Origin of the sequence: Paraburkholderia sp. Cy-641 (assembly GCF_011752945.1) — a bacterium.
Lineage (GTDB): Bacteria > Pseudomonadota > Gammaproteobacteria > Burkholderiales > Burkholderiaceae > Paraburkholderia.
The window spans coordinates 115,344-170,184 of record NZ_VWWM01000008.1; the positions used below are offsets into that span (position 1 = coordinate 115,344).

Below are 54,841 nucleotides of genomic sequence, written 5' to 3' on the forward strand. Positions count from 1 at the left end.
GCAGATTTATGCCTACGCGAATTTGCTCGGCGAGAAAGTCGAGAATCCGGCAGACGAGGTTGGCGTCGCGTCTATCGCCGCATTTGTGCCGAAGGATCGTCCTGGCGCCCGTGCCGTCGCGCTGGTTGGTGACGGCGGCCGGCTTGACGGCGCCAGGCGGGTAGCCGAGATGATGGCTCATCTCGCCACCCAGCGCCCGCTCGATCAGAGCCTTCTTCAGGGCCAGCATCGCGGCATTGATCGCTTCGGCCGTCATCGGGCCGTTGCCGAACTGTTCAAGCAACTCAGGGGGAATCGCCGGCAGTTCCGCCGGCTTGGCTTCCGGTTTGCGAGGCATATTTTCTCCTGGGGAGCAGGATATGCCTTGAACACGAAATTACTGACAGGCCCGTTTGCCGGCGGCAAGCCAGTAAGCCGGCTTGCCGCGCCCCACATCACGCCCGCTCGGAGTCGAGTTCTTCGTTGTTCTTCACGACATTCTGTGCCTTGATGTAGCTTTCGATAAGGAGTCGGTACGGAGGGAAGATCAGTCCATAAACGTCGGCCCACTCCTGGGCATCGGGCCGGTGCCAGGTCTGCTGCAACTCCGAGGCAACTGCTGCCGTGTCCATCGGGACAACGCCAGCCTGGACCACGCGTGCAAGGGTGATTTCTTGGGCCATCTTCGAGTAGGTTCCGGATGCATCGATCACGGCGAAGACCTTGTAGCCTTCCTGAACGGCTGAGATCGCCGGAAACGCCATGCACACGCTGGTGATGGTGCCCGCGATGATCAGCGTCTTGCGGCCCGTAGCCCTGACTGCGTCGACGAAATCCGGATTGTCCCAGGCATTGATTTGCCCTTTGCGAGCCACGTATTTTGCATGTGGGGCACTCTCGTGGATTTCGGGAATCAACGGCCCGTTCGGCCCCTGCGGTACCGACGCAGTAGTGATCACCGGCATCTTGCAGAGCGTTGCGATCTTCGCCAGCGCAATCGCGTGATTGCGCAGGACGGTCATCTCCATATCCTTGACGGTCTGGAACAGGCCGCTCTGGTGGTCGATCAGCAGCATGGCTGCGTCGTTGGGATCGATGACGGGACGTTGGCCGTTGAAGTTGGCGGGTGCGCTCATGGGACTACTCCTGTGCAGTGGGGATACGTGATCGCGCTTGCGCGCGGGGGAAGCGAGGGCGGCTCGCCGGACCGCTTCCGCGGATGCCGCCCCATGATCTGTGCGGTATGGCTTCAGGCGACTCGCGATTGCCTGGGCCGCTATCGAGGCCTGCTATCGGGACCTGCCGTTAGCGTGCCGTGCGAGGCTCGCTGACCGCTTCCATCTGTCCGAAGCGTCCGCTATTGAAGTCACTGACCGCCTGATGGATTTCCTCGGCCGTATTCATGACGAACGGCCCATACGCGACAACCGGCTCATCGATGGGCTCGCCACTCAGCAGAAGGACGATTGCCTCGCTGAGACCTTCGAACTCCACGTCGGTGCCTTCGCGCCCCAGCATGACCAGTTGCGCCTCGCCTATCGAGGTCTCGCCATTGACCCGTACCTGCCCGCGAAGGACGGCGAGAGCCAGAGATCTGCCAGCGGGGAGCGTCAATCGGGTCGTGTGTCCTTTGTTCAGCCGCACGTCCCACACGTCCATCGGCGTGAAAGTCAATGCCGGGCCATTTTGTCCTTCGTAGTTGCCCGCGATCACCCTGACGCTGCCGGCGCCGTTCGGCAGCGCGACGGTAGGGATGTCTGTCGAAAGCACGGTTTGATAGCGTGGCGGCGTCATCTTGTCCTTGGCTGGCAGGTTGACCCAAAGCTGCACCATTTCCAGCGTGCCGCCACTTTTCGCGAACGCGCGGGAATGAAACTCCTCATGCATGATGCCCGCGCCCGCTGTCATCCACTGCACGTCGCCTGGACCGATGCTACCGCCGCCACCGGACGAATCACGATGCTCGAGTTCACCTTCGTACACGATCGTCACCGTCTCGAAGCCGCGGTGCGGATGTTGCCCGACGCCGCGTTGGCTCGAGGTCGGTGCGAATTGCGCGGGACCCGCATAGTCCAGCATCAGGAATGGGCTCAGGTGGCTGCCTACCGTATGGTCCGAGAACAGCGTGCGCACCGGAAAGCCGTCTCCCACCCAATGCGAGCGGGTGTTGCCGTATGTGCCGAGAATCTTCTTCATGGTGTTCATTCCTGGTTCGGGTCGCATCGATCTCGTTTGCATGCCGGTAGGATAGGTGCGCGGCGTCAGGTCCGGTAGACGCCGTGGGTTATCCTCTGTGTCTCACGAATGGAACGATGGGTGCATCGATGCGGGACCTCAACGATCTCTATTTCTTTGCGCAGGTCGTCGACTATCAGGGATTCGCGCCAGCCGGGCGAGCACTCGGCATGCCGAAGTCCACCCTCAGCAGACGGATTGCCGCGCTTGAAGCGCACCTCGGCGTGCGGCTCATTCAGCGCTCGACGCGGCGCTTCACGGTGACGGACATTGGCCAGAGCTACTACAGTCATTGCAAGGCCATGCTGATCGAGGCGGACGCGGCGCAACAGGCGATCGAACTGAACCGTTCGGAACCGCAGGGCGTGGTTCGCCTGACCTGTCCGGTGGCGCTGTTGCATGCGCGCATCGGGGATATGCTGGCGGCCTTCATGGCCGAGACGCCGCGCGTCACGCTGCATCTCGAGGCGACCAACCGCATCGTCGATGTCATTGGCGAGGGCATCGACGTCGCCATACGGGTACGGCCACCGCCTTTGAAGGACAGCGATCTGGTCATGAAGGTGCTGGGAGAGCGCGACTGGTGTCTGGTGGCGCGTCCATCGCTGTTGCGGCAGCATGGCGTGCCGGTTGCGCCTGCCGATCTGGCCGTGCTGCCCAGTCTCGATTTCGGGCCGCCGCACGGCGAGCACGTATGGCACCTCGAAGGACCGGAAGGCTCAGCGGTGGTTCGTCATACGCCTCGCTTCGTCACCGACGACATGATCGCCTTGCGGCAGGCCGCCGTGGCGGGCGCGGGCATTGTCCAGTTGCCGGTGATGATGGTGCGCGACGAGCTGGCGAGCGGAGCGCTCGTCAAGCTCATCCCGGCGTGGCTGCCGAAAAGCGGCATCATTCACGCGGTGTTTCCGTCGCGGCGTGGCCTGCTGCCTTCCGTCCGAAAGCTGATCGATTTTCTCGCGGTGCAATTCAGCCAGATCGAGGAGGCGTAGCGCCGCGCCTCGCATGCCTCGAGTCTCTGCTTCCGCATCTAGCCGGCTGTCTGGGTCAACTGGAATGTCATCGAATAGCTGAAGCGGCTGGCCGGATGAATACCGGTCGTGACGACGATGGCCTTGTCGCGCACGAAGTAAGTACGGATGATGCGCAATCCCGCCGACCCGGACTTCACCTGCAGCGCGCGCGCCTGTTCGCCGTCAACCAATACTCCCTGAACTTCCTGTTCGACCCGCGTCATCCGGACGCCGTACTGTTCCTCGACCATCGTATAGACCGGCGTATCCAGCGTCCTGGCCAGTCCCGGCAACTGGCTAAAAGCCTTGTCGACGTAAATATCGACCAGCGCGATGGGCTCCGTTGCCGAGTCGCCCCCGTGCCGCACGCCGGCGATATGCAGCCACTTCGCGCCAGGCGCACAGCGCAGCAACGCCGCATGCGCGTCGTCGGTCTGGATCGTCCTGCGCGCGGACACCTGGAGTGTCGTGCCCTGCGCATAGCGGACGAGGTCACTCAGCGTATCCATCGATTGCACATAGCGCGTCTGCGGACGATCGGCGATAACCCGCGTGCCGACGCCGGCTTGACGGCTAATCATCCCGAGATTGCACAGCTTCAGCACCGCCTGACGGACCGCGTACCGGCTCAGGCTCCATGTCTCGCATAGCTCGGCTTCGGTCGGCAGCAGATCGCCGACGCGCAGCTTGCCCTCTCGAATGTCCTGCATCAGCGTGCGCGCAAGGTCGATATGGCGCGGCTGGGTGGTCGCCAATGCGGCCTCGACGGCGTCGTCCTGGATAGCGGTCATGGCGGCAGTCATCAGTAAGGGTTCGTAGGAAAGAGGCGCAAGGGGAAATATCGCCTTGCCCATCCTAGCATAGTCCGCGGGTTTCCACGAATGTTCGAACATTTGAATGAATTCTAAAGTTCGGTCCAAGCGTTCCGGTGAGGTGCGATCGGCGTGCCGGCAGCTAGAACCAGGTTCATGTCAGATGAAAAAATATGGGAGATCTAAGTGATGTTGTCGAAGAGGATGGGGATGGCGGCGGTCATGGGGCTCTCGATCGGCGTCGCGCACGCGCAGTCGGTCACGCTATACGGGCGGGTCGCCGCCGGTGTGGACTACGTCGATCACGTGGCAACGGCGAACGGGCAGTCGAACGATCTGCTGCGCTTCGGCAGCAATCAGTGGGGTATCAGCATGTGGGGCCTGAAGGGCGACGAGGATCTCGGCGCGGGCCTGCACGCGGTCTTTAATCTCGAGAACATGTTCACCTCGGGTACCGGGGTATCGGATGGCTTGTTCAATCGCTACGCCGTGGTCGGTTTGTCGGGCAGCAGCTGGGGCACGATTCTGTTTGGCCGCGCGATGAGTCTCACCGACGGCGAAGGCTGGGCGATCGATCCCACGGGGATGCAGGCGATGGGTCTCGAGACGCTCGTCTATGGCCGCAATTGGGGACCACGCTCGAACGCCATCACTTTCAATTCCGCGAACTTCGGCGGATTCGCTTTCCGTTTGCAGACGGGGCTGGGCAACGAGGCGGGAAACTTCCGTGCGAATCACCAGATGAGCGGCAGCGTGAGCTATACGAACGGCACGCTGGACGTGCGCGCGCTGTACGAAGAGTTGCGAGACTCGAATGGAAAGCTGTCGAACCTCTATAGCGCATCGCGCGAATACATGATTGGCGGCAGCTACAAGATGGGTAGTGCAAAACTCTATGCGGGATACAGCCTGATCACTTCGTCGGGAGCGGACACGCTCGCTGATGCTGCCAATCCAACCGCGGCGACGCGCAATCAGATGGAGTGGCTCGGCATCAATTATCAAGTGAGCGTACCGCTGCAACTGATCGCCGCCGTCTATCACGCCAACGTGAATCACGGCGGCGGCAGCGGTACGTTGGGGGTGATTGGCGCCGACTACTTCCTGTCGAAACGCACCACGCTTTACGCGACGTTCGGCAGCATGTTCAACGGCGGCAGCGCGGCGTTTCCAGTCGAGGTGAGCGATGCGCCGCCTCAATCCGGTCATAGCCAGCAAGGGGCGTACTTCGGCGTCGTTCACTATTTCTGAATTTTTCATGCGTGGCATTGCACGCGCCGCACGAACAGGGGAGAACCAGATGAGCTTTCGCGGATATCTGATGCTGTTGGCAATTGTCTTTGCGCAGGTGTCACTGGCGACCGTGCATGCGCAGCCGGCTTCCGAGCCGGCCGCGTCGGTGGCGTCGGGCGATGCGCGCGGGCTCAAGCGTGCGGATCATGCGCTGGCGAAGAGCGTGCAGCGCGCGCTCGGAAAGACACGCGGTATCGATGCGAGCCGTGTATTCGTGCGCGCCAGGAGCGGTGTGGTCACGCTCACGGGTACGGTGCCGTCCGCGGAACAGATTCCTCGTGTCGTGCAGGTTGTCGAGGGCGTGGCAGGCGTCCATGCGGTGGTGAACCGGCTCGTGATGCAGTCGGGAGGACAGTGAGGCGCTGCGCGGCGCACCGGTTTCAAAAATATGTCGTTCTATTTATCGTTGGAGGAAGTGATGGCAAAGCGCACCTTGATTCGCAATGCGAGCGTCATTAGCGTGGACCCGGCAATCGGCAACGTCGACCACTGCGACGTGCTGATCGAAGGCTCGAAAATTCGCGCGGTCGGGCCGGGGCTCGACGCGGACGATGCCGACATCGTCGACGGCACGGGCACGATCGTGATGCCGGGCATGGTCGACACGCACCGGCATATATGGCAGACCACGCTGCGCAACATCGCGGCGGATTGGACGCTGGACCAGTATTTCGCGGGTGTGCGCGGCCAGCTTGGCGATCATTTCCGTGCGGAAGATATCTACATCGCGAATCTCGCGGGAGCATACGAGGCACTGAACGGCGGCGTGACCACCGTGCTCGACTGGTCGCACAACATGAATACGCCCGAGCACACGGACGCAGCGGTCGAAGCGCTGAAGGCGTCACATGGCCGCTTCGTGATGTGCTACGGCAACTCGAACGAAGAGTGGCTGCCGGTCAGCAACCTGCCGACATCACAGGACGTGCGCCGCGTGAAGTTGCAGCATTTCTCTTCGTCGGACGATCTGGTGCAGCTCGGCATGGCGCTGCGCGGTCCGCAGTACGCAACCGAGTCGGTCACGCGGGACGACTGGGCGCTCGCCCGCGATCTCGGCGCGCTGATTTCGGTGCATGTCGGTGATGGCGCGTGGGGCAAGGGGCGTCCGGTCGCCTGGCTAGCCGACAACGGACTGCTCGGCGAAGACGTGATCTGCTCGCACTGCAATTCGCTCGCCGACGACGAATTCCAGTTGATGGCCGACTCGGGCTGCTCGGCGTCGATGACTCCCGAAATCGAATTACAGATGGGCCACGGCTGGCCGGTCACCGGCCGCTTGCTCAAGGCGGGCATGCGGCCGACGCTCGGTATCGACATCGCGACCTGCAATAGCGGCCACCTGTTTCAGGTCATGCGCACCGTGCTGCTGGTCGAGCGCGCATGGGCGCACGATCGCGCCGACCGTGGCGGGTATGCGGTGGAGCGCTTGCCGATCGACACCCAGGATGCGATCGAGTTCGCGACGATCAACGGCGCGAAGGCGTTGCGCCTCGACAGCCGGATCGGTTCGCTGACGCCGGGCAAGGACGCCGACATCGTGATGATCCGCGCGGATAACCTCGAAATGGCGCCGCTGAACAATCCGGTGGGCGCGGTGGTGCTCGCCGGGCATCCAGGACTCGTCGATACGGTGTGGGTGGCCGGACGAGCGGTCAAGCGCGGCGGCAATCTGGTCGGCGTCGACGAGCGCCAGGTGCTCGGCGAGCTGACGCGCTCGCGCGACTACGTGCTGTCGAAGGCGGGCGTGAAGCCGGGCGAGCGCTTCATTCCCGCTCCGTATCAGCCACGCTGACGGCACTGCGTTGCTCGAGCAGTCAGCCAGGGAGTCAGCGCGGCAGCAAAGGAAACGGATTTTCTCGCGGTGGGCTGCGGCCGCGCGACTTTCCGCGCATCGCCGGCGTACTCGCAAGCGCACTCGCCGAATCGGCGTGAGCGTCTTCGCGAAAGGCGAGAACCCGGTCTCCACTGGCTCAGGGTATCTACGAATGTTCGAACATTTGAATAAAGTTGCATACTCGTTTCACAGACTGGAAGACCGCCCATAGCCGCGGTGCGATCGGTCCACTTCATTTCCGGAGAAAGCACGCATGTACCCTGTTGATTTCCTTTGGCGCGCGGCGCATCGGCATCCGAACCGGATTGCAGTGGTGAGTCCCGCCGGCAACCTGACTTTCAGCGAGCTCGCCGCGAAGGTGCTGGAGCGTGCGGCGGCGCTCACGCGCCTCGACCCGATGCCGCGCAGCCGTGTCTGTGTGGGCGCGGCGAACAGCGTCGAGCATCTGGTGGCGCTGCTTGCGATCCTTGCGGCGGGCAAGGTCTGGGTGCCGCTCAATCCGCGCAACGGCGATCCGGAACTGCGGCGTATCGTCGAGTTTGTCGAGCCTTCGCTCGTGCTCGCGGATGCGGCCATGCTCGAACGGCTCGCGGGCGTACCCGCGCCGTTGCGGCCGCTGGACGACCTCGCGCGCACCGCCGGCGACGCCGGCACGGTTGCGTTCGGCCCGTATGCGCGCGGCGGTGCGAGCCTCGAAGAGGCGCAGGCGATCAAGTTCACCGGCGGCACGACGGGTTTCCCGAAGGGCGTGATCCAGCCGCTGCGCGCATGGAACGCGAACATCGCGACGCAGATCCACGAACTGGGGCTGACGCCGGACGACCGTTATCTTGTCGCCGCGCCGATCACGCACGGCACGTCCACGTACATGCTGCCGCTGCTGGGCGCGGGCGGCGCGCTGATTTTTCCCGAACACACGAAACCCGCGGGTCTGCTCGATGCCGCCGCCGCACATGGCGCGACGGTCTGCTTCGCGCCGCCCACCCTGATTCTCGCGCTGGTGGAAGAGCAGCGCCGCGAGCCGCGGCGTCTCGCCGCGCTGCGCTATCTCGTCTACGGCGGCGCGCCGATGCGGCCGGAGCAGATTCGCGCGGCGCAGTCGGTGTTCGGGCCGGTGCTGTGCACCTCGTTTGGCCAGACCGAGGCGCCGCAGATCATCACGTTCCTGCCGCCGGCCGCGATGACCGGGGAGCATCTCGCGTCGGTGGGGCGGCCGTCCCTGATGACTCGCGTGGCAATCGTCGGCAAGGACGGCATGCCGCTGCCGGTCGGCGAGGAAGGCGAGATCGCCGTGCGCGGCGACCTCGTGATGAGCGGCTATCTGCGTGCCGAAGAGGAAACGCGCAAGACGCTGGTGGACGGCTGGCTGCGGACCGGCGACGCAGGGGTTTTCGACGAGCGCGGCTATCTGTTTCTGCGTGACCGGATCCGCGACGTCATCATCACCGGCGGCTTCAACGTCTATCCGGGCGATGTGGAGGTGGTGCTGTGCGCGCATCCGGCGATCGCCGACTGCTCGGTGGTCGGCGTGCCCGACGAGAAGTGGGGCGAGGCTGTGCACGCGGCGGTGCAACTGCGCCCCGGCATGAGCGTGGAGGTGGACGAACTGATCGGTCTCGTCAAGCGGGAACTGGGCTCGGTCAAGGCGCCCAAGCACGTTCATCTGTTCGACTCGCTGCCGCGCAGCGCGGTAGGCAAGGTGCTCAAGCCCGCCATCCGCGAGTCGATCATCAACGAGCGGAGCCGCTGATGAACGCACCATGCGATAAGCCCACGCCGCGCACCGCGCTGTGCCGCTACACCACGCACGCCGTGTATTACGGCAACGACGATCTGGTGGGCGATCTGCTGGGCAACGCGAGCTTTGTCGACGTGTTCATGAAGCAGACCTTCGGCAAGATGCCGACGGACGCGCAGCGTCGCATCGTCGATGCGGTTCTGGTGGTGCTGATGGAGCACGGCATGACGCCCAGCGCCATCGCCACGCGGATGATCTATGCCAGCTCGCCGGAGAGTCTGCAAGCCGGTGTCGCGGCCGGGTTGCTGGCGGTGGCGAGCCGTTTTGTCGGAACGATGGAGCTCGCGGCGGCGCTGCTCGACCGGATCGTGGCGGCGGGTGAGAACGGGCCCGCCGAGGCGCAGCAGATTGCCGCGGATTACCGCGCAAGGCGGGAGGCGGTGCCTGGGTTCGGCCATCATCTGCACAAGCCGGATGATCCACGCGCTGGCGCGTTGCTGCAAATCGCGCGCGAGACCGGCACGTTCGGCGCGCGCTGCGCGGCGCTCGAACGGCTTGCCGCCGAGGTGGACGCGGCAACGGGGCGTCACATCACGATCAATGCGACCGGCGCGGTCGCGGCGGTGCTCGGCGATATCGGCATTCCCGCGCGGCTGATGCGCGGCTTCGCGGTGTTGAGCCGCGCGGCGGGCCTGATTGCGCATATCGCCGAGGAGCAGCGTGACCCATCGGGCCGGTTTATCTGGGACCTGGTCGACCGCGTAATGACATTCGAGCCACGGGCGGACTGATCCCGCCAGCCGCGCCGCGGGCCAGGGCAACCGGACCTGCGAGCGGCGCCACCGCCATCCATTCGGAGGAGACGAACATGACCGAAGCAAGCCAGGCGATCCAGCGCCATCATCACATCACGCTGTGCGTCGGCACGGCGCAGCAAGACTACGATTTCCACACGAAGGTGCTGTCGCTCAAAAGTGTGAAGAAGACGCTCATTTACGACGGCGTCGCTCCGTTTTATCACCTGTACTACGGCAACGACATCGGCGAGGAAAGCACGCTGATCACCTGTTTTCCGGTTGCGCATTTCGGCCGCAAGGGACATCGCGGCACCGGGCAGATCGACGCGCTCGCGCTGTCGGTGCCGGTATCGGCCATTCCGTTCTGGGCCAAGCGCCTCGCCGATCACGGTTTCGACGTGAAGCGCTCGGAACGCTTCGGCGAGCAGGTGCTGAGTTTTGCGCATCCGTGCGGCATCGGCTACGAGCTGGTCGGCATCGCCGACGACGCGCGCAAGCCGTATTCGAACGGTGAGGTGCCGGCGGAACTGGCGATTCGCGGACTGCATACGATCGGCGTCAACGTACGTGAGACGGAAACGTCGCAGGAATTCATGGAAAGCGGCTGGTCGGCGCGTGAGGTGGCGCGCGACGGCAAGTACTCGCGCTATGCGTTCGGCGAGGGCGGCTCGGGCAAGTTCGTCGACTACGTCGTCGAGCCGGATCTGCCGCAGGCCAGCTGGACTTATGGAGCGAGCATCGTGCATCACTGCGCGTTTCAGGTGGCGGACCGCACGGTGCAGGACAAGGTCAAGGCGAACCTGGAAGGCATGGGTTTTACCGACACCTCCGAGCGCAAGGACCGTGGGTACTTCGAATCGATCTATGTGCGCACGCCGAGCGGCGCGATGTTCGAGGCCACGGTGTCGAAACCCGAGGGCTTCATGATCGACGAGCCTTACGAGGAACTCGGCACGAAAGTGCAGATTGCGCCACAGTTCGAAAGCCAGCGCGCGACGATCATGGAGTCGCTGGAAACACTGAAGTATTGAACGCATCCATGTCAAATCCTCATTCGCACCTTCACATGCCGTTGAGGGTGTTTGGCGCGCCGGCGCCCGATGCGGCGCTGGCCGTCATTCTCGTGCATGGGCGCGGGCAGTCGCCCGAGTGGATGCACGAGCAGGTAGTACGCCGTTTCGCACGCTTCGACATGGCGTGGCACGCGCCGGCCGCGACTGACGGGTCGTGGTATCCGGGGCGCTTCATCGAACCGCTCGAAGTGAACGAGCCGCACTTGTCGCAGGCGCTGGCGCGGCTCGAGTCGATATCCGGCGCGCTGCTCGAACAGGGCATCCCCTATGAGGCGCAGGTGCTCATGGGTTTCTCGCAGGGCGCGTGCCTGTGCAGCGAATTCGTCTGGCGCGCGCGGCGGCGCTATGGTGCGCTGGTCGCGTTCACCGGCGGCCTGATCGGGCCGCCGGGCATGCATCGCGACGTCGCGCATGGCGCGTTCCAGCACATGCCGGTGCTGTTCTCGACATGGGGTGACGATCCCTATGTGCCGGCCGGCAGCGTGCGCGAAAGCGCGGCGCTTTTTGAAAAGGCCGGCGCGGCCGTGACATTGAAGATCGAGGAAGCGATGGAGCACGGCATCCGCGACGCCGAGCTCGGCTACGCACGCGAGATGCTTGCCCGCGCCGCATCCGCCCATCGGAACAAGAGGTGAGCCATGCAGACCATACAGTCATTCGTGCACGAGACCCATGCGACGCGGGTCGTGTTCGGCCCTGGCAGCCGCCGGTTTGTGCCGCGTGAGCTCGACGCGCTCGGCGTGCGGCGCGCGCTCGTGCTGACCACGCCGGAGCAGACCGGGCTTGGCCAGGAGATCGCCGGGATTCTCGGCGACCGATGCGCCGGCGTGCTGGGCAGCGCAGTCATGCATGTGCCGATCGATGTCGCGCGCAGCGCGATAGAGGCTGCCCGTCGACTGGGGGCGGACGCCTGCGTCGCGGCCGGCGGCGGTTCGACGATCGGTCTTGCCAAGGCGATCGCGCTCGAATCCGATCTGCCGATCGTCGCGTTGCCCACGACCTACGCGGGCTCGGAAATGACGCCGCTCTACGGCATCACCGACGGCGGGATCAAGAAGACCGGGCGCGACTGGCGCGTGCTGCCCCGCAACGTCATCTACGACCCGGAGCTGACGCTGACGCTGCCCCCAGCCCTGAGCATGACGAGCGGCATGAATGCGATTGCGCATGCGGCCGAAGCGCTATACGGGCAGGATGGCAGTCCGGTCTACAGTTTGATGGCCGAAGAGGGCATTCGCGCGCTCGCGCATGCGCTGCCCCGGCTGCGCGAGGCCCCGGCCGATCTCGATGCGCGCGGCGACGCGCAATATGGCACCTGGCTGTGCGGCACGGTGCTCGGCAACGTGCAGATGGGGTTGCACCACAAGCTGTGCCATACGCTCGGGGGCAGCTTCAATCTGCCTCACGCAGAGGTGCACACGGTGATCCTGCCGCATGCGCTCGCGTACAACGCGGACGCGGCGCCGCGTGCGATGGCCCGCATCGCGCGTGCGCTCGAAGCGCCGCAGGCCGTCGGCGGGCTCTACGCGCTCGGCCAGTCGCTCGGCGTGCCGCGGTCGCTGCGGGAACTCGGCATGCCGGCGGACGCACTCGATCGCGCCGCCGACCTGGTGGTGCAAACGCCGTATCCGAATCCGCGGCCGCTCGAACGCGGCGCAATCCGCGCGTTGCTGCAGCGCGCGTATGAAGGCGTTGAACCAGCCTGATATCGCCCGCTCCGCGCAATCCCGTCACGAGGCATGCCAGCAATGCTGATCGAACACCGTTCCTACACCTTGCGAGCGGGTGCCGCCGACCTGTTCTGGGCGGCGCAGCGCAAGCGCGGCGACCACGGTCTGCAGCCGATACTCGAGCGTCTGATCGGTTCGTTTGCGGCCTGCACGGGCTCGCTGGATCAGATCGTCAGCCTGTATCGCTACGACAGTTTCGATGATTGGCAAACGCGTCTGCTGGGCCTTTACGGGGAAGCCGGGCTGCGGGCGTACTTCGATTGCGTTCGCCCGCTGATCGTGCATCAGGAAAGCCGATTTCTCGTGCCGGCCCCGCTGACCGAATTGACGCCTCACTGGGGCAACGGTCGTGACTGGCTCGCTTCGCAGGGAGCGCTGTTCGACGTATCGCGAGGCGCGGGCGTTGTCGAGGAAACGACGCTGAGCTTTTCCGCCGGCGGGGTGCCGGCCTGCTGGAATGTCTTCCGGCAGCATGCGCTTGCCGAGGATCCCGCTGCGATGGCGGGGCTCTTTGCCGGCTTCGCCAGCATCGTCGGTTCACTCAATCAGGTTCTGCTATATCGGTGTTTTCCGGACGTTCAGGCTTGGTCAGCGCATCGCGCGGCATTACAGCGGTCCGCGCGCTGGAACGACTTCATGCATGAGATCGCGTCGCTGACCGTGCGTAGCAGCCGGCAGTTGCTCGCCCCTTCTCGCATCACGGACATGGCGCCGATGTTTGCGCATTCGAGCGCCTCGCCCGCTCGGGCCGGCGAATGGCGCGGGCGATGAGCCTAGGAGCGGGTAGCCGCCAATAAGACCTGGCCGGCCGGTAACGGGCGTGTCGCCCGATCCGGGCCGGGAAACACTGTTGAATTCAATCGAAACGGAGACACGATGAGAAACATGACCGAAGCCGAACTGACCGACGTGGTGCTGGAACGGTACGCGAGCACACCGGACCCGCGCCTGCGCACGGTCCTGCAATCGTTGATCCGTCATCTGCACGCGTTCGTGCGTGACGTGCGCCTGACCGAAAGCGAATGGATCGCGGGCATCGAGTTTCTGACCCGAACAGGCCAGATCAGCGACAACAAGCGGCAGGAGATGATCCTGCTGTCCGACAACCTCGGCATTTCCGCGCTCGTCAACATGGTCAGCGCCGGCATGGAAGAAGGTGCGACAGAGTCGACGGTCCTTGGGCCGTTTTACGTGCCGGGGTCGCCTGAGCGCAAATGGGGCGAGTCGGTGATGCTGCGTGACGGCGACGATACGCCGCTGGTGATTCACGGCCGCGTGGTCGACGGCGATGGAAATCCGGTGCCCGACGCGAAGATCGAGATATGGCAGACCGACTCGAACGGCATGTACGACATCCAGGATCGGTCGCAGCCCGAGGACAACCTGCGGGGCTGGTATCACGCGAAGCCGGATGGCGCGTTTCTGATGAAGACCATTCGGCCCACCTCTTATCCGATTCCGACGGACGGGCCGGTCGGCGTACTGTTGCGCGCAACGGCGCGGCATCCGTTTCGTCCCGCCCACGTGCACGCGATGGTGTCCGCGCCCGGATTCAGAAAGCTGACGACGCACCTGTTCGACGCGGAAGATGACTACCTCGATTCGGACGTCGTGTTCGCGGTGAAATCGTCGCTGATTCGCGAGTTCAAGCGTAATGACTCGCCGGAGGCAGCGGAGAAATTCGGCGTGCGCGGACCCTTCTGGGAACTCGCGAACGACTTCGTCCTTACCCGGAACGGATAACGCCATGTTCTTCGCCGTGATTGCCAGAGACCATCTCCACAGCACCGCGCTGCGCGCGCAAACCAAAGCACGCCATCGGGCTCATCTGGATGCCGCTCGAGGATTGCGAGTGCTCCAAAGCGGACCGCTGCTGGATGAAAAGGGGGCTGAATCGGGATCGCTGCTGATTCTCGAGGCCGATGTGATCGATGCTGTCCAGGCCTTCATGGCGGCCGATCCTTATGTGCAAGCGGGGCTCTTCGACCGGGTGGAGATTTATCCGTGGGCATGGCGGCGCGGCAATCCGTATCTGGCGGATCACGCGAAGGAACAGGAGATCATGCGATGAACATAGTGTGGCTGGGCTTCGGCAAGATGGGTGAACCGATGGCCGCGCGCGTCGCGGCGGCCGGACATGCGCTGCGGGTATTCGATATCAGTGAGGGGCGCCGTGCCGCCGCGCGCTCCCGGAGCATGTCCGTGGTCGAATCGCTCGAAGGCGCGCTTGCCCAGGCGGACGCGATCGTCAGTTCGCTTCCCCATGATGCGGCCGCGTTGCACCTGCTCACCGGTGAAGGCGGCGCGCTGCGCCATGCGAAACCGGGCGTGCTCCTGATCGAGACCAGCACGATTTCGGTCAGCGCGTCGGTGGCGGTCGCCAATAGCGCCGCGGCGCGGGAGATGGGGTATCTCCGTGCGCCGATCTCCGGCTCGATCGCGGCTGCGGCGAACGGCACGTTGACGACATTCGTATCGGGGCCCCTGGCGGTGATCGAACACGCCTGGCCGATTGTCTCGGCATGGGCGTCGACCATCCGCGTAGTGGGCGACGCCGAGCAGGCGCGCGTGATGAAGCTCGCGGTCAACCTGATGGTGACCACGCTTGTCGCGAGCCTTGGCGAGGCGTATGCGCTGTGCACGAAAGGCGGCATCGCGCCGAAGGCCGCGCTCGACGCCATCAGCGCGAGCGCCATTGGCTCGCCGCACCTGAAGTTCAAGGCCGATGCGCTCGAACGTCTCGACTTCACGCCGACCTTTACCGTGGCGCAGATGCGCAAGGACCTGAAGCTGATTTCCGACGGCGCGCGCGAGCTCAGCGTGCCGGTCCTGCTGGGCGCGGCGGTGGAGCAGATCATGTGTGCCACTGAAGCTTCCGGCTTCGGCGACGAAGACTATCTCGCGTGCGCGAAGGTGATCGCCGGACTCTCTGGCCGGACGGTTTAGCAGATTCTCGGGATCACTCGGGTACGTTCGGGGCGTCAGTTGGATTTGTGCCGCTTATCGTCGAGCAGCGCATCGAACAGAGCCGCATGCTCAAGGCGAGTCGCGGTCTGACGGTATCGATGGCGGCGCAGAGTTTTCATCTGGCGCCCGAGGTTTCGGATTCCGCGGACGTCATTGCTCACGGCGAGATTGCGATGTCCGGCGATGACATGAACGCCCTCGGCGGCGAAGAGGCTGTCCGGGCTATCTATTTAGGAGCATGAAGAATGAGTGACGAAAACCAGGCGATCGAGCAGGTTCAACAACTCGAAGACGCACGGTATGCGGCAATGGTCAGCAAGGATATTCCAACGCTTGACCGCTTGCTGGACGACAAGCTGATCTATATGCACTCTTCAGGCGTTGCAGACACCAAATCCAGCTACCTGGAAGGCCTGCGCACTGGGGTCTGGGACTATCACGGTATCGATCGTACGGAGCTTCGCTATCAGATCGATGGGGATATCGTGCTGGTATTCGGCAAACTGGCTATTCGCATGATGATCCGCGGTGTGTTCAAGGCGTTCGAGAGTCGGGCACTCGCGGTCTGGGTTCGAAAGCGCGAAGGTTGGCGTCTGCTTGCCGTGCAGTCGGGGGTGATTCCGGGTGTGTGTTGAAGGAGTCGGTGGTACAGGAGGCTGCTTCACCCGGACACGTCGGCTGAGCCGATGTAATCCGAAGGGGACGAAATGAGCAGAACGAGAGCCGGCGGCCTCTGAACCACTATGAACGGAATGTCACAGCCTGCCGGCCACGCTTGTCCGGTCACTGGGCAAGTGTGTAGACAAGCATATAGGGCGGATACGCTTTACGGTATCAGGCCTGCATGGATCGTTCCAATCTCTGTGAGGCTACCAGTCCGCGATACTCTCAGGATTGCGACGGTGGCGTTGGGATGAGCGACTTGTGGTGGTCTGCCGGCGCAATGCAGACCTTTGACGCTTCATGAACGACTGCGAGAAGCCCCCGTCGGGGACGTCCAGTTGACGAAACATGCTGTTGATCCGGCAAGTTTTGTATCTATAACTCATTGTTTGATAAGGATTTTAAGATGGGTTATAATGGAACCTCGTACGCCGGATCTGGAGGTGATCGATGAACCTGGACAGCAAGCTGTTGATGTCGCTGAAGAAGCGCTCGGGTAACGTCGTGCTTCGACGTGAACTGACTGGCCTGGGGAGTTCGTCGCACCTGAGCACGGCGCTTCAGCATCTCGTTGCCGATGGACGCCTCGTTCGACTTGGAGCGGGTGTTTATGCCAAGACCAGTCGGGATCCGGAAGGCAGGGCGCGATTTGCCGTCGGTTGTGACATGCTGTTGCGCGAGGCGCTCGGGAAACTAGGTGTCACGGTGCTTGATGTGACAATCCAGCACGAAAACGGTCGCTCCGTCTGTCTGGTTGATACAGGCACGAGCCGGATCTCCCGCAAGCTAGGCTGGGATAACATCCGGGTACGGTATGTTGGGCAACACGAAAGACCGCAGACCGGCGCAATCCCCACGTTACCTACGGATGTCGACAAGCTGCCAACCCAAAACGTCGGGAAGTTTGTCGAGCGGCTCGCGCAAGCCTACGGCATTCAATACCGGCGCTCGGGCCTCGACGATTTCGCCGAGGCAGTGACGCGAGCGGCGGGTGACGATGTCAAGCTCGATCTCACAGGTAAGCTGCTGGTTGCACTCAAGAAGCAGGATCGGATTAATGGCCGGCAGTTTGCCCGGTTGATGGCAAACCACATAAGGGAAATCAAGCGTGTTCGATCCGTTCGGAGACTACGAAACCAGGGGATACCTGCGTAACGTCGACAGTATCAAGGATCTGGACGAACTCAAGTACATAGAACACGGATTTTTCGAATCGAATCTCGAGGCGGCATTGGCGTACCTTCATGCCATCAAAGGTTCGATTACGTACGTGCATTTCCTTGAGGTTCACCGGATCCTGTTCAGTGAGTTTTACCCTTGGGCAGGCCAGGATCGCCATGCTCTCGGTGTTGGACGACTGGTCGGGAAGGGGCAGAGAATACAGTTCGAAGCTTCGGAGTTATGCCAGCTTGCCGTTGAATGGGGCCTGTCGGCAGGCAACAATCCGAAGACGATGCGTGAAAAGCCGGGGATGGTCATGGGCGCTTTCGCCTGGGGGCATCCTTTTCTGGACGGGAACGGCCGCACCATGCTTCTCGTCCATGCGGAGCTCTGCCACCGCGCAGGATTCGCCATTGACTGGAATGCGTCCCGGAAAGACGATTACCTGGAATCGCTTACCCGGGAGCTGGAAAATCCCCAAGGCAAGCACCTGGACGCCTATCTCCTCCCATTGATGGCCGCTCCCATTGGCCGGGGCGATCTCCGCGACCACCTTATGTCATTGCCGGGTCTGAACGGAGAGGATGGGAGCGATGCTCCGAACATCGTGTATCGGGCGGACGATGCTGAGGCAAACCAAAACTACCTCGAGTTGAAGCGTGCGCGTGGGGAGAATTGAGCGGCGTGCCGCGCCCTCAACTGGGAGTTCAGCGACACATGGTGGCGAGCATGTGGTGCGGATCGTCGAATGGCGCGTCAATTTAGCGGCTGCGCGTGTGCCGAAGTCATCTAGATCGCACGGAGAAGTGATTCAGAACATGAGGGCAAAGCTCCACTCTTCGTCCGAGATAACTGCCGGGTATGGCCTGCGTTTTGTCATCCTGTCACGATACTAGGTTCGGCTAAACGCGCTTAAACATACGCTCTAGTGCGAGGAAGATGACTGAATGGGGATGCAGACAGCTCCATAACGTAAATAGTTGTCGTCACATTGCCATTGTCCATCGTCCGACACGCGATGTGCATTTGCGGGCATCGCCAACGGCACACAACCGTTGGGGCCGAACGTCGTTCCAGCAGGACAGTACGTGGGATACGGTTGCTGTAACGCACTAGGACAGCCGAGCCGGTCAACACCCGGAGGGCACGAAGACGTGCTGGCGACGGAATTCGGTGGTGCCACCGCCGCGGCTGCCTTAGGTGGCGTCGCGGAGTAGCCGCTTGCTGTCGCAACGTTCTGATTTGGTGGTGGTATTTGTGTTGATGCCGGCGTCACCGGCCCAACGGCTTTCCCACGGAATGCGTTTAAGAACTGCTCCACTTGCCTGGTGGCGTCCTGTGCATGGCCTACCATGGCATGGGACCCGCCAACCAATAGAGCGAGTACCCCCAAGTGCTTGAAGATCCTACGGCGCCGCGTATCAGTCATGGCTTCCTCAATACGACATCAAGGTCGGCCTTGGCCTGCGCCAGCGCTTGATGTGCCGCTTCCAGGGAGCCTGTCGCATTGTTCTGTCGAGCGACGATTTCGTTGCGTACATTCTGAAGATGCGTCGCACCGTCACGAAGCTGTTGCTCAAGGCGCGCTCGAAGACCTGCAATCTTTGAGTTCACCGAGCTGACGTCCTGAGGACTGGGTGCGATAGTGTTTGAGGGGACGAACCGTTGTTCAAGGGTCTTTCGCCAGCCCATCAAATTAGCAGTCAGTCCCGCGCCAAAGCCGGGGACGGCTGCGATAGCCGATGGCGTGATATCGGCGGCGGTCTCTATGCCAAAGGATGCGAGAGTCAGTTTGCGCTGCTCACCGACGCCGGATATTTTGGCCGAACGAATGAAGTGCCGGTCTAGGTAATCGTGCAACTGACGAGCAAGCAGTGTCGAGTGCAGCTGTTTTATCTCCCGTGCCAGCGCTTGGGGGAGATCGTCAATCTGTGCTTTGATTTGGCTAAGGTCTCGCATTACCTCTCCAATGCGTCGGTCGGCTCGCAGGCGCTCATATTCCTGCAATATGCCATCGTAATTCCGCTGTGCGACATCAACTTTGGTTTTGCGGGCATTTAGCTCGACGGGGGAGAGTGGGTTGACGCTCCTGATTGCAAATCCGCCTGCTAACAGCCACAGCCACCAAAGCTTTGGTGCTATTAGGGCCAGCGCAAAGGCGACGAAGCAAATAAACCCATACGCTAACGTGACGTTCGATACCCCTTTACGGGCGGACGCCGGAATTGGCGCGCCGGTCGGGTTAAGTCGTGGCGGCGTGAATGCAGGGAGCGCTGGTAATGTGCCGAGTGTCTGGATCTGGGACCACAGCGCTGCAATATTGGCGCCGACAGTCTGAAAGTTGATGTTTGGTCCCGTTGCTGCTGCGTGCGTGAAGTATGGCGTTCCTGCTTTATCTCTCTCGCACCAGAGGCAAGTGTGCAGATGATTAGGGTACTTGTGCTTCGGTTCAACACTGCACGCGCGAAGAGAGTGCAGCAGTCCCTCAAGAGCGCTGACCCATTCCGCAGCCTTCGGTCGGCCGGACTTCGCGCCGACCTCTGTGAAGGCCCGCCAGAACATGTCGCCGATTTTGGTCGGCAGATAGTCCAAACTTAGGGCCTTGGGCGGCATGTCGTTCATACGGGCAAGATGGTCTTGGCCGTATGCAAAGCGGAACTCTTTTATCGACCGTTCGAGCGGAAGGTCATAGGGTGTCTTCGGAACACCCGAGAACGGGTGCCGAGCCATAAAGAGCAACTGGAATATGAGGACAGCGAGGCCGAAGTTATCGTGGTTCGCCGTTCGGGTCACTCCGTGGAATGAACTGAGCCCCTGAAGCTCAGGTGGCGTGTAATGGGGAACGCCTACCGTGCAAGGGTAGCTTGCGGACGACGTATTGACGTGAAACGAGTCACAGTCGAGCAGTTTGACGGTCGCTTGATGGCTGACAATAATGTTGTTTTCATTGACGTCGCCAATGGCATGGCCGTGGGCATGTATCGCATCAAACGCCGCCGCTACGTTACGCGCCGTTCCGACGAGGAACGCGAAGTCAGCCTTCGGAAATTGGTGACGACGACTCCCAACGCCGTACAGCTCGTGTACCGGGTGGTAGCCGGAGAACTTCGGCATGGTGAAGCCGTTGACAGGGCCCGGGCGCTTTGAAAGCAGGACGCTGATTGGCCATGCGGATATCTGTTTGAGATAGGAGTCGCCGACTTGCGCCATCGCGCGAAGCTTTGCCTGGCGCTCGGAGGGGAGTGCGTGCAGATATATTTTCGCAGCAACGTTTTCACCATTATGCATGGCGTCGAATACAGCGCCTTCACCGCCTTCGCCGAGCTTCTTGCCGAGTTGAAGCTGGTTACCCTGCTCATCAAACGCCGCCGACACTGCCTGCTCCTGACATTCGCGTAGCAAGAATCAACGTCTTGTCGTCGTCCGTGCGTTCGTTAATCGCGTCGCCAGCCAGAAAACGCTTGAGTGCAGCGCAAAGCTCGTCGGTCTGGTCATCCGAAGAGGCTCGGAGAGCCCTGAACATCGGCTGAAAAAACGGCTCGTGTACCGTTTGCGTTGCGAAAACAAGCGCTAGTCGCTGCAATCCGTCCGTAAACAATGCGACTTCGTCTGTTGTGTCACGAGTTTCGCAGCGAAGATGCTCGGCGGCGTTTGCGTCGGTCACGAAGTACGTCATGTTGGCGTATTCGCCGGACTCCGGCCAAAAAACGGGCGACAAGGCGTCGTCACGACGCGCAACGATTGCTCCGTCGCCAACTTGGAAGTACGTCGCTTGGGTCGGTCCAATAATCGCGCCGAGCAGAGTGCAGGCAAGGTCGCGCGTCGTGGCCCCTCGTTCCGTGGCGGCACTTTCTATCTTCGCTCGTACGGCATCGAGGACGCTTGATGCCAGCGACGGGGAAAATGCTCCCTCGCCCGATCTTTCGACTTTGGCGAGGAGGGTCTGTCCGCCGGTCTCGCATGCAATCTCGGAGCCGATTTCGCCGAATTTCGCGCTACCTGCACCGTCGGCAGCCAAAGCAACCAGATAACTGGCACCAGTGGCGTCAACGGTTACATGGTAGAAGCAACTGTCTTGGCACGGGTCCGAGCTATGGCTGTGGGAGCTACCGACGACTGAAGCGCCAATGACCGCCCAGTTCACACGGACGCCCAGCCAGTAGGCAACGCAAGCGGGACTTCGGTGCCCGGAGTAGAGCGGGAGACAGCGCCCATAGAGGACGACAGCCACTTGAAGAGTTCGCGGAATTTGAGACCTTGCAGGGAAACTGGTTGGCGCGTCGAAATCTGGGCCAAAACGTCCATATTTGCACCCTGGATGCCCACGGCGAAGAACGCAAATTTCTTCGAAGCTTCGCCCTCGCGAACGCGCGCCGCTGCTGCCTGCCACGAGTCAGTCGGGCCGCCGTCCGTAATCAAGAATACCCAAGGACGGTAGTACGAAATGCCGTTAGCCTTGTACTCAGCCTTGCGTGCCTCAAGCGTGTCCAGTGCGAGGTTGATTGCCGACCCCATCGGCGTATCACCTTGTGCCGTCAACGTCGGCGGGAAGAAGTTCGGAGCGGTATGAAATGGCATTTCCAGTGTGGCGGGGCCGAAGCTGACAATCGCCGTGTCAACGCGCTTCATCGCGAGCGAATCGGCTGCCAGTTCGTCCTTGAACGTTACCAATCCCGCGTTCAGTTGGGCAATCGCGTCGCCGGCCATCGAGCCGGAGCGATCCAGAACCAAAACGCAGGGGCATCGTTGTTCGGGGTTTTCGGCAAAGTTATCTGTGCCGAACGCTATCTGGGTGGCGAAGTCGTTGTGTTCGTTCATGGTCTTCTCGCTGCGCAGTGCTAGCTATCCTCGAAACCGCGCGTTAGTATTCGTTCTTGAGGCAATAATAATCCAAGAAACATGTCCGCAAGTAAAGCCCCGGCGTACTTTAGTTTGCTGGTTGCTGTCGCGGCGGGCGTGCTCATTTCCGGGACAAACAGGACTACGCCGAGCGGCGCGGCTCCCTCTCCAGAGATTGCGAGTGCGCCGGCGACCGCGACTCAACAGCCAAAAGCAAACGCTGCCAGACCTGTCGTCTGGAAGTTACAAACTTTGAGTATTGGCTCATTGCGGCTGCGCGCGACGCTGCCTGTGTTGCCGGGAAATGCAAAATGTATACGGCCGGGGCCTACCGAAGACGAAGTCAGTATCTGTCAGCCCTCAGAGGCGGGGGCTGATGACCCTCACTGGCAGGTGCGCGTAGTTACACAGCGAGACCGATTTGTGCCTGCGACATGGTTCGAAGAAGAAATTCAATCGCTGCGTGCGTTGCCTGCTGACGTACTGACCCGACAACTCGGGAACGAGGCGAATCGTGTGACGAGCGCGGCTTTCACGGATGCTGAAATCGTTCCTCAAGCGGATATTCCCGGCGCGATTGCGATTCAGGGAGCCGCATCGGGTCCACCGGAGTTCGCATCTTCGCGCCAACAGTCTTGCATTTACGCGTACCTGTTGGCGGCCAATCGCCCCACGACCCTTTTATATTGCACTGGAAATTTCAGTGGCACGCTTACTGGCGCAACAACAATTATTTCTTCTCTAACGAAGGTGAATCCATCGTTAGAATACAAGCGGACTAGTGCGCAGGCGGCAGAACATAGCCGTTATCTGAGACGCCTGAAAGCTGCCGGTGGGGCGGCTGGTTCACCCGAGCTTGCGGCGTCAGAGCAGGTGTACGAGCAGGCGGCGCAAAGCGAATGTCAGAAGTATCCGCCTATATCGCAGGAGCGATTCCAATGCTTTGAGGGGTTCGCAGCGAATCGCTTGGCGGCACTTTGAAGGGTTTCGTAGCAAATTCGAGCATTAGCTATACTGCGCGATCCGCGTGTAGTGAGGGTAGGTGGTCCAGCACCGATGCACTTTGCACGCACAAGAAAGCACAAGACCAGTTATTAGCACGCTCAACGTGCTATTGGGGAATAGCATGGCAGCATTGGGAAGTGGCCTGATGGTAGTTGGTGTACTCACTGCCTTGGTCGGCGTTGGAGGCTTTGTCGACACCCGCAAGGTGGATCGGCGATACAAGACAGGCTATAAGAACAACGAACCTGATACCAGAAATTTTGGCCGCGCAGGTAAGGTTTTGCTTTACGGCATTGGCATCTGCATCGTCGGAGCGGCTATCAACAGTTTTCTTGATTCGAAAGAGGGAGCATCGCCTGCCGCCGCCGTCGAAAGCCAGAGCGCGGCTGCTCCGGAATCTGTCCAGGCTGCTGCCAGCGATGCAAGCCCGTCACCGGCTGCTGTGGTAAAGCTGGACCCAAGCGCGACACAAACCTTTCAGCAGAGCCCCGATGTGCTGTCGTCAAATGAGCGAATCTTGAATTCTGATACAACTCTCGCAGAAAGGGGCAATCCGGCACAACCTCCGCAAAACGGCAGCGTTTCTAATGGCAGTGCTATGCCGACAAGCCAGTCGCAGACGTTTCTGACAAGCTTTGATTGTAGGCGGGCAACTCACGACGATGAAATTGCGATTTGCGGTGACGCAGGGCTGGCGGCTATGGATCGACAGTTGAGTCGGTTGTACGCTGCGGCGATGAAGACTATCTCGGACCCGCAGGCTCTGAAGCAGTCTGAGTCTGACTGGGTACTGGCTCGGCGAATGTGCGATAAGGACGTTGACTGCCTTCGCCATTTATACGGAGAACGCATTGGGCAGTTTTTGGGGGCGATGGGTTCGAAGCCATTGCTTGCTACTGATTCGCAGACCGAGAAGCAGTAAGGTTTTTTCTCAGACGCTCTCCCAGATTCGATGCTATTTGGATAGTTTGCGCTGAGTCATTTCCTGGGGAGCGCGCCTCGTTCGTTGCAAGCGATACGGGCACCTGGACGTTGCGGTTTCAAGCGTCATTGCGCTGCTAAAGAAGTTAGCAATCGAGGTGTACCCGTTGTACACTTGATCGTCTTAAAAATAGCAAAAAACGAGGAGTAGCATGACTGCACAAATGGGGCAATTGACAACATACGAGGAAGCGCAGAGCCTTGTTTGCAAGGACGCCGAGATCGAGCTTGCGATGGAACGCGTTGCAAGCATCGACTTCACGATGCAGTGCCGCAAGTTGATTGAGGAGCATGGCTGGACTGCCGAAACGTGCGCAGACGCAGAGGATCTTTATCGCAAGTTCCTTGCGCTGAACATCCGCTATCCGGAACGCAAGCTCTGTCCGAACGGCCCGGTCGACGAGTTCTGGCATGCGCACATTCTCGACACGCGCAAGTACGCAGCCGACTGCGAGGCACTGTTTGGCGAAATGCTGCATCACTATCCGTATTTCGGAATGCGCGGGCCCGAAGACAAGGCGGATCTGGATAAGGCTTTTACCGATACGGTAGATCTCTTTATTCGCCACTTCGGCATCGACCCGACGGCGGGGGATGCACACGCGCGCGCCTGCCGCCCGCAACGCTGCCCTTGATAAGGTTCAGGGATGGCGGTTGAATCGTCGTTTTTCGCTGATTCGGGCGACGACGACCTCCTCGAATCCCGGAACCATGTGTTCTGGGAGGCGATGCTCGACAACATACGACGGGACGGTTTTGTCCGGCCGCCGCAAAGGGTGTTGGACATCGGTTGTCATCGGGGAGGGTTGCTCGCCCGGATCGCAGAGCTGTGGGGCGCGCAAGACCTTTGGGGCATCGAGCCAATCGGTGCCGCTCGTGCGCGGGCTCAACTGCGTCTCGCGACCCTCGCTGGCAGCGTGCGTATGCTTAGTCCCGAGCAATGGAAGCTCGTGCCAGACCGCGCGATGGACCTCATCGTTTGTCACGAGGTGTTGTTCGTGGTTCAGGATCTCGATGCCATGGCCGCCAACATTGCGAGGACCCTCGCGCCTGGTGGTCGCGCGTACGTTGTTTCAGGCTGTCACGCAGAGAATCCTACGTGGTTAACGTGGCGTGCGACGTTTGAACGAGATAACAAGCAAGTCTACACCCACGAGCCACTTGCTTTCATGAAAGCGGCCGGAGTCCACGGCTTGGTACCGGCTGTACGCCCGTTGCGCGAAAGCGGATGGGCGACGTACGACCCTACCGACGGAGTATTCGGATATCCGAGCGTGGGCGCGCTTCTCGACCATCAGTTTCGCCACAAGCTACTCTTCCGCTTGACTCAAACGTGACCTTCATTCCAGAAATCGTCCTCACGCAACAAGAGATTGATCTCATCAACGAACTTCGGGGCGACTTCACTGAGCTCGATGCTCTCGAGGGCGTGGTTCAACGTGGAGGGTTAGAGTTCGACCGGCGCTACGTTGCCCTTCAGCCCGTCCGAGATCGAGTCAGGGAAGCATGGCGTGTAAACGATCATGTCGTGATTCGTCGTTTGCCGAAATGCCCAGACGGGATAACTGGACTTCTTTTCGCAAGTTTGTGCTTCACGGATCTCAAACGCTATCGCGGCGGGAAGATCGTCAAGCACTTCCGTATGTCTCCTTGGACAAAGGCGCTATCACACACGCTGGCGTCAGGGTTCTTTCACACTGACCTGAATACCTCAGAGGTGCCGCCGGCTGTGACGGCGATGCAGTGTCTCGACCCTGACCCAGGCGCACCGGAGTACGGGCAGTTGCGAGTGGCGAGGCTACAGGATCTGGCCGACCGGCTATGGAAGACCGATGAAGACGCAGCGAAGTTCTTGCTCTACGAGACGGTTACGATGGTGAACGAGACATCGCCATCGGGCTGGCAAGGCGCGATGGTTGCCGACGGACTCGTCCGGTTTCACCCCGAAAGCCTCCTCGCGGCACAGAAGCATCTCGGATGCAATCCGGCGAGCCTGCCGGAACACCTCGCAGCGATTCATCAAGCTGCACTGGACGTCTCCGCCCCAATCAACCTGGAGCCGGGAGAGCTGCTTCTGGTCAGTAACAAGCGAGCGTTGCATCAGAGAGGGGCTTGTACGGTGCGATTTCAGGAGTTTCCGTCTGAATTCCAGTCGCGCCGTGTCAGCGTGTTCCATGCGTACGATGAGCCAGTATGAACAAAGACCACTCCATTGACGTGGTGGGTGCTGCGACCAATAACCTGCAGGATGTCAGCGTCACGATTCCCGCGAACGCAGTTACCGCCGTCGTCGGAGTGTCCGGTTCGGGGAAGAGCTCACTCGTTGACGGCACGATTGCAACCGTCGCAGCCGAAAGAACACGTCGGTTTCTGGGAATTCCGGGCGCCGTGGGAGCGGTCGATGTCCCGGCATTCGTCGGCGCTACCCCGCCGCTCGTGGTTGTAGCGCAGCGTTCATTTCAGGCGACGACACGCAATACAGTGGCAACATCGTCGGCGCTATTGCGCGTGTTGCGCCGCATCTTCGTCAGGTTCAGTTCGCCCTTTTCCTCAAAGATTGGGGCGCATGTGCCTGAGCCTACACCCGAGATCATTGCGCAATGGCTCACCGAACACATGACCGGAAAGGCCATCGTCTGGGCTGTGCCGGTCTATCAAAGCCGCACGGACGGCGTTTCCGCAGTCAAGGCATTGGCCGATTCAGGTATTGTTGAAGCAGTCGTCTATAGCGAAACGGACAAGGGAAAAAAGGCTGAGACTGGAACGAGTGTTTCGACCGCCCGATTTAAAGGGCTTCGGGTGGACGTCAAGCATACGATTGAAGCGAAGGTCGGCGAGGCCCGCATCGGAAAAGCGGGCGCGCAATCGCTGCTGCGTCTCCTGCAAACCGCCTGGCGGGCTGGCGGTGGGGCCGTCTTTGTCGAGATGCCCGATTCAGAGAACCCGGCACTTGCCCGAGCCTTTTCGCACGGACTGGATTCGCGTCGTCATCGTGTGCACCCCAAGGTGGCAGAGGTGTTTCGGGTGGCTGATGCTCACCTGTTCTCCTTCAATGCGCCAAGGCACGAGGATAGCGGTGCGTGCCGAACCTGCAATGGCCTGGGTGTCGCAACCGATGTGCAGCAAGAGCTGCTTGTTGACCATTCAGAGAGATCGATGCACGAAGGGGCATTTGCGCTCTGGACGGAAAAGAACTACCGCTACGTCAATATCCAGCATGCAACGATCGAGGGCTTACGGGGGCGCGAAGGATTCGATCCGGACATTCCTTGGAAGCGACTTCCTCAGTCCGCGAAGGATCTCATTCTGAACGGAAGCACCGAGGCGGTTGTCGATATTGATCCCAAAAGCGGCAAGAAGGCGAGTGGACCACACGCTTTTGACGGTTTCCGTATGGCCATTCTCGAACGAATCGGGCGGCAGTCCTCGAGCGCAACTGCTCTCAAGCGATTCGTATCAGTTGGTGATTGCCCTGCGTGCGCAGGCAGTCGTTGGCGCTTTGAGACACGCGCTTTGCGTGTCGGCGGATTTTCGATAGATGAGGTGCTCGCAGCGCCGTTTTCTGAACTCGTGCAGTTGGCGCCGAAATGGCGTGAAGCTGCACAACAGGAGGGAGGGGGCCGGAGAGACGGCCAGGAACTAGGCGCACTTATTGACACCGTCGGGCATATCGCCCAGTCCTTTGCCAATGTCGGACTTGGACATCTGTCGGGCAATCGTAGTCTCCTTAATGTCAGCGATGGGGAGTCGCGCCGGATCAAGCTCGCCAGCGTGCTGAACAGTCGACTGGCGGGGCTCCTGCTTGTGCTCGACGAACCGGGTCGAGGGCTTCATGAAGCTGACTTGGCGTATCTGGCGCAGGAAATTGGTGATGCAGCCCGCTCCCATACCGTGCTGATGAGCGAACATCGCATGCGTCTGGTGCAGCATGCGCAGCAGGTCATTCAGCTCGGACCGGGAAGTGGTGTGGGCGGCGGCCGCGTGGTCGCACCTGATTTGGATGGGGTCCCGCAAAATTTGCGCAGTGGGCCAAGCGACATCGTTTCAAACGGAAAGGCGACTTTCCTCGAGATCGTAGGGGCCTCCGCGAATACTGTGCGAGAACAGGATGTGCGCATTCCGCTGGGGACCTTCACCTGCATAGCCGGTGTGTCGGGCTCCGGAAAGTCGAGCTTTGTCAGAGGCGTACTCGTCCCAGCCCTGCGCGAACAATTGCCCGAGTCCGCCGTTGATACCAGTGATTTCCGTGTGCTGGGTGGGCGATGGAAGGCATGCAACGGAAGTAAGCACGTCAAGGCGCTCATTGCGCTCGACCAGATAACCCCGCCAGGACAATCTCGAAGCCTCGTAGGAACGTACCTTGGACTTGCGGAGCATTTACGCCGCGAGTTTGCGTCAACGGAGCAGGCGCGTAGTCTCGGTCTTGCAGCAACGGATTTTGGAACGAACTCAGGGCGCGGCCGCTGCCAGTCATGTCTGGGCTTGGGCGTCGCCACCGACGGGGGGCCTTGCTCCACGTGTGGCGGACTTCGATTCGAATACGACGCTTTGTCTGTTCGGGTTGCCGGCCTGAATATGTCGGAGTGGTTGGATCTGACGCTGTCGGACTTGCGCGGACTATCTTTTCCCTGGCTCTCCTCAGATCTCGTGCATTCACTTATCGAACTGGGTATTGGTCACCTTTCGCTGGGACGCAGTCTCGGAACGCTCAGTGGCGGCGAAGTGCAACGACTTAGATTGTCGAGAGCGATCACGGTAGATGGAAGCGCGGGTACAGTGTTCGTCCTCGATGAGCCGGCATGTGGCCTGCATCCTCTTGATGTGGAACGCCTGTATCGTGCCCTTCGCCACCTCGTGGGCAACGGAAAAAATACCGTTGTCGCGGTTGAGCATGACCCTATGCTGCTGGCGGAGTGTGATTATCTGGTCGAGTTCGGTCCCGGCGGTGGCCCCGAAGGAGGCTTCGTTGTTTCGCAAGGAACACCGGACGAAATCCGCGCGGGCGATACCGCTACGGGGTGGGCGCTGAAGAACCCGTCGGGGACAAAGTTGAAGGCTGCTGCACGTCGGAACATTGATGCTGGCGCACCCCAGTCACTCTCCGAGGCATTAGCGGCTAGACAAGAGATTCGGCAGATACTTGGCGACGACGTCGCCCCGCCCGATGAAGGGCGGACCTCGCAGCTCGGTGCGATCTTCGAACGAGTCGACACTCAGTCCCGCCCATTAGAGCTCGGCGGCCTTGACCATTCTCTCGTATCGATTGTTCTGGATATGCTCCCGCGGCCGGTTTCGATGCTGGAGGAGCTGCTGCGGGTTTGGGAACAGAATCCTACTGCGAGCCTGCATGTCAACCCGTTACTTGAGGCTGTTTCGGTCTGGGGCAAGACAGTCCCAGCATCCGTCATTGCGCGTGCCCGCCTTGAAGCAAAAGCGATGGGGCTGGACGATTTCAGGGGGGATGTAAATGGACCTTTAGGCCTGCGCGTGTCCGGCAAGCGGTTGCGCGTATCCGGCACGGTCGCGTCCGAGAGGATGGTAGCTTTGCGGGATGCGTGGGCGCTTGGAAGCGGCTTTGTCGACTTGATTGATGCCTCCGGAAAATCGCTTGCGAGCGCAACGGCCCGGCTCATCGACTTCGAGCAGGGACTTGCGGGGCCGCGCCGGCATCGCACTGAGCACTTTGTCCGCTCTAGCGCGCTCGGGTGTTGCCCTATGTGCAAAGGGCGCGGAACCGTCCTTGGGCTAAAGGAAAAGACCGTCATAGGCAATCCAAGAGCAACGGTGTTTGACGATGATTTTCTGGCTCCGGAGCTAGCCGTGAAACTCAAGGGCTTTCGACGAGCTATCCTCACTCCGTTCTTTCGTCGCATGCAGGAAGAAGGCATGTGGAGCAACGTGGGTTGGAGCAAAATGTCCGACGAGCAAAAGCAAACCGTTCTCTGGGGTTACTGGATTCGGCCAGGCTTGGGTACGTTCCTCAAGCGTGGCAAGGACATCGACGGTACGGAGGTAAATCACTGGCTCAGCTGGGATGGACTTGTCGGAGAACTCGTATCGTCACGAGGTGCCGATGAGTCGCGCCGCTCGGTTGAGGCTGAGCAGCGTAGCTGTCCTATGTGCGACGGAAGTGGCCTCTCGGCTTACTCGAGGTTGCTCCCAGTTGCTGGACGGTCTATCTACCATTGGACTCGGGATGGCCGAGCGCGTGAGATTTTTGGGGCCTTGAAGAAGCTGCGTGCGTTGGGGCCGCGACAGGAGCGCGAGCTGCAGCGAGTGCTGCACTGTATAGGCCCGATCGAGAAGTCTGAATGCCGCCTTGGCGAACCGGCTGACGCTGATCTGCGCTCCCAGATTCTTCCGTTGATCGCGAAGGAGTTCACTGGACTCACTTCTTTCTTCAATTGAGATGCACAAGCTCTTCGACAGTTTCGCGGGTTGGTACGATTTTCACACTCCGCCTGATCATTACTTCCGGGACCATGAGCTCGTGTTGTCGCTCGCCGCACATTTCGGTCAAGGAGCTCGCCTTCTTGATGTCGGCTGTGGCACCGGCGTCCTGGTCGAGAAGGCACAAGTTGCGGGCTTCGATGCTGTTGGATTCGATGCCTCGGCGTACATGATTGACGTCGCCAGGAAACGGTTACGGGAGTCGTCAGTTTGGGTTCAGCGTATGCAGGATCTGGCGACCCGCGATTGCTACGATATCGTGGTGTCGCTGTCGTGGTGTGTCCACTATTGCAGGAACGTCGGCGAGCTTAGGGCAACGATTGCAAGAATGAACGAATCGCTCGTTCCCGGCGGTCGCCTGTTGCTGCAGGTTGCTCATGGGCCGAATCTCCCCGCCGAATGGGCAGAGGATCGGGAGATTGGGCCGACCGGGCTGGCGGATGACGTGAGGCTCCGCTTCAGATTCCAGTCCGATGCCACACGAGCTGATGCACTGTCTGCTAACTACGCATTTAATTGCGCGAGTACTGGTGAGTCATTCAATGAGACCCATCAGCTGAATGTCGCGAACGCAAACATCATCGCCGAATTGACCAGGGACGCGGGCTTCGACTATGTCGAGATCTGGAATTCATGGCGCCGCGACGCGTTTGCTGACAGCGGTAATGTTTTCGTCACCGGCGTCCGGCGAGCTTACTGATTCAGGCTCCACTTGGTTGTTCTTCGAGCGCAGTCGATTATGCGCTCGGCATTTTACATTTGGGCGCCCTGTGTGGCCGGAGTTAAGACCATAGAGAGCCGGGAGGTTGGCGGCGCAGACGCCTGGTCACTACTCCCTGTCGGTATTGGGTGACGGTATTGACTTTTGGGCAGCGTCGGGTCGGCCACAATACCGTCACGCACGCCGCGCATGAGCTTTTCATTGGGCGATCTGCGCGAGAGAGGTGGGTGTTTGGTCAACGGGCGGACGTCCCTGAACAACTTCAGACGGAAGAACCGGGCCGGAGAAATTTTGCGATGCCATAACAGCTCGCACAATGTAAGCACGCAGAGGAGCACGTAGAGCGGTACGCTTTACGGTATCATGCTTACACGGATCGTCCCAATCGCCCGTCGTTGCTGGTTTCGCAGGCCCGATAGAGAATCGAGTGGGAGTAAATCAGGACGTTGTTCCTGAACTACCGCCAACCTGCAAGACAGGTTGGCGGTAGAAGCGGCGACAAAAACCAAGAACCCGGATTAACACCGTCCCATTTGCCATCCCGACTTAAACCACCGTCCGGTCTGAAACCACGTCGACCCGAGTCCGAGCCGACGTTCGACACATCGCATCACATAACCCACCCCCACTACCGCACCAATTCCCCCCGCTCCAGCATATACCGCCGAGGCGGCAGCCCGACATGACGCGTGAACGCGATGCTGAACGTACTCGCCGAGCTATAGCCAACCAGCGCGAAATCACCTGCCACGAGCGTGATCGGCTCATGGCCATCGACGGCGAGGTGACACGAACCGCCGAGCAGCGCGCAGTAGAAGGGGCGGCCTGCTTCCGTGCGGCGAACGCGCCAGGCCCCGGCGCCACTGACCACTTTCGAGAACGCGGCCCTCGGCTGAAGCAACGTGACCACCTCGGCAAGCGGGTCGATCATGGTGGACGAATGAAGGCGAAATGTGGACCTTTGATTGTAGGCAGTCCGCGTCCGCGCGTCTATTGTGTCGGTTCCACAGACAACCGGGATCACGCATGGGAACCATCCTCATCACAGGCTGTTCGTCCGGCTTCGGCCTCGAAACCGCCCAATACTTTCTCGATCGTGACTGGAAGGTCATCGCCACGATGCGCACGCCGCGCGAGGGTGTGCTGCCGCGCTCCGAGAATCTGCGCGTGCTGGCGCTCGACGTCACCGACCAGCAAAGCATTCGCCGCGCCGTGGATGCCGCCGGGCCGATCGACGTGCTGGTCAACAACGCCGGCATCGGTCTGCTGAATGCCTTTGAAGGCACCTCGATGGATACAGTGCGCGAGGTCTTCGAGACCAATACGTTCGGCACGATGGCGATGACCCACGCCGTGCTTCCGCAATTCAGGCAACGCCAGGCAGGGGTCATCGTGAACGTCACCTCGAGTGTGACGTTCAAGCCGCTGCATCTGCTCTCGGTGTACACCGCCAGCAAGGCGGCGATCAACGCGTTCACCGAATCGCTGGCGCTGGAACTTGAGCCGTTCAACGTGCGCGTTAACCTCGTGTTGCCGGGGCGAGCGCCGGAAACCCGTTTCGGGGAAAACGCGCGAGCCCGGATGGGCGGCCTTCCCGATGCCTACGCCGATCTGGCGCAGAGCGTCTTCGCGGGATGGGCGCAATCGTCCGGGCCTGTCACTCAGGCGCTGGATGTGGCGGAAGCGGTGTGGCGCGCGGCGCACGACCCGTCGAGCACGATTCGTTTGCCCGCCGGCGCGGACGCGGTGGCGTTGGCCGCGCTGAGTCCGGCGGCGGTAGCGTAAGCGCGAGGCGCAAGCAGCACCGTGACGGCATGGTCGCGCAATCGACGGCATCGCGGTTCGACGCCGCTGCCGATGAGGCCATGCCGTTGCTACCACCCCTTCAATGACATTCCGGTGTCCGAGCCGTGACCACGCCGCACCAATCGGCCACGAACCGGCTACCAACGGGCCACCCACCGAACTTCGCCCCCACCCCCCAAAGAACGATCCGCCAATTTCCCCGCCATTCCATGCCTTATCGCGCGAGTCGCCCTGACGATCCCGCGCATTCACTTCTCTGTCACCACACGTCACTACTGTGATGCGGATTGGCGAGCCCCGCGCTCACGATCGCCTGGCTCCGCAAAGAGCCGACCCGCACGCTAACGAGTCATGGAGAAAACGATGATGGATGGCCGTGTCGATCAAGGCTTAGACGTTCTCGAAACGCTGTACGGGCGCTATTGGCAGGGCGGCGAAGCCCTGCTGCGCGCCTTCGCCGACCAGCGTAAATTCGGCAATACCGTGTCGGAAGTGGCGTGGAACCAGGCCAGCCGCGTGCGCCACGCGGCCGCCGCTTTCGCCGACGAACTGCAGCACGGCATCGAGCACGAGCTAAAGCAGTTGCACGCGCGGGCCTCGAATGCACCGGCCAGCTGGATGGCCGACTGGATCGGCTACCTGACCGACGCCGTGCAGCGCCAGGTGCTGATGCTCGACACGCTGCGCCAGCGCGGCAACAACTACGTCGAGCATCTGAAGGCGGGCATGCCGCCGGTGCTCGATTTCCAGTACGAACTCCTGATCGACGGCCGCGAACTGGAGGCGCCGGTCAACTATTCGCTCGTGCGCATCGTTCCGCCGGCGGACGTGACGATCGACGACGACAAGCAGCCGTTCATGATTATCGATCCGCGCGCGGGCCACGGCGCCGGCATCGGCGGCTTCAAGCCGGACAGCCAGGTCGGCGAGGCCTTCAAGGGCGGCCATCCGGTCTACTTCGTCGTGTTCCGTCCGGTGCCGGAACCCGGCCAGACCATGGCCGACGTGCGCGACGCCGAAGTCGAATTCCTGCGCGAGATCGCGCGCCGTCATCCGAACGCGCACCGGCCCGCGGTGATCGGCAACTGCCAGGGCGGTTGGGCCGCAATGCTGCTCGCGGCATCGGCGCCGGATCTGGCCGGTCCGGTCGTCGTCAACGGCGCGCCGATGTCGTATTGGGCGGGCCGCACCGGCGAGAACCCGATGCGCTACACGGGCGGCCTGTCCGGCGGCGCACTGCCGGCGCTCGTCATGTCCGACCTCGGCAACGGCGTGTTCGACGGCGCGTGGCTCGTGCTCAACTTCGAGGGTCTCGACCCGGCCAACCATCTGTTCAAAAAGTACTACCACCTGTATTCGCACATCGACTCGGAAGCGTCGCGCTATCTCGGCTTCGAGCGTTGGTGGGGCGGTTTCCATCTGATGAACGAGGCCGAAATCCGCTGGATCGTCGAGAACCTGTTCGTCGGCAACCGGCTCGCGCGCGGCGAAGCGCGGCTCGGCGGCGAGGCCATCGACCTGCGCCGCATCACCTCGCCGATCGTCGTGTTCGCCTCGCATGGCGACAACATCACGCCGCCGCAACAGGCGCTCAACTGGATCGCGGACCTCTACGCGAACGTCGACGAGATCAAGATGCGCGGCCAGCGCATCGTGTACATGATCCATCAGTCGATCGGCCATCTCGGCATTTTCGTATCGGCAAAGGTCGCCACGCGCGAGCACGACGCGATTACCGAGACGCTGCGCGCCATCGACGGCCTGCCGCCCGGCCTCTACGAAATGAAGCTCGACGATGCCGCCGACCGCGTGCATATCCGCTTCGAGGCCCGCACGATCGACGATCTGCTCGGCATCGACGACGGCCGCGACGACGAAGCGCTGTTCGCGTCCGTCGCGCGTCTGTCGGAAATGGGCACCGAGCTGTACGAGCTGGCCGTGCGTCCGTTCGTGCGCACGGCGGTCACGCCCGAGTCCGCGCAGGCCGCGCGCGATTTCCAGCCGATCCGTCTGCGCCGCAGCCTCTTCTCGGACCAGAATCCGCTCATGAAGCCGGTCGAGGCGTGGGCTGCGACGGCACGTGCGCAGCGTCAGCCCGTCGATCTGGACAATCCGTTCGCGGCGTTCGAGCGCATCGGCGCGCTCGTCGTCGAAAACCAGCTCAATCTGTATCGCGGCATGCGCGACGGCTGGCGCGAAACGGTCTTCCACGCGATCTACGGCTCGCCGCTGATGAAGGGCATCGGCCACCACGAATTGCAGGGCGCGGAGCATCGCCGCGGCAAGGACCTGCGCGCGCTGCCGGAAGTGCGCACCGCACTCGAGGCGATGACCGAAGGCGGCGCGGCCGAGGGCGCGGTGCGCATGCTCGGGCTGATGTCGAAGGCGCGCGGCTATCTGCGCCGCTCGCGCATGGAACGCGTGCTCGACATGCTCACGCATACCGACCGGTTCGGCCATTTCGACGAAGCGGCGCTCGCGAAGCTGCTGCGCCAGCAGCAGATCATCGTCGATCTGGAGCCGCAGCAGGCGCTTGCCACGCTGCCGCTGTTGCTCGACACGGAAGACAAGCGCCGCACGGCGCTCGCCGCCGTGGTCGACGTCTCGGGTTCCGTCGAGACGATGCATCCGGCCGCGCTGGTGCTGCTGCAACGCTTCCAGCAGATGCTCGGCATGCAGGGGGCCGCAGCGTTTGCAGCCGGTCCCGGACCGGCGGCGCTGACGGGCCCGGTCGCGCGGACCGCGCTCGCGGCCGACCTGGCCACGGACGCGCAGGCGGCCGGCCATCCCGCGCTCGCCGTTGCCGGTACGCCGGTGCCTCGCGCGCCGAAGATCGAGCCGCGCGCCCACGGCGAACAGCCCGACGATCTCGAAAGCCTCGCGGGTGTCGGCCCGCGCATGGCGGAGAAGCTGCATCAACTGGGTATCGAGTGTTACGCGCAACTCGCGGCGCTGGAGCCGGAAGAGGCGGCATGGCTGGACCTCAAGCTCAATGCGCGCGGCCGCGTGATGCGCGAGGGCTGGATCGAGCAGGCGCGGGCGCGCCTGAACGGCCACGCGACGGACTAACCTGGATCACCTGAAACGACGAGGACGAGCGCCATGGAAGAAAGCCACAGCAACAGGACCTGGGACGAACTGCATGCCGGCGACGAAGCCGTCGTCGAGCGCGTCGTCGCGGAGCGCGACATCGTGCTGTTCTCGCATGCGTCGGGCAATCTGAATCCGATGCATATGCCCGGCATCGACGTCGATGGCGACGGCAAGAGCGACACGGTCGCGCCGTCGATGTGGATCGGCTCGCTGGTCTCGGCCGTGCTCGGCAATCTGCTGCCGGGCGCAGGCACGCTGCTGCTCGCGCAACAGTTCGAATTCGGCGAGCGCGCGCGCGTCGGCGATACGTTGCGGGTGACGGTGCGCGTGCTCGAGAAGCATGAGCGTCCGCGCGCGATGCTCGAATTCCGCGTCGAGGTGGTCGACGGCGAGATGGTCGCGCAAGGCCGCGCGGAAGTGCTCGCGCCGCTGCATCGCGTCGTGACCAACGAAGCGGACCGCCCCGCGCTGCTGATGGACCAGCACGATCACTTCACGCGGCTCATCGAGATCGCGGCGAGTCTGCCGCCGCTGCCGACCGCCGTCGTGTGGCCCGACGATCCGAACTCGCTGCGCGGCACGCTGCTGTCGATGCGCCGCGGCCTCATCACGCCGGTGCTGATCGGCGCGCGGGCGCGTCTGGAAGAAGCGGCGGCGGAGTGCGGCGAAGCGCTCGGCGAGGTGCCCGTCATCGACGCGGCCGATCACGAGGCGGCTGCCGCGAAGGCCGTGCAGCTCGTCCACGCGGGCGAGGTGCGCGCGATCATGAAAGGCAACGTGCATTCCGACGAACTGCTCGCGCACGTCGTGAAGAAGGACGGCGGCCTGCGCTCGGGACGGCGCATCTCGCATGTGTTCGTGCTCGACGTGCCGACGCTCGATCATCCGCTCTTCGTCAGCGACGCGGCCATCAACATCGCGCCCGATCTGCCGACCAAGGCCGACATCGTGCAGAGCTCGATCGATCTCGCGCGCGCGTGCGGCGTGCCGTTGCCGCGTGTGGCGGTGCTCTCGGCCGTGGAGACGGTCAACGTGAGCATACCTTCGTCGCTCGATGCGGCGATACTCGCGAAGATGTCGGATCGCGGCCAGATCACGGGCGGGCTCGTCGACGGCCCGCTCGCGATGGACAACGCCATCGACGCCGCCGCGGCGCGCACGAAGAAGATCGTGTCGCCGGTCGCGGGCGCGGCGCAGGTGCTGATCGTGCCGAATCTGGAAGCGGGCAACATGCTGGCCAAGCAACTGACGTTCGTCTCGCGCGCCCAGCCGGCCGGGCTCGTGGTCGGCGCGCGCGTGCCGGTCATGCTGACGAGCCGCGCCGACAACGACCAGGCGCGCCTCGCGTCGTGCGCGGTGGCGATTCTTTACGACCACTGGCGGCGCGAAGGCACGAGCGCGGTGACGGCCGCGGACGCAATGGCCGCGGACGTGACGGCGGACAACGCCAGGGAGAATCTGTCATGAGCGCCGCACTGCGGCAGGACACCGCCGGCGCCGCGCTGCTCACGCTCAACGCCGGTTCCTCGTCGATCAAGTTCGCGCTCTACGACGTGGACGGACTGCGACGGCGCGCGACCGGGCTCGTCGAGGCGATCGGCGGTGCGTCGCGTTTCAAGGCGAAGGACGACGGGCAGCATCAGTGGGACGCCTCGATCGACGCGCCGAACCATGTCGATGCGTTGCAGGCCATCATCGAATGGATCGCCCGCGAGATGGCCGGCGCGGTCATCAGCGCGATCGGGCATCGCGTCGTGCATGGCGGCATGCTGTTCGATCGGCCCGTGCTCATCACGAACGAGGTGATCGCGCAGTTGCGCTTGCTCGTGCCGCTCGCGCCGCTGCATCAGCCGCACAACCTCGCCGGCATCGATGCCGCGCGCGAGGCGTTCGGCGAGGTGCCGCAGGTCGCGTGCTTCGATACGGCGTTTCATCGCGCGCATCCGTTTCTGAACGACTGCTTCGCGCTGCCGCGCGAGCTGTTCTATCAGGGCGTGCGCCGTTATGGCTTTCACGGGCTCTCGTACGAGTACATCGCGGATTATCTGCGCGTGCATTACCCGCATCATGCACGGGGCCGCGTGCTGGTCGCGCATCTGGGCAACGGCGCGTCGATGTGCGCGATGCGCGACGGCCGCTCGATCGCCTCGACGATGGGCTTCTCCGCGCTCGACGGCCTGCCGATGGGCACGCGCTGCGGCCAGGTCGATCCCGGCGTGCTGCTGTATCTGATGCAGCAGGGCATGGATGCGCAGGAAATCTCGACGATGCTTTACGAGCGCTCGGGGCTGCTCGGGCTGTCGGGCGGCGTGTCGAACGATATGCGCGTATTGCTGGCGTCCGGGAGTCCCGAGGCGAACGAGGCGATCGCCTATTTCGTGTCGCGCATCCGGCGCGAAGTCGGCGGGCTCGCGGCGGCGCTCGAAGGGCTCGATGCGATCGTGTTTACGGGCGGTATCGGCGAGAACGCGGCGCCGATTCGCGAGCGGGTGCTGGCCGGCATGGCGTGGATCGGCGTCGAGATCGACGAGGCGCGCAACCATGCCAACGAACGGGTGATCTCGTCCCATCTGTCGCGGGTGCTCGCGCTGCGCGTGCCGACCGACGAGGAAGGCATGATCGCGCGGCATACGCTGAATACGGCGCGGATTGCGCCGGAAATCGCGGCGGTTTCGGACGCGGCGGGGTGAGGCGGGGGAGCCGGCGAGGGATGCGGCGGTAAGCGGGTGTAGGGGCCGGCGGGGTGTGTGAGACTTGATCTCCCTTCGGCTTCTGCCTGAAGCGCCGGGATCGCCCGAAGCCCTTGAAGCGCGCCGCCGCCGCGCCGGTCCGCTCCGCCGTCAGAGATCGGCGCTCGACAGCGTGATCCGTTCACCGGTAATGGGCAGTACTTTCTGCTCGACGGCTTGCAAAAGCCGGCGCTTGCCGAGTTCGAACGCGAGCATCAATTGCTTCGGCGTCTCGTTCGCCGCGCCGAGTTTTTCGCGGACCGTTTCGGCAGGGAGCGCGAAGGCACAGTATCCCCAACCGAAGGCATAGGCCGAAAACCAGAGTGTCGCGTCGCCGGAAAGTTGGGGGGCCGTCAGGTTCATCAGGGGTGGGTTCATGGCTGTCGCTCGCCTGGCCGATGGGAATAGTGCGTGATTCTCGCATAGCCGATTGACGTGGACCGTTTTCATGGAACGGCCCACCGGCTCATCTCCAGTTATCCTGACTGTTGGGCTGGCTTCGAAGCGTGGCCCGCGATCGCCCTGGCTTGGGCGATCGCGGCCCGAAGTGACGTCGAAGCGGATATCGAAGCGTCCGCGACCGGCTGCCGCAGCACCGGTCTTGCCGCCGACGCCTCGCGCCAACTCCGCTCAGGCCGCGTCCTTTCTTTCCGTATGCAGCACCAGTTCAGGCACGCTTCGTTCGGACTCCGGAACCGAACCGGATGGCCGATGCACATCGTGCGTCACGAAGCCCTGTTCGCGGCTCGGCACATCGAACCACTCCCGATGGGCAAACGAAGCGCGAATGTCGTCGAGACCGCTCTCCCAGTGCTCCTGCATCGTGTCCATGCTGAACTCGTAATCCTTGTAGTGACCCTCGTACGGCTTGTTCTTGTAGATGAGGTGCACCACGTTGATCGCGCTGCCGTCGGCGGCCTGTTCGGCAAGGCGGAACAGCGGGTCCGTCTTGCGTATCTCGGCCGGGACATGCGCAAGCAGTTCCTTGATGAAGCGCGCATGCTTCTGGCGCTCCGCGAGCATGCTGGTGATCGCGCGCGTGCGGCTCGAATACTGGATGTCCTTGGCGCGCTCCGACACGTCGAGGAAGTCGCCGGGCGTATTGCCGCTCGCGCTCCACAGGTCCACCTGGAAGACCAGCGTGTCCTTGTGCTCGGCATCGCGCAGCACTTCGGTCAACGGCGTGTTGGAGACGAGGCCGCCGTCCCAGTAGTACTCGCCGTCGATCTCGACGGCCGGAAATCCCGGCGGCAACGCGCCCGACGCCATGAAATGCTCCGGGGTCAGGCGCATTTTCGTGTTGTCGAAGTAGACGAGGTTGCCGGTCCGCACGTTCACCGCACCCACCGAGACGCGAATCTCGCCGTCGTTGATCCGGTCGAAATCGGCGAACTGCAACAGCGTTTTCTTCAATTCGGCGGTGTGGTAGTAGCTGACCCCGCTCGGGCTTTTCTTTTCGAATCCCGCGACGGGCAAGGGGAAGCGCGGCGCGAAAAAGCCGGGCTGGCCCTCGGTCAGCGCCCGGCCCGCGGCCCAGATGCTGGCCCATTTGCGCGACAGATCCTGCAACCCGATGCGGGGCAGCGCCCAACTGCCGAGGCCACCGAGCCAGTCCGCCGGATGGCAGATCGAATTCCAGAAGCCGCGCAACGCCTCGACGCGGTGTTCCGGCGCGTTGCCGGCGATGATCGCCGTGTTGAGCGCGCCGATCGACACGCCGGCGATCCAGTCGGGATGGACGCCCGCCTGCATCAGGCCTTCATAGACGCCGGCCTGGTAGGAGCCGAGCGCGCCGCCGCCTTGCAGCACCAGGGCGATTTCGTCGTAGCGCGGCAGCGGGAACACCTCCGGCTGCACGCCGATTTTTCTTGTACCGGTCATACGTACCCCTTATCGCATCGACCAGCCGTGGCTGACGATCACCGACTGACCGGTGAGCGCCGACGACTCGAAGCTCGCGAGGAACGCTACCGTATTGGCGACGTCCTCGACCGTGGTGAATTCGCCGTCGACGGTTTCCCTGAGCATGACGTTCTTCACGACGTCGGCTTCGGAGATGCCGAGCTCTCTCGCCTGCTCGGGAATCTGCTTGTCGACGAGCGGCGTGCGCACGAAGCCGGGGCACACGACATTCGCCCGTACGCCGCGCGGGCCGCCTTCTTTCGCCACGACGCGGGCGAGCCCGAGCAAGCCGTGCTTGGCTGTCACATAGGCCGACTTCAGCTTCGACGCTTCATGCGAGTGCACCGAGCCCATATACACGATCGAACCGCCGTTGCCGCTCGCGTACATGTGCCGGATCGCGGCCTTCGTGGTGAGAAAGGCGCCGTCGAGATGGATCGCCAGCATCTTCTTCCAGTCGGCGAACGCATAGTCTTCGATGGGCGCGACGATCTGGATGCCGGCGTTGGACACCAGCACGTCGAGACTGCCCAGTTCCTGCACCGCACGCTCCACCCCGTCATTGACCGCTGCTTCGCTGGTGACGTCCATCGCCACGGCCAGCGCCTTGCCGCCCGTGGCGACGATGCTGGCGACCACCTTCTGGGCGTTGTCGAGATTGAGGTCGGCGATCACGACCGCCGCGCCGAGACTCGCGAGCCTGTAGGCGCATTGTTCGCCGATACCGCTTGCCGCGCCGGTCACGAGCGCGACTTTATTGTTCAATGACATATCGTTTTCCTTCTTGTTGATCTTCTTGATCTTGTTGATTCACGAAGCGTTACAGATTGGCCGCGAGCTTCACGCTCTCCACGGGAACCAGATAATCGAGCGCGACCTCGCCGATATCGAGCGTGAGATTGGCGATGACATGCCGCGCGCCGACCACGCGCTTCACCGGCAGATCGGCCACGGGCGCCAACGCATGCGGATGCAGTTCGAGCGCGGCCGGACCCGACCACGCGCCGAGCACGCTCACGTCGCGCAGGAAGAAGCGCACGAGCTCGCACACGCGCGGCGAACCGTCGACGTGCGGAATCACTTTCAGCAGATAGTTCGGCGTGTCCGCGAGCTTTTTGCGTTCGACCTCGACGTCGAGCGGCACGTGCTTGAAGCCCATCGTGCCGGTAGCGACGCGCTGGGTGCCGTAGTCGAGCGTGCCGAGCAGCGTGTCGTTGCCGTCGACGCCGAGCGTCGGCCTCGCCAGCTTCTTCGGAAAGCCCCAGATTTCGCGGCCACCGGCAATCGGGCCTTCGTCGTCGAGGTACATCGAATGGGTGTAGTTGCCGATATGCCCGTGCTGGTCGCGCACCGAGATGACTTGGCCGCTTTCGGTGTAGTCGCCGAAGCCCGACGAATCCGGCATGCGGATGAATTCGTAATGCACGAGATTGTTCTCGGGATGCAGCGGCTCCGGAACCACGGCGCGCAGCGCGTCGGGGTCCGTCTCATAGGAAATGATGAAGTATTCGCGATTGATGAAGCGATACGGCGGCCGCGGATAAGCGGGGTTATGAACGGGCATCGCAAAGGCGTTTTTGTGGATCGAGGCGAGGTCCATGGGAATCCTTATGAATGGCGGATGATGGATGAGGGGCAGGAGGCGAGCGGCAGCCTCGTGAAAGGCCGCGCTGCGAGTGAGCCCGACAGATCGTGCAGAACCGGCGCCTACCGCGCCATCGACGGGCGCGGTATGGCGACTACCGTTCAGTACATGTTCGGCACGTACATCTCGGGGGGAACCGGGTGGCGAATGTAGTCTTCGTGATGGACGCGCGCGGGCAGATCGATGGCCGCGTGCTCGGTCTCGAGATACGGCACCTGGTTCAGCAGATGGTGCATGCAGTTCAGGCGCGCGCTCTTCTTGTCGTTGGCGTCGACTACCCACCACGGCGACTCGGGGATATGCGAGCGTTCGAGCATGACTTCCTTCGCGTGCGTATATGCTTCCCAGCGACGGCGGCTTTCGAGGTCCATCGGGCTGAGCTTCCATTGCTTGAGCGGATCGGTAATGCGCGCCTGGAAGCGCATTTCCTGTTCGTCGTCCGTGACCGAGAACCAGTACTTGAGGATCTGGATGCCGCTGCGCTGGAGCATCCGTTCGAACTCGGGCACCGAGCGGAAAAACTCCTCGTATTCCTCGTCCGTGCAGAAACCCATCACGCGTTCGACGCCGGCGCGGTTATACCAGCTGCGATCGAACAGCACGATTTCGCCGGCGGCCGGCAGATGCGCGACGTAGCGCTGGAAATACCACTGGGTACGCTCGCGGCTCGTCGGCGCGGGCAGGGCGGCGATGCGGCACACGCGCGGATTGAGGCGCTGCGTGATGCGCTTGATCGCGCCGCCTTTGCCGGCCGCGTCCCGTCCCTCGAAGACCACGACGAGGCGGTGCCCCGTCTTGACGACCCAGTCCTGGAGCTTGACCAGTTCGCCCTGCAGGCGGAACAGTTCGCGGAAATAATGCCGCCGGCTCGTGCGCGCTGCGTCGTCGGACGTGCCGGGTACGCCGAAGCGCTGGTCGTCGAGTTCCATCTCCAGCTCTTCGTCCCAGCTGTCGATCAGGTCGGCCTGAAGGCGCTGATGCAGTGTTGCGTCGGCGTTCGTGGGGTTCGTGTCATGCTCGCTCATCGATAGGGCTCCTGTCGGTCGATGCAATCTGTTCGCGGAAATGAAGCGTTCTGTTCCGCGGTTCGTCGGGTGTCGAATACGTGAGGGTTATCTGCTACGGTTCGGTCGAGCTCGCGCAGCCTAGTGATCGGACTTCGTGACGGGCGACAATTTCGCGTGCAGCTCGACCGTGAGCGCCTCGATGCGTTCGCTCAACTGCTTGGTCAGCGTGGTGAGTGCCGTGTTCTGCTCCAGCAGCGCGACCAGTTGCGCGGTCTGCTGCGCCATCGCTTCCTGGCGCTGCGAACTCGCTTGCGCCAACGCTTCGCGGTGCAATGCATCGGCATCGGCATGCATCTTGTCGCGATCGGCCTGGCGCGTCTGCGCGAGCAGAATCAGCGGCGCCGCGTAGGCTGCCTGAAGACTGAAGGCCAGATTCAGCAGAATGAACGGATACGCGTCGAACTTGGTCCACCCGGCGAGGTTCACGATCATCCAGACCAGCACGACTACCGTCTGCCCTATGAGGAAGGTCGGCGTGCCGAAGAATCGCGCGAACTGTTCGGCCTTGAGCGCGAACCAGTCGTCGCCGAACACCGAGGTCAGGTGAACGTGCGGCAGATGGAAGCGGTAGTGATGGCGCCCGGATTGCTGTTCGTTGCTGCTGTTGGCGAGGTCGTTCATCGTATCGGACAGAAAACAGAAAAGGTCCCGCATGAAGGGATGCCTGCCCGCGCGAGCGCGGGCAGGCATGAGGCGCCGTGTCGTGCAAAGGGGCTTCGAGTGGTGAGGCAGGCGCGATGCGGTGGCGGTATGGCGCTTACCTGATCGACTCGATCTGCGTGATGCTGAGCTCCCACGTATGCGGCGGCAGCGGAATGAAATGCACGGCTTCGAGATACGCCGCGTTTTCATCCGACGGTACGATCGACCATTCGAGCAGCTTGCGAATCTCGGCGGCCAGCTCGGGGCTCGGCTGCTTCGTCGACACGACCGCGTATTCGTAGTTCACGAGCGGATAGGTGCCGGCGGCCGGCGAGAACACGAGGCTCAGGCGCTCGTCAGGCGGCGTGCGCACGCCGAGCGAGGCCGCGCCGGCGGTGATCGTCGCCTTCGTCGGCAGCACGAATTCGCCCGCGCCGTTCTTCAGCGCGGCGGTGCCGAGCCCGGCTGCGGCGATGTCCTTCGCGTAGCTCACGCCGATATAGCCGACCGAATACGGCGTCGTCTTCAGGGCGTTGACCATACCGGCGTTGCCGGTTGCGGCAACCGCGTCCGATACCGTCGGCCAGTCGACCGTGGTGCCGTAGCCGAGCGAGTTTTCCCACGAGGGCGTCGAGAACGTCAGGAACTGCGTGAAGACGAACGTATCGCCCGAGCCGTCGCCGCGGCGCACCGGCACGATCTCGTGATGCGGCAGATGCACGCCCGGATTCAGCGCGGCGATCGCCGGTGCGTCCCACTGATGGATCGCGCCGGTGTAGATGCCGGCGAGCGTGGGGCCGTCGAGCTTCAGATGCGTGTCGTTGAGGCCCGGCAGGTTGTAGTTGACCGTCTGCGCGGCGATCGCGAGCGGCACGTTGATGATCTGCGGATGCTTCATCGCGTCGGCGTCGGACATGTAGGCGTCCGAGGCGCCGATGTTGACCTTGCCGGCGATCGCCTGCTCGATCCCGGCCGCGGAGCCGGTCGCGCCGACGCTGATGTGCACGCCCGGATGCGTTTTCGCGTAGGCCTCGCTCCAGGTCGAAAAGAGCGGTGCGAGCAGCGTCGAGCCGGTCTCGGTCAGCGTCACCTGCTGCGCGTGCGCGGCGGGCATCGCGGCGGCGAGCGCCATGGCGAGGCAGGCCGTCATGCGCGCGACGGTTTGGTTGCGTTGTGCTGCGCTCATCGTGTCCTCTGTCGTGTATCGAAGCGCGCTGGCCGCGTCGGGCCAGCGCGGGTGTTCGTGATGGTATGAGGCTGCTTGTCGACCGCTTTACTGGCCGACGGGTTGGCCCATTTACTGGCCGATGCGGTCGAGGTTCACGCCGGTCGTCTCGATCCGGAAGATCCACGTGACGACCGCGCCGAACAGCGAGGTCACGACGAGGCAGTACAGCAGCGTGCTGGTGCCGATCGTGGCGAGCAGGATCGGGAACAGGAACGCGGTCATGATCGCGCCGACCTTGCCGACCGCCGCCGCGAAGCCCGCGCCCGCGCCGCGAATCCGGGTCGGGAAGACTTCGCCCGCGAGCAGATAGGTCTGCGCGTTCGGGCCGATGTTGGTCATGAAGTTGAACAGCATGAAGCCCGCGAAGATCAGCGTCGTCTTGCTGTTGCCGTCGAAGCTGCCGGACAGCGCGGCGACGAACAGGCCCGCCGCGCAGCCGATGAAGCCGAAGACCTGCAGCTTCACGCGGCCGACCTTGTCGGCGAGCATCACGGCGAACAGAATCCCGACGATCAGCAGCGTGGTGGTCAGCGCGGCGCCCTTCGCGGCGAGGATGTCGTTCATGATCAGATCGCTGATGCTGCGCACGTGGTCCGGCTTGCTGCCGAGCGCGATCGCGAGGATCGTCGGTGTGAAGATGCCGATCCCGTAGGTGCCGAGATCCTGCAGGAACCACGGCGCCGACGAGAAGATCGTCGCGCGCAGGTTCTGCTTCGAGAACAGCGTGAGGAACGACTTCGAATCGCCGTGGCTTTCGGCGCTTTCCGCTTCGCGCGGCAGCTCGATGTGCGTGGGGTATTGCGGCTGGCGATCGAGCAGCCGGCGCGCGGCCTGCTCGGCTTCTTCGACGTCGCCGCGCACGTGCAGCCAGCTCGGGCTCTCGGTGATGAAGAAGCGGCCGAGCGTGACGATCACCGCCGGGATGATGGCGGTCGCGTACATCCAGCGCCATGCCTCGATCGTCGGCAGGATCGACAGCACGAGATAGCCGACCGCGGTGCCGCCGAGCGCGCCGAGCGCCTGGAAGCCGAACGCGCCGAGCACGAGTTTGCCGCGGCTCGCGCTCGGAATGCTCTCGGAGATGATCATGTGCGCGGTCGGGTAGTCGCAGCCGAGCGCGACGCCGAGCCCGAACAGACAGACCACGAGCGAGATGAAATTGGCGCAGACGGTCAGCAGCACGAGGAATACGCAAAACAGGATCATCTCGATGATGAACATGCGCTTGCGGCCGAAGTAATCGGACATGCCGCCGAGCGCCAGCGCGCCGACCAGGATGCCGACGAGGCTCGCGGCGGAGACGAGGCCGTTCTGCGCCGCGCCGATGCCGAACTCGCGCGAGATCAGCGGCAAAGCGACGCCCGTCATGAACACCACGAAGCCTTCGAAGAACTTGCCGGCCGCGGCGAGCGACCAGATGCGCCATTGCATCGCCGTCATCGGCGTGGAGGTCAGGCGGGTGCCGTCGGGCCAGATCGGACATTCGTCGATATAGTCCTGAACCGACTTCGTGGTGACACGCCCCAGGGAAGATGCGGCTACCGTTTGTTCCATGTTGGTCATTCCTTTGCAATCAAGGTTTTATTGCCTCGGTTCCGCGCTTGTGCGTGGCCTTTACCAGTCCCGCGCCTTCATTCTAGAAATGGATTCGTGTCGAGCCTGTGACATTCATTTACATGCAACGCGTAGATCAGGATCGTAAGGAATACGGTGAATAAATACTTGCTTCGACAATTGCGAATGCTTGCAAAAACCTTATCCATGCCGGCGTAAGACGCCCGATATGTTTGTTCTAATGTCTGACAGGGAACAGGCCTGGCGTGCCGTGAGCAGGGCAATTCGGAGAGATGGAACGTCCGTTCGACGACATCGGGATAATGTTTTCATCGTCGAATAACGGGCAGATGAAAATAAATAGCAGTTCGTATGAATCGGCTTTCAAGCGAAAGAATACGTGGGCGGATTCTCATGTCCCGAAACCCGGTCTTCGATATTGCCCGGACGCGTCCAATTCGGTGCCGGGCAATGCTGAGGCATAATTTCCCGCATGTTTCCCGTCATAGACTCGTTCAACAATCGCAAGGCCGATCTCATGGAACACTCCTACGCGCACGACGACACCGGTAATCTGATCCTGCTCGAACACATTAATCTGACGATTCCCGACCAGGTGCTCGCGACGGCGTTTTACGTCAGCGGACTCGGCCTCACGCGCGATCCGTTCCTGATGACCGGCGTGAACAACATGTGGATCAACATCGGCCGCTCGCAGATCCACCTGCCGCAGGGCAAGGCACAGTGCCTGCGCGGCAGCGTCGGCCTCGTGGTCGGCGAACTCGACGCGCTGCTGGCGCGTCTGCAAGCGGTCAAACCGCTGCTCGCCGGCACCGGGTTCGGCTGGACGGAGCGCGCGGGCTGCATCGACGTGACCTGTCCCTGGGGAAATCGCTACGAGTGTCTCGACCCGCATAGCCGGCCCGCCGACGCGCCGTGGTCGCAAATCGATCTCGGCATGGCATACGTGAAGCTCGACGTGCCCGTTGGCAGCGCGCAAGCCATCGCGCGTTTCTATGCGGACGTCTTCCATGCGAACGTCGCCACGCGGGAGCAGGGCGGCTCGCCCTGCGCGGTGATCGACGTGGGAACGCATCAGCAACTGCTGTATGTGGAAACGTCCGGGCCGATTCCGCCTTACGACGGGCATCACATCGCCGTTTACGCCGCGCGCTTTGCCGAGCCCCATGCGCGCCTCGTCGAGTACGGCACGGCTTACGGAGAAGAGCCGCACCAGTACCGGTTCGCCGAGATCGTCGATCCGTCGTCGAAAGCGCGTTGCTTCGAACTCGAACACGAGGTGCGGAGCCTGCATCATCCGCTGTATGCGCGGCCGCTCGTGAACCGCAATCCGGAGCAGACGAACCGCGACTACCGCAAGGGCGCCGATGCACGCAGCGGCGTGTTTTGAGCGGGCGCAACCGTGTGCCCGTGTGCCCGTGAGGTGCCGCGCTAGGCCATGTCGTCCGGCATGCTGCCGATCTGCCGCTCCAGCTGCTCGGCGCGCCGATAGATAGCCTGCATCAGCAGCATCGCGTTGCGGGTCGGCGGCGAGAATTTCGAATAGACGAAGGTCGAAGTCATTTCGAGGTTTTCGGTCAGCGGCCGCACGATGCAATCGCCCTCGGCGGCCGCGAATTCGTCGACGATCGCGAGCCCGAGGCCGCCGCGCACGAGCGCCAGCGCCTGATCGGCGCGCGTCACGTCGACCACCGAGGTCAGTTCGACGTCGGCATGCTGGCAGCCCCGCACGATGGTCGTGCCGAACGGAATGTCGCGCCTGAAGAGAATCATCGGCTCGGCGGTCAGATCGGCGAGCGCAATGCTGCTGCGTTCCGCGAGCGGATGGCCGGGCGGCAGCACGCAGACCATGCGCCCGCGCATGAACGGCACGACGTCGAGATGCTCGTGCTCGATCGGCATCGAGGTGACCGCGACGTCCACGGTCTTGCTCAGCACTTCGAGCGGCATTTCGGCCATCAGCGTCGTGTGCCAGTCGACCCGCAAGCCCGGCAGCTTGCGCTTCAGCTCGACGATGGCCGGCGCGACGATCGCGGTCGCGAGCGACGGGCTGCACGCGACGCGCAACAGGCTCGCCGGGCCGAGCGCGAGCGCGCGCGCGAATTCGTCGACGCGCAGCGCCGACTGATAGACCTGCTCGACCTCGCGAAACAGCGCCTGCGCCTCGGCCGTCGGAATCAGCCGGCCCTTCGTGCGCTCGAACAGACGCAAGCCCAGCGTGGTTTCGGTGTGCGACACGAGCTTGCTCACGGCCGGCTGCGAGACGTACAGCATTCTCGCGGCCGCATTGATCGAGCCCGTGAGCATCACGGCGCGAAATACCTCCATTTGCCGCAGCTTGAAGCGCATCCTTCCTCCTCCCGCGAATCCCGCGCGCGGGGCGATTAACCAAAAGTTATAGGATAGCTGAAACTCGGCATACGACAGCAGGCCGGTTACTCCCTACTATCTCCCTCGAAGACCGCACGCCGGTTGCGCGGAAGCGCCCGAAGCCGGCGGCGCCGCAGAAATCAACGATGGAGACACGATGAATCCGACCCCGACACCGCCGACGTTTTCCGCGAGCGCCGGTGCCGCCGTGCCGGCCTCCGCACGCACGCGGGCGCGCTTCGGCATCCTCGCGCTGCTCGCGATCGGCACGATGATCAACTATCTCGATCGCAGCGTCGCGGGCATTGCCGCCCCCAGCATGAGCCACGAGCTGGGCCTGACGCCCGCGCTGATGGGCGTGATCTTCTCCGCTTTTTCCTGGACCTACACCGCCGCGCAGATTCCGGGCGGCGTGCTGCTCGACCGGGTCGGCACGCGCTGGACCTATTTCTTCGCGCTGACGCTGTGGTCGCTGTTCACGGGGTTTCAGGGGCTCGCGGCCGGCTTCGTGTCGCTGCTCATCATGCGGCTTCTGATCGGCGCGGCCGAGGCGCCGTGCTTTCCGACCAACAGCCGGGTGGTCGCGGTCTGGTTTCCGCAGAGCGAACGGGCGCGCGCGACGGGCGTCTACACGTTCGCCGAGTATGTCGGCCTTGCGTTTCTGAGCCCGCTGCTGTTCTGGCTCGAACAGCGCTACGGATGGCGCGCGCTGTTCGGTATGGTCGGCGCCGTGGGCGTGGCGTTCGGCGCGGTGTGGCTGCTGCGCTTTCGCGAGCCGCATGAGTCGAAGGCGGCGAACCGCGCCGAACTCGATTACATCGCGGACGGCGGCGGCGTGGTCGACGGCAGCCGCGAGACGATGCAATTTCGCTGGTCCGACATCGGCGCGCTGCTGCGCCGCCGCAGCATGCTCGGCATCTGTATCGGCCAGTTCGCCTGCAATTCGACCAACGTGTTCTTTCTCACGTGGTTTCCGACCTATCTCGCCACCGAGCGCCACATGCCGTGGCTCAAGGTCGGCATGGTCGCGGTGCTGCCGTTCATCGCCGCCTCGGTCGGCACGCTGAGCGGCGGCTGGATTTCCGACGCGATGCTGCGCCGCGGCATCTCGCTGAACTGGTCGCGCAAGCTGCCGGTGATTACCGGGCTGCTGGCCGCCTCGAGCATTGCGCTCGCCAACTATGTCGATTCGACCGCGGCCGTGATCGCGATCCTGTGCGTCGCGTACTTCGCGCAGGGCATGTCGGCGCTCGCCTGGATGATCGTCTCCGACATCGCGCCGAAGGGTCTGCTCGGTCTGAGCGGCGGCATCTTCAACCTGTTCGCGAACGCGGCCGGCATCGTCACGCCGCTCGTGATCGGGCTGATCGTCAACGCAACCGGCTCGTTCGTCTACGCGCTCGCCTTCATTTCGGCGGTCACGCTGATCGGTGCGCTGTCCTACGTATTCGTGGTCGGCGACATCAAGCGGATCGTGCTGAAGAGCACGGCGGCCCCGGTGTGAACCTCCGCGGTGTGAATTCTTCTCCCCGAACTCTTGTGCAACCTCAAAAGGAAACGTTCTCCATGAGCCACTCATTCGACGGCCAGGTCGCGATCGTCACCGGCGCGGCGCGCGGCATCGGGCTTGGCATCGCACGCCAGCTGAAAGCGGACGGCGCTCGCGTCGCGATCTGGGACCTCGACGTCAGCCATTGCGACGCCGCGCAGCTCGGCTTCGAGCCGGACCATCTGCAATCCGTCGACGTGTCGTCCTACGCGTCGGTCGAGAGCGCGTTCGAGGCGACTGTCGCGGCACTGGGCCACGTCGACATTCTCGTCAACAACGCGGGCATCAACGGGCCGGTGGTGCCGAGCTGGGAGTATCCGGTGGAGACCTGGCAGCGCGTGCTCGACGTCGATCTGAACAGCGTGTTCTACGGCTGCCGCGTCGCGGTTCCGCATATGCGCGCGCGCGGCGGCGGACGCATTCTCAACGTCGCGTCGATCGCGGGCAAGGAAGGCGTGCAGTTCATCTCCGCGTATTCGGCGGCGAAGGCCGGCGTGATCGGCTTCACCAAGGCGGTCGCGAAGGAACTCGCGCGCGACAATGTGATGATTAACTGCATCGCACCCGCGATGGTGGAAACGGAGCTGTTCCGCGAGATGTCGCCCGAGCACATCGAGGCGAGCAAGGCGAAGATTCCGCTCGGCCGTTTCCTGCAAATCGAAGAGGTCGGCCGGATGGTGAGCTGGATCGTGAGCCCCGCATGCAGCTTTACGACCGGCTTCACGTTCGATTTGACCGGCGGGAGGGCCACCTATTGAACCCCGCTCAAAACCCTGCGCGTTCGCTTGCCGTCGCGCATTTGACAGCGCTCGAGTTCGCGCCCGCGCCGTTGGTGCGGCTCGCCGCGCGCGCCGGTTTCGCTGGCGTCGGCTTGCGCATGCATCCGGCCATGCCTGGCGGCATCGCGTATCCGGTGATGGCCGGCACTGACGCGCATCGCGAGTTGCGCGACGCGCTGGCGGGCGAGGGCGTCACCGTGTGCGACGTCGAATTCATTCCGCTCGTGCCGACGCTCGATGCCGCCTCGTTCGCGCCGTTGTTCGAAGCGGCCGCCGGGCTCGGCGCGCGCTGCGTGAGCGTGTCCGGCGACGATCCCGACGCGGCGCGGCTCGCCGCGAATCTGGCCGCGCTCGCCGAACTCGCGCAACCGTTCGGATTACGGATCGATCTGGAATTCATGCGCTGGCGCCATGTCGGCACGCTCGCCCAGGCGCGCGCGGCGCTCGAACGCGCCGCGCATCCGAATCTCGGGCTGGTGATCGACGCGCTGCATCTGTCGCGCGCGGGCAGCACGCCGGACGATGTCGCCGCGCTGCCGCCGCAGTCGGTCGGCTTCGTGCAGTTGTGCGATGCGCCCGCCACGCTGCCGGCCAACGACGACGAAGCGATTCTCGAAGCGCGTACCGCGCGGCTCGCCCCTGGCGACGGTGCGCTGCCGCTCGAAGCGCTCTTGCGCGCGGTGCCGCCGCAGGTGGCGTTGAGCGTCGAGATGCCGATGCCGGCGCTGGATGCCGAAGCGCGCCTCGAACTGGCCTATCGCGGCGCGCGCCGCGTCGTCGAGCGCGCGGCCGCAGCGGCGGGATCGGCGCCGGCCGTCTGAGTGGAGCAGCCCATGAGCCTATTCGACGAAGACAAGATCGACTGCCATTGCCACGTGTTCGATCCGATCCGCTTTCCGTATCGCGACGACACCACGTATCGGCCCGCGCAGCAGGAAATCGGCACCACGGCGCAGTTCGTGCGCGTGATGGATGCGTATGGCGTGCGCCACGCGCTGCTGGTCGGTCCGACGAGCGGCTATCGGACCGACAACCGCTGCCTGCTCGACGCGCTCGAAACCTATCCGACGCGCTTTCGCGGCATTGCGGTGGTCGACAACGACATCAGCCGCGACGAGCTTGCCGCGTTGCGCCGCGCGGGCGTGGTGGGCGTTGCGTTCAATCCGGCGATGGAAGGCATCGAGCTCGTGCGCGAAGCGGGCGCGCTCTTTGGTATGCTCGCCGACCTCGGCATGGTCGCGCAGATTCAGGTCGCGGGCGACCAGATGGCCGAGCTTGGCCCTTGGCTCGCCAGCCAGCCGGCCGCGCTCGTCGTCGATCATTGCGGCCGGCCGAACAGCGTGGACGGCGTGGCCCAGGCCGGCTTCGACGCCTTGCTGCGTCTCGCCGATAGCGGCCGCGCGTGCGTGAAACTGTCGGGCTGGCAGAAGTACTCGCGTACCGCGCATCCGTACGAGGACACCCGGCCCTATGCGCAGGCGCTGTTGCGCGCGTTCGGTCCCGAGCATTGCGTGTGGGGGTCCGACTGGCCGTTCCTGCGCGCGCCGGAGCGGCTCGATTATGGTCCGCTGCTGACGCTGTTCGAGACGATCGTGCCCGATGCCGACGTGCGGCGGCAAATCCAGTGGGACACGCCGCGCCGGCTGTTCGGTTTCGACGAAGCGCATGGCGGGGAGCCTGCCTCGTCGCCGCGCGCCCGTGTCGAATCTCTTGCTTCCTAACCTGTTTCCCGGGATTTTCTGAACACCATGGACACTATCAAACCTCTGCGTTTCGGCGTGCTTGGCGCCGCAAAAATCGCGCGCTCGTTTATCGCCGGTGTCGCGTCTTCGCCGCTCATCGACGTGGTGGCGGTCGCGAGCCGCGATCTCGAGAAGGCCAGACAGTTTGCGAGCGAAGTCGGCGTGCCGCGCGCGCACGGCTCGTACGAAGCCTTGCTCGCCGATCCTGACATCGAGGCGATTTACGTGCCGCTGCCGAACACGATGCACGCCGAGTGGGTCATCAAGGCGCTCGATGCCGGCAAGCACGTGCTGTGCGAAAAGCCGATCGCGATCTCGAAGGACGAGACCGTCGCGATGTTCGAGGCCGCGCGCCGTAACGGCCGGTTTCTCGCCGAGGCCTATCCGTACCGCGCGCAGGAGCAGACGCTCGCGCTGCGCCGCCTGCTCGACGAAGGCGCGATCGGCCGCGTGCAGACCGTGTTCGCGTGCTTCGGCGTCAAGTTCAGCGACCCGGCCAATATCCGCCTCGACCCCGAGCGCGGCGGCGGCGCGTTGCTCGACGCGGGCAGCTACGCGATGAGCATGGTGCGCATGGTGGCCGGCGAAAAGCCCACGCGCGTGAACGCGGTGGCGCGCTGGTCGGACACGAAAGTGGACCTCACCGTGATCGCGAACCTCGAATTTCCGAGCGGCCTGCTCGCGCAGATCGCGTGCAGCTTCAACACGGCCTACCACCGCCACGCGCTGATCTCCGGCACCGACGGCATTCTCGAGACGACCTTCCTCAACAGCCCGCCCGATGCGGGGTTGCCCGAAATCCATCTGCGCCGCGGCGTGCCCGCGACGACGCCGCGCGAAACGATCAGCGTGGCGGGCGGCAACGGCTTCCTCGCCGAGGCGGAAAGCTATGCGCGCGCAGTTGCGCTTGGAGCCGAGCACTGGAACGGCAGCAGCGAGCAGGAGTCGATCGATACGATCGCGACGCTCGAAGCGATTGCGCGCAGCATTCGTTCGGGCAACTGGGAAAACGTCTGAACGGCTGCGTTGATCGCGGCTTTTCCCGGTTCATCGTGACGTATGAAGGCAGGGCGCGCCACGCGGCGTGCCGGGTAACCGCGAGCCGAGGCGGGATGTCGCGCATCGGCTCGCGAGCATGACAGACGCAAAGACGCATCGACAACATTTGCGCTTTCCATATCGGAGACAAAGATGAAGCCTGACACAACGCTTTCTTCACCCGCGGACCTGGCGCTTGCGCCGGCACGCCGCTCGCGAGCCCGCTTCGCGATTCTCGCGCTGCTCGCGATCGGCACTGTCATCAACTACCTCGATCGCACGGTGCTCGGCATCGCCGCGCCGAGCCTCACGAAGGAACTTGGCCTGTCGGCCGGCGTGATGGGCATCGTGTTCTCCGCTTTCTCGTGGACCTACACGCTCTCGC

At 62.9% G+C, this 54,841-nt stretch carries 50 protein-coding genes and 3 pseudogenes (1 of these 53 running past the window's edge); 36 read left to right on the forward strand and 17 right to left on the reverse strand.

Annotated features, from left to right (window positions below):
- A pseudogene (locus F3J20_RS06770) lies at positions 1–97 on the forward strand (Arm DNA-binding domain-containing protein); its annotated part reaches 505 nt to the left of the window's first position; the annotation flags it as partial.
- On the opposite strand, the pseudogene F3J20_RS06775 reads toward F3J20_RS06770, so the two are convergent.
- The 3 genes and pseudogenes from F3J20_RS06775 to F3J20_RS06785 form a co-directional block, all read right to left on the reverse strand.
- Positions 92–337 (reverse strand): annotated as a pseudogene (locus F3J20_RS06775) (IS256 family transposase); the annotation flags it as partial. The pseudogenes F3J20_RS06770 and F3J20_RS06775 sit on opposite strands and share 6 nt — an antisense overlap.
- A gap of 97 nt (positions 338–434) precedes the next feature.
- Positions 435–1,115 carry a hydrolase gene (locus F3J20_RS06780; RefSeq protein WP_167282630.1) on the reverse strand — a complete coding sequence of 227 codons (681 nt, stop codon included), beginning with the start codon at positions 1,113–1,115 and terminating at the stop codon, positions 435–437.
- 169 nt (positions 1,116–1,284) lie between these two features.
- Positions 1,285–2,175, reverse strand: a complete 891-nt coding sequence (locus F3J20_RS06785; protein WP_167282632.1) for a pirin family protein — start codon at positions 2,173–2,175, stop codon at positions 1,285–1,287.
- 128 nt (positions 2,176–2,303) lie between these two features.
- Here F3J20_RS06785 and F3J20_RS06790 point away from each other — a divergent pair, with 128 nt between their 5' ends.
- Positions 2,304–3,206, forward strand: a complete 903-nt coding sequence (locus tag F3J20_RS06790) for a LysR family transcriptional regulator (RefSeq protein WP_167282724.1) — start codon at positions 2,304–2,306, stop codon at positions 3,204–3,206.
- Between the two features lie 38 nt (positions 3,207–3,244).
- On the opposite strand, the gene F3J20_RS06795 is transcribed toward F3J20_RS06790, so the two are convergent.
- Positions 3,245–4,018, reverse strand: a complete 774-nt coding sequence (locus F3J20_RS06795) for a GntR family transcriptional regulator (RefSeq protein WP_167282634.1) — start codon at positions 4,016–4,018, stop codon at positions 3,245–3,247.
- Between the two features lie 210 nt (positions 4,019–4,228).
- On the opposite strand from F3J20_RS06795, the gene F3J20_RS06800 reads away from it, so the two are divergent.
- The 16 genes from F3J20_RS06800 to F3J20_RS06875 all read left to right on the forward strand — a co-directional run bounded on the left by F3J20_RS06800 (position 4,229) and on the right by F3J20_RS06875 (position 17,974).
- Positions 4,229–5,290: a porin gene (locus F3J20_RS06800; protein ID WP_167282637.1), complete on the forward strand. Its 1,062-nt coding sequence runs from the start codon at positions 4,229–4,231 to the stop codon at positions 5,288–5,290.
- 49 nt (positions 5,291–5,339) lie between these two features.
- Entirely contained in the window at positions 5,340–5,690 is a 351-nt protein-coding gene (locus F3J20_RS06805) for a BON domain-containing protein (RefSeq protein ID WP_167282639.1), read from the forward strand.
- Between the two features lie 60 nt (positions 5,691–5,750).
- Entirely contained in the window at positions 5,751–7,124 is a 1,374-nt protein-coding gene (locus tag F3J20_RS06810) for an amidohydrolase family protein (RefSeq protein WP_167282641.1), read from the forward strand.
- A 295-nt stretch (positions 7,125–7,419) separates the two neighbouring features.
- A complete protein-coding gene (locus F3J20_RS06815; RefSeq protein ID WP_167282643.1) occupies positions 7,420–8,916 on the forward strand; it encodes an AMP-binding protein in 1,497 nt (498 codons plus the stop codon).
- The gene (locus F3J20_RS06820; protein ID WP_167282645.1) at positions 8,916–9,695 is read left to right on the forward strand and encodes a citryl-CoA lyase; all 780 of its coding nucleotides are present in this window, start codon (positions 8,916–8,918) and stop codon (positions 9,693–9,695) included. The genes F3J20_RS06815 and F3J20_RS06820 overlap by 1 nt, the downstream gene beginning before the upstream one ends.
- A 77-nt stretch (positions 9,696–9,772) precedes the next feature.
- Complete coding sequence (locus tag F3J20_RS06825) at positions 9,773–10,732, forward strand: VOC family protein (RefSeq protein WP_167282647.1); 960 nt, start codon at positions 9,773–9,775, stop codon at positions 10,730–10,732.
- Positions 10,733–10,740: 8 nt separating this feature from the next.
- A complete protein-coding gene (locus F3J20_RS06830) occupies positions 10,741–11,409 on the forward strand; it encodes a phospholipase (RefSeq protein ID WP_167282649.1) in 669 nt (222 codons plus the stop codon).
- 12 nt (positions 11,410–11,421) lie between these two features.
- Positions 11,422–12,480, forward strand: a complete 1,059-nt coding sequence (locus F3J20_RS06835) for a maleylacetate reductase (protein WP_167282726.1) — start codon at positions 11,422–11,424, stop codon at positions 12,478–12,480.
- A gap of 42 nt (positions 12,481–12,522) precedes the next feature.
- Positions 12,523–13,275, forward strand: coding sequence for an NIPSNAP family protein (locus tag F3J20_RS06840; RefSeq protein WP_167282651.1), 753 nt, complete (start codon positions 12,523–12,525; stop codon positions 13,273–13,275).
- A gap of 105 nt (positions 13,276–13,380) precedes the next feature.
- On the forward strand, positions 13,381–14,247 hold the full coding sequence (locus F3J20_RS06845; protein ID WP_167282653.1) for an intradiol ring-cleavage dioxygenase: 867 nt from the start codon (positions 13,381–13,383) through the stop codon (positions 14,245–14,247).
- A gap of 4 nt (positions 14,248–14,251) precedes the next feature.
- On the forward strand, positions 14,252–14,575 hold the full coding sequence (locus F3J20_RS06850; protein ID WP_167282655.1) for a YciI family protein: 324 nt from the start codon (positions 14,252–14,254) through the stop codon (positions 14,573–14,575).
- Positions 14,572–15,450 carry an NAD(P)-dependent oxidoreductase gene (locus F3J20_RS06855; protein ID WP_275691445.1) on the forward strand — a complete coding sequence of 293 codons (879 nt, stop codon included), beginning with the start codon at positions 14,572–14,574 and terminating at the stop codon, positions 15,448–15,450. The genes F3J20_RS06850 and F3J20_RS06855 overlap by 4 nt, the downstream gene beginning before the upstream one ends.
- 47 nt (positions 15,451–15,497) lie before the next feature.
- Complete coding sequence (locus tag F3J20_RS06860) at positions 15,498–15,713, forward strand: hypothetical protein (protein ID WP_167282659.1); 216 nt, start codon at positions 15,498–15,500, stop codon at positions 15,711–15,713.
- A 3-nt stretch (positions 15,714–15,716) separates the two neighbouring features.
- Positions 15,717–16,106, forward strand: a complete 390-nt coding sequence (locus tag F3J20_RS06865) for a nuclear transport factor 2 family protein (RefSeq protein ID WP_167282660.1) — start codon at positions 15,717–15,719, stop codon at positions 16,104–16,106.
- A gap of 478 nt (positions 16,107–16,584) precedes the next feature.
- Complete coding sequence (locus tag F3J20_RS06870; RefSeq protein ID WP_167282662.1) at positions 16,585–17,289, forward strand: hypothetical protein; 705 nt, start codon at positions 16,585–16,587, stop codon at positions 17,287–17,289.
- The gene (locus tag F3J20_RS06875) at positions 17,243–17,974 is read left to right on the forward strand and encodes a Fic family protein (RefSeq protein WP_167282664.1); all 732 of its coding nucleotides are present in this window, start codon (positions 17,243–17,245) and stop codon (positions 17,972–17,974) included. Before F3J20_RS06870 ends, F3J20_RS06875 begins: the two co-directional genes overlap by 47 nt.
- A gap of 746 nt (positions 17,975–18,720) precedes the next feature.
- On the opposite strand, the gene F3J20_RS06880 is transcribed toward F3J20_RS06875, so the two are convergent.
- From F3J20_RS06880 to F3J20_RS06890, 3 genes are read right to left on the reverse strand one after another with little or no spacing between them, the layout of a single operon-like run.
- Positions 18,721–20,670 carry a hypothetical protein gene (locus F3J20_RS06880; protein WP_167282666.1) on the reverse strand — a complete coding sequence of 650 codons (1,950 nt, stop codon included), beginning with the start codon at positions 20,668–20,670 and terminating at the stop codon, positions 18,721–18,723.
- Positions 20,654–21,439: a PP2C family serine/threonine-protein phosphatase gene (locus F3J20_RS06885; RefSeq protein WP_167282668.1), complete on the reverse strand. Its 786-nt coding sequence runs from the start codon at positions 21,437–21,439 to the stop codon at positions 20,654–20,656. The genes F3J20_RS06880 and F3J20_RS06885 overlap by 17 nt, the downstream gene beginning before the upstream one ends.
- Positions 21,436–22,113 (reverse strand): VWA domain-containing protein, encoded by a 678-nt coding sequence (locus F3J20_RS06890; protein WP_167282670.1) that lies wholly within the window; start codon positions 22,111–22,113, stop codon positions 21,436–21,438. The genes F3J20_RS06885 and F3J20_RS06890 overlap by 4 nt, the downstream gene beginning before the upstream one ends.
- A gap of 81 nt (positions 22,114–22,194) precedes the next feature.
- Between F3J20_RS06890 and F3J20_RS06895 the strand changes: the two genes are divergently transcribed.
- The 7 genes from F3J20_RS06895 (at position 22,195) to F3J20_RS06925 (ending at position 31,270) form a co-directional block, all read left to right on the forward strand.
- Positions 22,195–23,115 carry a hypothetical protein gene (locus F3J20_RS06895; protein ID WP_167282672.1) on the forward strand — a complete coding sequence of 307 codons (921 nt, stop codon included), beginning with the start codon at positions 22,195–22,197 and terminating at the stop codon, positions 23,113–23,115.
- Between the two features lie 145 nt (positions 23,116–23,260).
- Positions 23,261–24,061, forward strand: a complete 801-nt coding sequence (locus tag F3J20_RS06900) for a hypothetical protein (protein WP_167282674.1) — start codon at positions 23,261–23,263, stop codon at positions 24,059–24,061.
- 211 nt (positions 24,062–24,272) lie between these two features.
- On the forward strand, positions 24,273–24,755 hold the full coding sequence (locus F3J20_RS06905) for a hypothetical protein (protein WP_167282676.1): 483 nt from the start codon (positions 24,273–24,275) through the stop codon (positions 24,753–24,755).
- 12 nt (positions 24,756–24,767) lie between these two features.
- Positions 24,768–25,457, forward strand: a complete 690-nt coding sequence (locus tag F3J20_RS06910) for a class I SAM-dependent methyltransferase (RefSeq protein ID WP_167282678.1) — start codon at positions 24,768–24,770, stop codon at positions 25,455–25,457.
- A complete protein-coding gene (locus tag F3J20_RS06915) occupies positions 25,454–26,317 on the forward strand; it encodes a TauD/TfdA family dioxygenase (RefSeq protein ID WP_167282680.1) in 864 nt (287 codons plus the stop codon). The genes F3J20_RS06910 and F3J20_RS06915 overlap by 4 nt, the downstream gene beginning before the upstream one ends.
- Positions 26,314–30,528, forward strand: coding sequence for a hypothetical protein (locus tag F3J20_RS06920; protein ID WP_167282682.1), 4,215 nt, complete (start codon positions 26,314–26,316; stop codon positions 30,526–30,528). Before F3J20_RS06915 ends, F3J20_RS06920 begins: the two co-directional genes overlap by 4 nt.
- 1 nt (position 30,529) lies before the next feature.
- Positions 30,530–31,270: a class I SAM-dependent methyltransferase gene (locus F3J20_RS06925; RefSeq protein ID WP_167282684.1), complete on the forward strand. Its 741-nt coding sequence runs from the start codon at positions 30,530–30,532 to the stop codon at positions 31,268–31,270.
- Between the two features lie 649 nt (positions 31,271–31,919).
- Here the strand turns inward: F3J20_RS06925 and F3J20_RS06930 are convergent.
- Positions 31,920–32,222, reverse strand: coding sequence for a cupin domain-containing protein (locus F3J20_RS06930; protein ID WP_167282687.1), 303 nt, complete (start codon positions 32,220–32,222; stop codon positions 31,920–31,922).
- 95 nt (positions 32,223–32,317) lie between these two features.
- Here F3J20_RS06930 and F3J20_RS06935 point away from each other — a divergent pair, with 95 nt between their 5' ends.
- From F3J20_RS06935 to F3J20_RS06950, 4 genes are all read left to right on the forward strand, one after another.
- Positions 32,318–33,076 (forward strand): SDR family oxidoreductase, encoded by a 759-nt coding sequence (locus F3J20_RS06935; protein WP_167282728.1) that lies wholly within the window; start codon positions 32,318–32,320, stop codon positions 33,074–33,076.
- A 384-nt stretch (positions 33,077–33,460) separates the two neighbouring features.
- Positions 33,461–36,166 (forward strand): DUF3141 domain-containing protein, encoded by a 2,706-nt coding sequence (locus tag F3J20_RS06940; protein ID WP_167282689.1) that lies wholly within the window; start codon positions 33,461–33,463, stop codon positions 36,164–36,166.
- Positions 36,167–36,199: 33 nt separating this feature from the next.
- Positions 36,200–37,657: a bifunctional enoyl-CoA hydratase/phosphate acetyltransferase gene (locus F3J20_RS06945; RefSeq protein WP_167282691.1), complete on the forward strand. Its 1,458-nt coding sequence runs from the start codon at positions 36,200–36,202 to the stop codon at positions 37,655–37,657.
- A complete protein-coding gene (locus tag F3J20_RS06950; RefSeq protein WP_167282693.1) occupies positions 37,654–38,880 on the forward strand; it encodes an acetate/propionate family kinase in 1,227 nt (408 codons plus the stop codon). The genes F3J20_RS06945 and F3J20_RS06950 overlap by 4 nt, the downstream gene beginning before the upstream one ends.
- A 150-nt stretch (positions 38,881–39,030) precedes the next feature.
- Here the strand turns inward: F3J20_RS06950 and F3J20_RS06955 are convergent, their stop codons facing one another.
- From F3J20_RS06955 to F3J20_RS06990, 8 genes are all read right to left on the reverse strand, one after another.
- A complete protein-coding gene (locus F3J20_RS06955; protein WP_240162717.1) occupies positions 39,031–39,282 on the reverse strand; it encodes a hypothetical protein in 252 nt (83 codons plus the stop codon).
- A gap of 267 nt (positions 39,283–39,549) precedes the next feature.
- The gene (locus tag F3J20_RS06960) at positions 39,550–40,800 is read right to left on the reverse strand and encodes a patatin-like phospholipase family protein (RefSeq protein WP_167046190.1); all 1,251 of its coding nucleotides are present in this window, start codon (positions 40,798–40,800) and stop codon (positions 39,550–39,552) included.
- 9 nt (positions 40,801–40,809) lie between these two features.
- Complete coding sequence (locus F3J20_RS06965) at positions 40,810–41,592, reverse strand: 3-hydroxybutyrate dehydrogenase (RefSeq protein ID WP_167282695.1); 783 nt, start codon at positions 41,590–41,592, stop codon at positions 40,810–40,812.
- 49 nt (positions 41,593–41,641) lie between these two features.
- Positions 41,642–42,421, reverse strand: a complete 780-nt coding sequence (locus F3J20_RS06970; protein ID WP_167282697.1) for an acetoacetate decarboxylase — start codon at positions 42,419–42,421, stop codon at positions 41,642–41,644.
- Positions 42,422–42,567: 146 nt separating this feature from the next.
- Positions 42,568–43,491 (reverse strand): polyphosphate kinase 2, encoded by a 924-nt coding sequence (ppk2, locus tag F3J20_RS06975; protein WP_167046182.1) that lies wholly within the window; start codon positions 43,489–43,491, stop codon positions 42,568–42,570.
- A 120-nt stretch (positions 43,492–43,611) separates the two neighbouring features.
- Complete coding sequence (locus tag F3J20_RS06980) at positions 43,612–44,187, reverse strand: DUF1003 domain-containing protein (RefSeq protein ID WP_240159141.1); 576 nt, start codon at positions 44,185–44,187, stop codon at positions 43,612–43,614.
- Between the two features lie 103 nt (positions 44,188–44,290).
- Complete coding sequence (pstS, locus tag F3J20_RS06985) at positions 44,291–45,361, reverse strand: phosphate ABC transporter substrate-binding protein PstS (RefSeq protein WP_167282699.1); 1,071 nt, start codon at positions 45,359–45,361, stop codon at positions 44,291–44,293.
- A 111-nt stretch (positions 45,362–45,472) separates the two neighbouring features.
- Entirely contained in the window at positions 45,473–46,957 is a 1,485-nt protein-coding gene (locus F3J20_RS06990; RefSeq protein ID WP_167282701.1) for an MFS transporter, read from the reverse strand.
- Between the two features lie 538 nt (positions 46,958–47,495).
- On the opposite strand from F3J20_RS06990, the gene F3J20_RS06995 reads away from it, so the two are divergent.
- Positions 47,496–48,368 carry a glyoxalase/bleomycin resistance/dioxygenase family protein gene (locus tag F3J20_RS06995; RefSeq protein ID WP_167282703.1) on the forward strand — a complete coding sequence of 291 codons (873 nt, stop codon included), beginning with the start codon at positions 47,496–47,498 and terminating at the stop codon, positions 48,366–48,368.
- Between the two features lie 41 nt (positions 48,369–48,409).
- Here the strand turns inward: F3J20_RS06995 and F3J20_RS07000 are convergent, their stop codons facing one another.
- Positions 48,410–49,327: a LysR substrate-binding domain-containing protein gene (locus F3J20_RS07000; RefSeq protein ID WP_167282705.1), complete on the reverse strand. Its 918-nt coding sequence runs from the start codon at positions 49,325–49,327 to the stop codon at positions 48,410–48,412.
- Positions 49,328–49,505: 178 nt separating this feature from the next.
- Between F3J20_RS07000 and F3J20_RS07005 the strand changes: the two genes are divergently transcribed.
- The 6 genes and pseudogenes from F3J20_RS07005 to F3J20_RS07030 all read left to right on the forward strand — a co-directional run.
- Positions 49,506–50,852, forward strand: a complete 1,347-nt coding sequence (locus F3J20_RS07005) for an MFS transporter (protein WP_167046170.1) — start codon at positions 49,506–49,508, stop codon at positions 50,850–50,852.
- Positions 50,853–50,914: 62 nt separating this feature from the next.
- Complete coding sequence (locus F3J20_RS07010) at positions 50,915–51,655, forward strand: SDR family NAD(P)-dependent oxidoreductase (protein WP_167046167.1); 741 nt, start codon at positions 50,915–50,917, stop codon at positions 51,653–51,655.
- A gap of 41 nt (positions 51,656–51,696) precedes the next feature.
- Entirely contained in the window at positions 51,697–52,497 is an 801-nt protein-coding gene (locus tag F3J20_RS07015) for a TIM barrel protein (RefSeq protein WP_240162718.1), read from the forward strand.
- 12 nt (positions 52,498–52,509) lie between these two features.
- A complete protein-coding gene (locus F3J20_RS07020; protein WP_167282707.1) occupies positions 52,510–53,397 on the forward strand; it encodes an amidohydrolase family protein in 888 nt (295 codons plus the stop codon).
- Positions 53,398–53,424: 27 nt separating this feature from the next.
- Complete coding sequence (locus tag F3J20_RS07025; protein ID WP_167046158.1) at positions 53,425–54,435, forward strand: Gfo/Idh/MocA family oxidoreductase; 1,011 nt, start codon at positions 53,425–53,427, stop codon at positions 54,433–54,435.
- Positions 54,436–54,609: 174 nt separating this feature from the next.
- A pseudogene (locus tag F3J20_RS07030) lies at positions 54,610–54,841 on the forward strand (MFS transporter); the annotation flags it as partial.

Coding starts and splice junctions, on each gene's coding strand:
- F3J20_RS06955 (WP_240162717.1), bottom strand. CDS start 39,282: ATGAACCTGACGGCCCCCCAACTTTCCGGCGACGCGACACTCTGGTTT.
- F3J20_RS06930 (WP_167282687.1), bottom strand. CDS start 32,222: ATGATCGACCCGCTTGCCGAGGTGGTCACGTTGCTTCAGCCGAGGGCC.
- F3J20_RS06920 (WP_167282682.1), top strand. CDS start 26,314: ATGAACAAAGACCACTCCATTGACGTGGTGGGTGCTGCGACCAATAAC.
- F3J20_RS06805 (WP_167282639.1), top strand. CDS start 5,340: ATGAGCTTTCGCGGATATCTGATGCTGTTGGCAATTGTCTTTGCGCAG.
- F3J20_RS06965 (WP_167282695.1), bottom strand. CDS start 41,592: ATGTCATTGAACAATAAAGTCGCGCTCGTGACCGGCGCGGCAAGCGGT.
- F3J20_RS07000 (WP_167282705.1), bottom strand. CDS start 49,327: ATGCGCTTCAAGCTGCGGCAAATGGAGGTATTTCGCGCCGTGATGCTC.
- pstS (WP_167282699.1), bottom strand. CDS start 45,361: ATGAGCGCAGCACAACGCAACCAAACCGTCGCGCGCATGACGGCCTGC.
- ppk2 (WP_167046182.1), bottom strand. CDS start 43,491: ATGAGCGAGCATGACACGAACCCCACGAACGCCGACGCAACACTGCAT.
- F3J20_RS06845 (WP_167282653.1), top strand. CDS start 13,381: ATGAGAAACATGACCGAAGCCGAACTGACCGACGTGGTGCTGGAACGG.
- F3J20_RS06870 (WP_167282662.1), top strand. CDS start 16,585: ATGAACCTGGACAGCAAGCTGTTGATGTCGCTGAAGAAGCGCTCGGGT.
- F3J20_RS06950 (WP_167282693.1), top strand. CDS start 37,654: ATGAGCGCCGCACTGCGGCAGGACACCGCCGGCGCCGCGCTGCTCACG.
- F3J20_RS07005 (WP_167046170.1), top strand. CDS start 49,506: ATGAATCCGACCCCGACACCGCCGACGTTTTCCGCGAGCGCCGGTGCC.
- F3J20_RS07025 (WP_167046158.1), top strand. CDS start 53,425: ATGGACACTATCAAACCTCTGCGTTTCGGCGTGCTTGGCGCCGCAAAA.
- F3J20_RS06910 (WP_167282678.1), top strand. CDS start 24,768: ATGGCGGTTGAATCGTCGTTTTTCGCTGATTCGGGCGACGACGACCTC.
- F3J20_RS06830 (WP_167282649.1), top strand. CDS start 10,741: ATGTCAAATCCTCATTCGCACCTTCACATGCCGTTGAGGGTGTTTGGC.
- F3J20_RS06785 (WP_167282632.1), bottom strand. CDS start 2,175: ATGAAGAAGATTCTCGGCACATACGGCAACACCCGCTCGCATTGGGTG.
- F3J20_RS06865 (WP_167282660.1), top strand. CDS start 15,717: ATGAGTGACGAAAACCAGGCGATCGAGCAGGTTCAACAACTCGAAGAC.
- F3J20_RS06890 (WP_167282670.1), bottom strand. CDS start 22,113: ATGAACGAACACAACGACTTCGCCACCCAGATAGCGTTCGGCACAGAT.
- F3J20_RS06905 (WP_167282676.1), top strand. CDS start 24,273: ATGACTGCACAAATGGGGCAATTGACAACATACGAGGAAGCGCAGAGC.
- F3J20_RS06815 (WP_167282643.1), top strand. CDS start 7,420: ATGTACCCTGTTGATTTCCTTTGGCGCGCGGCGCATCGGCATCCGAAC.
- F3J20_RS06820 (WP_167282645.1), top strand. CDS start 8,916: ATGAACGCACCATGCGATAAGCCCACGCCGCGCACCGCGCTGTGCCGC.
- F3J20_RS06960 (WP_167046190.1), bottom strand. CDS start 40,800: ATGACCGGTACAAGAAAAATCGGCGTGCAGCCGGAGGTGTTCCCGCTG.
- F3J20_RS06790 (WP_167282724.1), top strand. CDS start 2,304: ATGCGGGACCTCAACGATCTCTATTTCTTTGCGCAGGTCGTCGACTAT.
- F3J20_RS06970 (WP_167282697.1), bottom strand. CDS start 42,421: ATGGACCTCGCCTCGATCCACAAAAACGCCTTTGCGATGCCCGTTCAT.
- F3J20_RS06825 (WP_167282647.1), top strand. CDS start 9,773: ATGACCGAAGCAAGCCAGGCGATCCAGCGCCATCATCACATCACGCTG.
- F3J20_RS06800 (WP_167282637.1), top strand. CDS start 4,229: ATGTTGTCGAAGAGGATGGGGATGGCGGCGGTCATGGGGCTCTCGATC.
- F3J20_RS06980 (WP_240159141.1), bottom strand. CDS start 44,187: ATGCGGGACCTTTTCTGTTTTCTGTCCGATACGATGAACGACCTCGCC.
- F3J20_RS06895 (WP_167282672.1), top strand. CDS start 22,195: ATGTCCGCAAGTAAAGCCCCGGCGTACTTTAGTTTGCTGGTTGCTGTC.
- F3J20_RS07020 (WP_167282707.1), top strand. CDS start 52,510: ATGAGCCTATTCGACGAAGACAAGATCGACTGCCATTGCCACGTGTTC.
- F3J20_RS06925 (WP_167282684.1), top strand. CDS start 30,530: ATGCACAAGCTCTTCGACAGTTTCGCGGGTTGGTACGATTTTCACACT.
- F3J20_RS06855 (WP_275691445.1), top strand. CDS start 14,572: ATGAACATAGTGTGGCTGGGCTTCGGCAAGATGGGTGAACCGATGGCC.
- F3J20_RS06945 (WP_167282691.1), top strand. CDS start 36,200: ATGGAAGAAAGCCACAGCAACAGGACCTGGGACGAACTGCATGCCGGC.
- F3J20_RS06935 (WP_167282728.1), top strand. CDS start 32,318: ATGGGAACCATCCTCATCACAGGCTGTTCGTCCGGCTTCGGCCTCGAA.
- F3J20_RS06850 (WP_167282655.1), top strand. CDS start 14,252: ATGTTCTTCGCCGTGATTGCCAGAGACCATCTCCACAGCACCGCGCTG.
- F3J20_RS06990 (WP_167282701.1), bottom strand. CDS start 46,957: ATGGAACAAACGGTAGCCGCATCTTCCCTGGGGCGTGTCACCACGAAG.
- F3J20_RS06780 (WP_167282630.1), bottom strand. CDS start 1,115: ATGAGCGCACCCGCCAACTTCAACGGCCAACGTCCCGTCATCGATCCC.
- F3J20_RS06840 (WP_167282651.1), top strand. CDS start 12,523: ATGCTGATCGAACACCGTTCCTACACCTTGCGAGCGGGTGCCGCCGAC.
- F3J20_RS06810 (WP_167282641.1), top strand. CDS start 5,751: ATGGCAAAGCGCACCTTGATTCGCAATGCGAGCGTCATTAGCGTGGAC.
- F3J20_RS06900 (WP_167282674.1), top strand. CDS start 23,261: ATGGCAGCATTGGGAAGTGGCCTGATGGTAGTTGGTGTACTCACTGCC.
- F3J20_RS06995 (WP_167282703.1), top strand. CDS start 47,496: ATGGAACACTCCTACGCGCACGACGACACCGGTAATCTGATCCTGCTC.
- F3J20_RS06795 (WP_167282634.1), bottom strand. CDS start 4,018: ATGACCGCTATCCAGGACGACGCCGTCGAGGCCGCATTGGCGACCACC.
- F3J20_RS06940 (WP_167282689.1), top strand. CDS start 33,461: ATGATGGATGGCCGTGTCGATCAAGGCTTAGACGTTCTCGAAACGCTG.
- F3J20_RS07010 (WP_167046167.1), top strand. CDS start 50,915: ATGAGCCACTCATTCGACGGCCAGGTCGCGATCGTCACCGGCGCGGCG.